This window comes from Streptomyces himalayensis subsp. himalayensis (genome assembly GCF_013778455.1).
Classification (GTDB): Bacteria; Actinomycetota; Actinomycetes; order Streptomycetales; family Streptomycetaceae; genus Streptomyces; species Streptomyces himalayensis.
The window spans coordinates 114,868-172,538 of sequence record NZ_JACEHE010000017.1; the positions used below are offsets into that span (position 1 = coordinate 114,868).

At 69.7% G+C, this 57,671-nt stretch carries 44 protein-coding genes and 2 tRNA genes (2 of these 46 only partly in view); 11 read left to right on the forward strand and 35 right to left on the reverse strand.

All coding sequences use genetic code 11. The features are described from left to right. From H1D24_RS26175 to proB, 5 genes are all read right to left on the reverse strand, one after another. Window positions 1–886: the 5' portion of an SCO2583 family membrane protein gene (locus H1D24_RS26175; protein ID WP_181660147.1), read on the reverse strand. It extends 188 nt beyond the left edge of the window; 886 of the gene's 1,074 nt are visible here — the first part of the coding sequence; the start codon lies at window positions 884–886; its stop codon lies beyond the left edge, outside the window. Window positions 887–1,009: 123 nt separating this feature from the next. Next, window positions 1,010–1,618: an SCO2584 family spore wall biosynthesis protein gene (locus H1D24_RS26180; RefSeq protein WP_445194926.1), complete on the reverse strand. Its 609-nt coding sequence runs from the start codon at window positions 1,616–1,618 to the stop codon at window positions 1,010–1,012. An 84-nt stretch (window positions 1,619–1,702) separates the two neighbouring features. Beyond that, window positions 1,703–2,986 (reverse strand): glutamate-5-semialdehyde dehydrogenase, encoded by a 1,284-nt coding sequence (locus tag H1D24_RS26185; RefSeq protein ID WP_181660149.1) that lies wholly within the window; start codon window positions 2,984–2,986, stop codon window positions 1,703–1,705. A gap of 102 nt (window positions 2,987–3,088) precedes the next feature. Continuing rightward, on the reverse strand, window positions 3,089–3,571 hold the full coding sequence (locus tag H1D24_RS26190; RefSeq protein ID WP_181660229.1) for a DUF8830 family protein: 483 nt from the start codon (window positions 3,569–3,571) through the stop codon (window positions 3,089–3,091). Between the two features lie 127 nt (window positions 3,572–3,698). Next, on the reverse strand, window positions 3,699–4,805 hold the full coding sequence (gene proB / locus H1D24_RS26195) for a glutamate 5-kinase (RefSeq protein WP_181660228.1): 1,107 nt from the start codon (window positions 4,803–4,805) through the stop codon (window positions 3,699–3,701). Between the two features lie 372 nt (window positions 4,806–5,177). Between proB and H1D24_RS26200 the strand changes: the two genes are divergently transcribed. Together H1D24_RS26200 and H1D24_RS26205 are read left to right on the forward strand one after the other, a co-directional pair. Next, window positions 5,178–7,277 carry a CDP-glycerol glycerophosphotransferase family protein gene (locus H1D24_RS26200; RefSeq protein ID WP_181660150.1) on the forward strand — a complete coding sequence of 700 codons (2,100 nt, stop codon included), beginning with the start codon at window positions 5,178–5,180 and terminating at the stop codon, window positions 7,275–7,277. 95 nt (window positions 7,278–7,372) lie between these two features. Then, on the forward strand, window positions 7,373–8,353 hold the full coding sequence (locus tag H1D24_RS26205) for a phage baseplate protein (RefSeq protein WP_181660151.1): 981 nt from the start codon (window positions 7,373–7,375) through the stop codon (window positions 8,351–8,353). A gap of 82 nt (window positions 8,354–8,435) precedes the next feature. Here H1D24_RS26205 and obgE read toward each other — a convergent pair whose 3' ends face one another. The 18 genes from obgE to H1D24_RS26295 all read right to left on the reverse strand — a co-directional run bounded on the left by obgE (window position 8,436) and on the right by H1D24_RS26295 (window position 34,882). Next, window positions 8,436–9,872 carry a GTPase ObgE gene (gene obgE, locus H1D24_RS26210; RefSeq protein WP_181660152.1) on the reverse strand — a complete coding sequence of 479 codons (1,437 nt, stop codon included), beginning with the start codon at window positions 9,870–9,872 and terminating at the stop codon, window positions 8,436–8,438. 159 nt (window positions 9,873–10,031) lie between these two features. Further along, window positions 10,032–10,286, reverse strand: a complete 255-nt coding sequence (rpmA, locus tag H1D24_RS26215) for a 50S ribosomal protein L27 (RefSeq protein WP_181660153.1) — start codon at window positions 10,284–10,286, stop codon at window positions 10,032–10,034. A gap of 14 nt (window positions 10,287–10,300) precedes the next feature. Continuing rightward, a complete protein-coding gene (gene rplU / locus H1D24_RS26220; protein ID WP_067272111.1) occupies window positions 10,301–10,621 on the reverse strand; it encodes a 50S ribosomal protein L21 in 321 nt (106 codons plus the stop codon). A gap of 245 nt (window positions 10,622–10,866) precedes the next feature. Continuing rightward, complete coding sequence (locus H1D24_RS26225; RefSeq protein WP_181660154.1) at window positions 10,867–12,213, reverse strand: phospholipase D-like domain-containing protein; 1,347 nt, start codon at window positions 12,211–12,213, stop codon at window positions 10,867–10,869. A gap of 282 nt (window positions 12,214–12,495) precedes the next feature. Beyond that, window positions 12,496–16,749, reverse strand: coding sequence for an Rne/Rng family ribonuclease (locus H1D24_RS26230; protein ID WP_181660155.1), 4,254 nt, complete (start codon window positions 16,747–16,749; stop codon window positions 12,496–12,498). 237 nt (window positions 16,750–16,986) lie between these two features. Further along, window positions 16,987–17,829, reverse strand: coding sequence for a TIGR03936 family radical SAM-associated protein (locus H1D24_RS26235; protein ID WP_181660156.1), 843 nt, complete (start codon window positions 17,827–17,829; stop codon window positions 16,987–16,989). 48 nt (window positions 17,830–17,877) lie between these two features. Continuing rightward, the gene (locus tag H1D24_RS26240; RefSeq protein ID WP_181660157.1) at window positions 17,878–19,080 is read right to left on the reverse strand and encodes a hypothetical protein; all 1,203 of its coding nucleotides are present in this window, start codon (window positions 19,078–19,080) and stop codon (window positions 17,878–17,880) included. A 112-nt stretch (window positions 19,081–19,192) separates the two neighbouring features. Continuing rightward, window positions 19,193–21,118, reverse strand: coding sequence for a TIGR03960 family B12-binding radical SAM protein (locus H1D24_RS26245; protein WP_181660158.1), 1,926 nt, complete (start codon window positions 21,116–21,118; stop codon window positions 19,193–19,195). Between the two features lie 159 nt (window positions 21,119–21,277). After that, entirely contained in the window at window positions 21,278–22,834 is a 1,557-nt protein-coding gene (locus H1D24_RS26250) for a CYTH and CHAD domain-containing protein (protein ID WP_181660159.1), read from the reverse strand. 88 nt (window positions 22,835–22,922) lie between these two features. After that, a complete protein-coding gene (gene rodA / locus H1D24_RS26255) occupies window positions 22,923–24,122 on the reverse strand; it encodes a rod shape-determining protein RodA (RefSeq protein ID WP_181660160.1) in 1,200 nt (399 codons plus the stop codon). Beyond that, window positions 24,119–26,419 carry a penicillin-binding protein 2 gene (gene mrdA, locus H1D24_RS26260; protein WP_181660161.1) on the reverse strand — a complete coding sequence of 767 codons (2,301 nt, stop codon included), beginning with the start codon at window positions 26,417–26,419 and terminating at the stop codon, window positions 24,119–24,121. The genes rodA and mrdA overlap by 4 nt, the downstream gene beginning before the upstream one ends. Next, window positions 26,416–27,102, reverse strand: coding sequence for a rod shape-determining protein MreD (gene mreD, locus H1D24_RS26265; RefSeq protein ID WP_181660162.1), 687 nt, complete (start codon window positions 27,100–27,102; stop codon window positions 26,416–26,418). Before mreD ends, mrdA begins: the two co-directional genes overlap by 4 nt. Before the next feature lie 12 nt (window positions 27,103–27,114). Further along, on the reverse strand, window positions 27,115–28,062 hold the full coding sequence (gene mreC / locus H1D24_RS26270; RefSeq protein WP_181660163.1) for a rod shape-determining protein MreC: 948 nt from the start codon (window positions 28,060–28,062) through the stop codon (window positions 27,115–27,117). A 192-nt stretch (window positions 28,063–28,254) separates the two neighbouring features. Further along, a complete protein-coding gene (locus H1D24_RS26275; RefSeq protein ID WP_181660230.1) occupies window positions 28,255–29,274 on the reverse strand; it encodes a rod shape-determining protein in 1,020 nt (339 codons plus the stop codon). Between the two features lie 333 nt (window positions 29,275–29,607). After that, window positions 29,608–30,021, reverse strand: coding sequence for a nucleoside-diphosphate kinase (ndk, locus tag H1D24_RS26280; RefSeq protein WP_181660164.1), 414 nt, complete (start codon window positions 30,019–30,021; stop codon window positions 29,608–29,610). 69 nt (window positions 30,022–30,090) lie between these two features. Continuing rightward, a complete protein-coding gene (locus H1D24_RS26285) occupies window positions 30,091–30,459 on the reverse strand; it encodes a DUF4233 domain-containing protein (protein WP_181660165.1) in 369 nt (122 codons plus the stop codon). A 5-nt stretch (window positions 30,460–30,464) separates the two neighbouring features. Further along, complete coding sequence (gene folC / locus H1D24_RS26290; protein ID WP_181660166.1) at window positions 30,465–32,000, reverse strand: bifunctional tetrahydrofolate synthase/dihydrofolate synthase; 1,536 nt, start codon at window positions 31,998–32,000, stop codon at window positions 30,465–30,467. A 257-nt stretch (window positions 32,001–32,257) separates the two neighbouring features. After that, window positions 32,258–34,882: a valine--tRNA ligase gene (locus H1D24_RS26295; protein ID WP_181660167.1), complete on the reverse strand. Its 2,625-nt coding sequence runs from the start codon at window positions 34,880–34,882 to the stop codon at window positions 32,258–32,260. Window positions 34,883–35,022: 140 nt separating this feature from the next. Between H1D24_RS26295 and H1D24_RS26300 the strand changes: the two genes are divergently transcribed. Continuing rightward, window positions 35,023–36,108, forward strand: a complete 1,086-nt coding sequence (locus H1D24_RS26300; RefSeq protein WP_181660168.1) for a hypothetical protein — start codon at window positions 35,023–35,025, stop codon at window positions 36,106–36,108. 84 nt (window positions 36,109–36,192) lie between these two features. Here H1D24_RS26300 and clpX read toward each other — a convergent pair whose 3' ends face one another. From clpX to H1D24_RS26325, 5 genes are all read right to left on the reverse strand, one after another. Further along, on the reverse strand, window positions 36,193–37,479 hold the full coding sequence (gene clpX / locus H1D24_RS26305) for an ATP-dependent Clp protease ATP-binding subunit ClpX (protein ID WP_181660169.1): 1,287 nt from the start codon (window positions 37,477–37,479) through the stop codon (window positions 36,193–36,195). Between the two features lie 154 nt (window positions 37,480–37,633). Next, on the reverse strand, window positions 37,634–38,329 hold the full coding sequence (locus H1D24_RS26310; RefSeq protein WP_309484446.1) for an ATP-dependent Clp protease proteolytic subunit: 696 nt from the start codon (window positions 38,327–38,329) through the stop codon (window positions 37,634–37,636). 55 nt (window positions 38,330–38,384) lie between these two features. Further along, window positions 38,385–38,993, reverse strand: a complete 609-nt coding sequence (locus tag H1D24_RS26315) for an ATP-dependent Clp protease proteolytic subunit (protein WP_067017216.1) — start codon at window positions 38,991–38,993, stop codon at window positions 38,385–38,387. Between the two features lie 389 nt (window positions 38,994–39,382). Further along, window positions 39,383–40,777 carry a trigger factor gene (gene tig, locus H1D24_RS26320; protein ID WP_181660170.1) on the reverse strand — a complete coding sequence of 465 codons (1,395 nt, stop codon included), beginning with the start codon at window positions 40,775–40,777 and terminating at the stop codon, window positions 39,383–39,385. Window positions 40,778–40,963: 186 nt separating this feature from the next. Next, a tRNA-Pro gene (locus tag H1D24_RS26325) sits at window positions 40,964–41,040 on the reverse strand. 175 nt (window positions 41,041–41,215) lie between these two features. Here H1D24_RS26325 and H1D24_RS26330 point away from each other — a divergent pair. Further along, a tRNA-Gly gene (locus H1D24_RS26330) sits at window positions 41,216–41,286 on the forward strand. 104 nt (window positions 41,287–41,390) lie between these two features. Here H1D24_RS26330 and H1D24_RS26335 read toward each other — a convergent pair. Then, on the reverse strand, window positions 41,391–41,585 hold the full coding sequence (locus H1D24_RS26335) for a hypothetical protein (protein WP_099928874.1): 195 nt from the start codon (window positions 41,583–41,585) through the stop codon (window positions 41,391–41,393). Between the two features lie 614 nt (window positions 41,586–42,199). Between H1D24_RS26335 and H1D24_RS26340 the strand changes: the two genes are divergently transcribed. Continuing rightward, the gene (locus H1D24_RS26340; RefSeq protein ID WP_181660171.1) at window positions 42,200–43,426 is read left to right on the forward strand and encodes an acyltransferase family protein; all 1,227 of its coding nucleotides are present in this window, start codon (window positions 42,200–42,202) and stop codon (window positions 43,424–43,426) included. Window positions 43,427–43,433: 7 nt separating this feature from the next. Here the strand turns inward: H1D24_RS26340 and H1D24_RS26345 are convergent, their stop codons facing one another. Both H1D24_RS26345 and H1D24_RS26350 read right to left on the reverse strand, forming a co-directional pair. Continuing rightward, a complete protein-coding gene (locus H1D24_RS26345) occupies window positions 43,434–43,874 on the reverse strand; it encodes an HD domain-containing protein (RefSeq protein ID WP_181660232.1) in 441 nt (146 codons plus the stop codon). A gap of 115 nt (window positions 43,875–43,989) precedes the next feature. Then, entirely contained in the window at window positions 43,990–45,138 is a 1,149-nt protein-coding gene (locus tag H1D24_RS26350; RefSeq protein WP_181660172.1) for a PP2C family protein-serine/threonine phosphatase, read from the reverse strand. A gap of 163 nt (window positions 45,139–45,301) precedes the next feature. On the opposite strand from H1D24_RS26350, the gene H1D24_RS26355 reads away from it, so the two are divergent. Beyond that, window positions 45,302–46,531 (forward strand): GNAT family N-acetyltransferase, encoded by a 1,230-nt coding sequence (locus H1D24_RS26355; RefSeq protein ID WP_181660173.1) that lies wholly within the window; start codon window positions 45,302–45,304, stop codon window positions 46,529–46,531. 67 nt (window positions 46,532–46,598) lie between these two features. Here the strand turns inward: H1D24_RS26355 and H1D24_RS26360 are convergent, their stop codons facing one another. Further along, complete coding sequence (locus H1D24_RS26360) at window positions 46,599–47,411, reverse strand: Fpg/Nei family DNA glycosylase (protein WP_181660174.1); 813 nt, start codon at window positions 47,409–47,411, stop codon at window positions 46,599–46,601. Between the two features lie 70 nt (window positions 47,412–47,481). Further along, window positions 47,482–47,967 carry a ribose-5-phosphate isomerase gene (locus tag H1D24_RS26365; RefSeq protein WP_181660175.1) on the reverse strand — a complete coding sequence of 162 codons (486 nt, stop codon included), beginning with the start codon at window positions 47,965–47,967 and terminating at the stop codon, window positions 47,482–47,484. Between the two features lie 196 nt (window positions 47,968–48,163). Here H1D24_RS26365 and H1D24_RS26370 point away from each other — a divergent pair, with 196 nt between their 5' ends. After that, the gene (locus H1D24_RS26370) at window positions 48,164–49,603 is read left to right on the forward strand and encodes an amino acid permease (protein WP_181660176.1); all 1,440 of its coding nucleotides are present in this window, start codon (window positions 48,164–48,166) and stop codon (window positions 49,601–49,603) included. A 113-nt stretch (window positions 49,604–49,716) separates the two neighbouring features. Here the strand turns inward: H1D24_RS26370 and H1D24_RS26375 are convergent, their stop codons facing one another. Further along, window positions 49,717–50,307 (reverse strand): biotin transporter BioY, encoded by a 591-nt coding sequence (locus H1D24_RS26375; RefSeq protein WP_181660177.1) that lies wholly within the window; start codon window positions 50,305–50,307, stop codon window positions 49,717–49,719. A 336-nt stretch (window positions 50,308–50,643) separates the two neighbouring features. On the opposite strand from H1D24_RS26375, the gene H1D24_RS26380 reads away from it, so the two are divergent. Beyond that, on the forward strand, window positions 50,644–52,077 hold the full coding sequence (locus H1D24_RS26380) for an amino acid permease (protein ID WP_181660178.1): 1,434 nt from the start codon (window positions 50,644–50,646) through the stop codon (window positions 52,075–52,077). A gap of 212 nt (window positions 52,078–52,289) precedes the next feature. After that, the gene (locus H1D24_RS26385; protein WP_181660179.1) at window positions 52,290–53,714 is read left to right on the forward strand and encodes an amino acid permease; all 1,425 of its coding nucleotides are present in this window, start codon (window positions 52,290–52,292) and stop codon (window positions 53,712–53,714) included. Window positions 53,715–53,832: 118 nt separating this feature from the next. Here H1D24_RS26385 and H1D24_RS26390 read toward each other — a convergent pair whose 3' ends face one another. Beyond that, the gene (locus H1D24_RS26390; RefSeq protein WP_181660180.1) at window positions 53,833–54,471 is read right to left on the reverse strand and encodes a mycothiol-dependent nitroreductase Rv2466c family protein; all 639 of its coding nucleotides are present in this window, start codon (window positions 54,469–54,471) and stop codon (window positions 53,833–53,835) included. 113 nt (window positions 54,472–54,584) lie between these two features. On the opposite strand from H1D24_RS26390, the gene pepN reads away from it, so the two are divergent. Next, window positions 54,585–57,176, forward strand: coding sequence for an aminopeptidase N (gene pepN, locus H1D24_RS26395; RefSeq protein WP_181660181.1), 2,592 nt, complete (start codon window positions 54,585–54,587; stop codon window positions 57,174–57,176). Between the two features lie 324 nt (window positions 57,177–57,500). Next, window positions 57,501–57,671: the beginning of a hypothetical protein gene (locus tag H1D24_RS26400; protein WP_181660182.1), read on the forward strand. It continues 900 nt past the right edge of the window; the window shows 171 of its 1,071 coding nt (coding positions 1–171); it begins with the start codon at window positions 57,501–57,503; its stop codon lies off the right edge, out of view.

The window sequence follows — 57,671 nt, forward strand, 5'->3', positions numbered from 1 at the left end:
GCTCGGCCTGGTGCATCCGCAGGTCGTCGCGGTCGAAGCGGAACTGCAGCTCACGGCGGACGGTGAACAGCGAGGCCTTGTCGTCGCCGTCGGAGCCGGCCGGCCGCAGGGCGTAGACGAAGGTGTGGTCGGAGGTCACCTCGAGCGTGCCCGAGTCCGTCTCGACGGCGTTCAGGGTGCCCTGCACACGGATCTTCGGGTCGGCGAGCTGCGCCTTGGCCGGGTCGAAGCGCACCAGCCAGCCGGTGGCCGCATGCCGCCCGTCGGCGGTGGGGTGGTCGAAGCTCTGGTCGAACTGGTCGAGCTGCTGCGGGTCGAGCAGTATCCGCACGGACCGTACGGGACCGCCGCCGAGCACTTCCGGGTCGAGCGAGGACTCGACGAGATAGTCCTTCGCGGTGGTCAGTGCGGACACGACCTGGCTGTCGGAGAAGTGCGAGGTGCGCCGGGACGCGGGCACCGTGATGCCGTCGGCGCCGATGCGGAAGTCCGCGGCCTTGCTGTGCGCGAACAGTGTCTCGGTGTCGGCGGCGCCGGGCACGGGGTTCTGCGGGGCGAGCGGGATGACCGTCATGCGCAGCGGGTCGGGGTGCTGGGCGGTCGTCGGCGCCTGGTAGGGGTGGCGTACGCCCATGTAGATCGCCGTGCCGAAGGCGAGGGCGATCAGCAGGACGAGGATCAGGGCCTGGTGGGAGAAGCCGCGGCGCAGTGGCGGGCGGCGTCGCACGGCCGGGGCGTGGTCGGTCATCCGCTCCCGTGCCGAGGATTCCTGGAGGCGGGCAGCACGAACGAACGACTCGTCGAACACGACGGATCGGTACTCGTCCTCACCACCGCCGGGAGCTCCCTCGGGTACCCCCTCAGGTGGGTCTCCAGGCCCGCCCATATATTCAGAGTAGGTCTCCGGGCTGCCAGGTAAACGCCCTGCTGTGCGCCAAGTTCTGACAGGTTCTCACCAGGAATTCCCACGGGTCCGCACAGGCGCCTGCTGCCGCCCTCGGGGGCGCGCTCAGGGCGTGCGCGGCACGGCGGAGACGGCCGGCTGGGAGTAGTCGGCGGACGCGGAAGGGCCTGTCGGAGCGGGATCTTCCGCTCCCTGCTCCAGTCCGGTCGACGCGGGCGGCGGAGGTATGTCCTGGCTGCCGCCCGTGGAGGCGCCCCGGTAGACCGCGGTGAAGGCCAGGGCGACCATGCCGATGCCCATCAGCAGGGCGAGCATCCACGCGACGGGGCGGTGCCAGCGGGCGTGGCCCGTATAGGTTCCCGTCCGTCCGTATCGCTCCTCGACGAGGTCCGCGTCGTACAGATCGTCGTCGAAGTCGTGGTCGTGGCCGTACCCGATGTCGTCGTCCGGGCCGAAGCCGTCGTCGTAAAGGTCGTCCTCGGCGCCCGGGCCCCTGCCGCCCGCCCGGCGCGCCTCGGCATCCGAGGCCTCGGCACGTGCCTGCGCGGCGGCCACGAGCCGCTCCACGGCGGTGGGCTCATGGAAGGCTGCCGAGCGGATGAAGTCCTCGTCGAAGACCACGGAGGCGAACTCTTCGTCCGCGCCCCCGCGGTCGTGGTCGTCGTCGGGCTCCCAGCCGTCGGGAAACGGCGTGCCCCCCACGTCCTCCGGCACGGATCCAGAGTAGACCTGGGGGGTCATTTTGGGCAGACGGTATGAGAATTCATCCAGCTGGACCGCGCCCCGGCCGGATACCGCTCAGCGGGTGTGACCGTCGCCGGTGACGATGTACTTCGTGCTGGTCAGCTCGGGCAGGCCCATGGGGCCGCGGGCGTGCAGCTTCTGCGTGGAGATGCCGATCTCGGCGCCGAATCCGAACTGGCCGCCGTCGGTGAACCGCGTCGAGGCGTTGACGGCGACCGTCGTCGAGTCCACCAGCTGGGTAAAGCGGCGGGCGGCCTGCTGCGAGGTGGTGACGATCGCCTCCGTGTGCCCGGAGGACCACAGCCGGATGTGCTCCACGGCCTTGTCGAGCGAGTCGACGACGGCGGCCGCGATGTCGTACGAGAGGTACTCGGTCTCCCAGTCGTCGGCGGTGGCCTCGACGACGGTGGCCTTCGACTGTTCGGCGTAGGCCAGGATCCGCTGATCGGCGTGGACGGTCACACCCGCATCGGCCAGGGCGTCCAGCGCGCGCGGTACGAAGGCGTCCGCGATGTCCTGGTGGACGAGGAGCGTCTCGGCGGCGTTGCACACGCTCACCCGCTGCGCCTTGGAGTTGATCAGGATGTCGACGGCCATGTCGAGGTCGGCCTGGGCGTCCACGTAGACGTGGCAGTTTCCGGTGCCGGTCTCGATCACCGGGACGATGGACTCGGTCACCACCGTCTTGATCAGGGAGGCGCCGCCGCGCGGGATGAGCACGTCGACGAGGCCGCGGGCGCGCATCAGCTCGCGCACGGAGTCGCGGCTCTCGCCCGGGACGAGCTGGATGGCGTCGGCGGGCAGCCCGGCACCGCCCACGGCGTCGCGCAGGACGCGCACGAGGGCGGTGTTCGACTCGTACGCCGAGGACGAGCCGCGCAGCAGCACCGCGTTTCCGGACTTCAGGCAGAGGGCTGCGGCGTCGACGGTGACGTTGGGCCGGGCCTCGTAGATGATCCCGACCACGCCGAGCGGGACGCGGACCTGGCGCAGGTCGATGCCGTTGGGGAGGGTCGAGCCGCGGACGACCTCGCCGACCGGGTCGGGCAGGGCGACGACGTCGCGCACGTCGGAGGCGATGGCCCGCACACGCTCGGGGGTGAGCGTCAGCCGGTCGATGATCGCCTCGCTGGTGCCGGCCTCACGGGCCTTGGCGATGTCCTTGGCGTTGGCCTCGACGACCTCGGCCGCACGCACTTCCAGCGCGTCCGCGATGGCGAGCAGCGCGTCGTCCTTCGCGGCGCGCGGCAGCGGCGCGAGCTGCTCGGCGGCGGCCCTGGCCTGGTAGGCGGCCCGGGCGACGGGGGACAGGTTGTCGTACGGCAGGAGCGAGGTCATGGGGGAAGGGTAGTGCGACGACGGGGACGTCCCAGCCGATGTCCCACAAACCGAGACACCCGTGCTCATCGGTCACCGGCACCGGCACCGGCACCGGCAGGGCTAAAACGGATGAACCCCCACCGGGCTCGCCGGCAGCGGGCCCTGACCCTCCGCGATGCGCTGGTGGTAGGTGTCCCGGTCGATGACCTCGAGGCCGACGATCTCCCAGGGCGGCAGCTGGGCGCTCTGCCGGTGCTCGCCCCACAGTCGCAGCGCCACCGCGGCCGCATCGTGCAGGTCGCGGGCCTCCTCCCAGTACCGGATCTCCGCGTGGTCGTTCGCGTACCGGCTGGTGAGCAGGAAGGGGTGGTCGTGGGCGAGTTGCTCGAGGCTCCGGCGGACGTCCTTCAGCGGGGCCTCTTCACCCGAGACGCTCAGCGTGACGTGCCAGAGCCGGGGCGCCGGTCCGGCCTGGCCCTCCTCGCCGGCCTGCCCGTCCACGTAGGTCTCCCCCGCCGCGACGCTGGTCAGCGCCCGCCCCTCGCCCACCGGACCGAAGGCACGGGAGGCACTCCCGCCGCGGGCCGCCGCTCCTGGGCGCACTCGTCTCACGACGGCCTCCTCCACGCAGTGGTCGTGCGAACCTTCCTGCACAGAAGTTGAGCAGGCCGAGAGCCGTCGTGTGGTGCTTTTACGGAACGTCCACCGGCGGGGCGGGGCTTTCAGCCGTTTACGGATGCAGTACGACCAGATCGTCCCGGTGTACGACCTCACGTTCGTACGCGGGTCCGAGCTCCTTGGCCAGCTCGCGGGTGGAGCGGCCGATCAGTTGGGGGATCTCCTTGGCGTCGAAGTTCACAAGGCCGCGGGCGACCGCGCGGCCCGTGGTGTCCCGCAGCTCGACGGGGTCGCCCGCGGTGAACTCGCCTTCGACCGCCGCGATGCCCGCAGGCAGCAGCGACTTGCGCCGCTCGACGACCGCGCGCACCGCCCCGTCGTCGAGGGTGATCGCGCCCTGCGGGGCCGAGGCGTGCTGCAGCCACAGCAGCCGGTCGGCGGAGCGGCGTCCCGTGGGGTGGAAGTACGTACCGGTGTCACGGCCGGCGAGGGCGTCGGCGGCGTCGATCGCGGTGGTCAGCACGACGGGGATGCCGGCCGCGGTGGCGATGTTGGCGGCCTCGACCTTGGTGACCATGCCGCCGGTGCCCACGCCCGCCTTGCCGGCACTGCCGATCTCGACGCCGTCCAGATCCTCGGGCCCGCGGATCTCCGCGATCCGCGAGGTGCCGGGCTTGCTGGGGTCGCCGTCGTACACGCCGTCGATGTCGGAGAGGAGCACCAGCAGATCGGCACGGACCAGATGGGCCACCAGCGCCGCGAGCCGGTCGTTGTCGCCGAAGCGGATCTCGTCGGTGGCGACGGTGTCGTTCTCGTTGACGACGGGCAGCGCCCCCATGGCGAGGAGCTTGTCAAGGGTGCGCGACGCGTTGCGGTGGTGGGCGCGGCGGCTGGTGTCGTCGGTGGTCAGCAGCACCTGGCCGACGCGTACGCCGTAGCGCGCGAACGACGCGGTGTAGCGGGCGACCAGCAGGCCCTGGCCGACGCTGGCGGCAGCCTGCTGCCGGGCGAGGTCCTTGGGGCGGCGGCGCAGCCCGAGCGGGGCGAGCCCGGCGGCGATGGCTCCGGAGGAGACGAGCACGATCTCCTTCTCCCCGCCGCTTCTGCTCTTGGCCAGGACGTCGACGAGGGCGTCGACGCGGTCGGCGTCGAGCCCGCCCGCCGCGGTGGTCAGGGACGAGGAACCGACCTTGACCACGACCCTGCGGGCGTCCGCCACTTCCTGCCTTGCCGCTGACACGCGCTACCCCACCATTCCGACGTGCTCGGATCTCTCTTCTCTTCTGCAATCTACGTGAGAGCGGCTCCGGAACGCCCTTGTATTCCGAGGGGCGGACTGGAGACGGGAGGCACGGGACGGTTGTCGAGGGACCCGGTGGAGGTGACTGAAGGGCGCGTGAAGGTCCACTGAGAGGAGAGTGAAAGCCGTCACCAACTAGTGTCGTTTTCATCTGCTTTGCGGTGATTGTTCTCACTCAAGATTGCTTGCCAGGGTGCGAAAGTCATACGGTCGGTGGTCAGCCTTCGTCATGTCGGCCCGGCATGACCACCACGCGTCCCACCATCCGACCCCCCGCCAGGAGCCCAGCCCGTGCCCTCTGCCGGACTCGCCCCCCGCCGCATCGTGCAGCTCTCCGCGCTGTTCGCGATGTTCGCGCTCTTCGCAGCGCAGCTAGTCGGCGCACTGCTGCCGAACGTCCCGGTGTTCGTCGCCGCCTCAGCCGCGGGGCTCGCACTCGACACGTATCTGCAGCACAGGCAGCCGGGGCTGCTCTCGCTCCTCGGCAAGGTCCGCTTCGACGTCACCGTGCGTCAGCTCCTCCGCGACATGCTGATCGTGGTGGGCCTGCTGCGCATCGACGGCATCAATCCGCTACGTGAGCAGGCTCCCCTCACCATCGCGCTGCTCTGCGTCTATCTGCTGCACTTCGCCTGCCAGGCGGTCGCCGTGCTGGTGCGCCGCACGCGCACGCTGCCGATCGTCACCCGGAACATCGACGCCTCGGCGCTGCAGCTGACCGCCGCCCCGCCGCGCATCCTGGCCCGCCGCGCGAGCCACCGTCTCCTCGTCTTCTCCATCCCCGCGACCGCCGGCCTGCTGATCACCGCGGGCACCACGGCCGCGTACTGGGGCGGCATCGGCCTCGGCATCTCGATCGCGCTGATGCTCCTCGGCACGCTCCACCTCGCCACCTGGCTGCTCCCGAAGAAGCGGGCGAAGAGCGAGCAGAAGGTCATGGAGTGGCTGGACGAGTGGCTGGCCGACTACCAGCCGACGGTCGCCATGTACTTCTCGGGCGGCACGTCCTCGGCGTACCAGGCCAACATGTGGCTCTCCACGCTCGCCCAGCTCGACGCCAAGCCGCTGATCGTGCTGCGCGAGCGGTTCATGGTGCAGAAGATCGACGCCACCGACGTGCCGATCATCTGCTTCCCGAAGGTCGCGACGATGTTCTCGCTGGAGAACTCGACGCTGAAGATGATGCTGCACCCGGCCAACTCCGGTAAGACCTCGCAGGTGCTGCGCATCCCCACCATCAAGCACGCGTTCATCAACCACGGCGAGAGCGACAAGCTGTCCTCCTGCAACCCGTACGCGAAGGCGTACGACGAGGTGTGGGTCGCGGGCCCCGCCGCCCGCGAGCGGTATGCGCTGGCCGAGGTCGGCGTCGAGGACAAGGACATCGTGGAGGTCGGCCGCCCGCAGCTCGCGCCGATCCGCCCGTACGCGGGCCCGCCCACCGGTGAGTACACGACCGTGCTGTACGCCCCCACGTGGGAGGGCTGGGACGGCAACCCGGGCAACACCTCGGTGGTCCTCGCCGGCGAGAACATCGTCCGGCAGCTCCTGGCCGACGACGGTGTGCGCCTGCTCTACAAGCCGCACCCGATGACCGGCTCCGTCGACCCGCGAGCGGGCGCCGCCAACGAGCGGATCATGGCGATGATCCGTGAGGCGAACGCCAAGCGGTCCGGTGACCGCCCCGGACCGGAGGCCGCGGCCGAGCTGGCCCGCCGCACGGTCGAGCTCGACAAGCTGACCTCCACCGCCTTCCGCGACAGCGCCGACGAAATGGAGCGCATGCTGCTCCAGGGCGCCCCGCAGGGCGACCGCGACGCCGCCATCGCCAAGGCGACGTCGGCCTGGGAGACCGCGTACTGGTCGTCGTTCCCGGAGTGGGAGCACCAGATCATCACCGACGCCCGGCCGGCCATCTTCGCCTGCTTCAACCAGGCGGACCTGCTGATCAGCGACGTCTCCAGCGTGGTCTCGGACTGGCTGTCCAGCGAGAAGCCGTACGCCGTCGCCAACACCTCCGGTATGCCGGAGGCCGCGTTCCGGGCGGGCTTCCCGACGGTGCGGGCCGCGACGATCCTCGCCCCCGATGCGGACGGCATCCCGTCGCTTCTGGAGTCCGTGCGGGCCCCCGAGAAGGACCGCTTCACGGAGGCGCGCACGGAGCTCAAGCAGCATCTGCTCGGCCCCTCGGACCCACCGTCCCTGGTCCGCTTCGACGAGGCCGCGCGTACCCTGTGCGCCAAGGCCGACGAGCGGCGCGACCGGATGGCCACACGCCTCGCCGCGGAGATCCCCTCCCCCCGCGGCGCGGCCGATGCCGAGGACTTCGAGACGGATGCGAACGGCGCGGAGGACTCCGTCAACGGCGCCGAGGATTCCGTCAACGCCTAGGCGGTCACAGCCGATTGGGGCCCCGGGAGCACTCTCCCGGGGCCCTTCGCATAGGGTCACGCCTGATCTTGCACTGCCGCCACAGGAGGGACCCCATGACACACGAGCCGCGCATATCCCTGAGCCGACGAGGGCTGCTGCGCGCGGGCACCGGGCTCGGCGTGGCCGCGCTCGGCCTCGGATTCGGCGCGGGGGCCGCATCCGCCGCCGTCCCCACGTCGCAGCGCTTCGACCTGACGCAGCCGTCGTACGACCTGTTCCGCGGGAGGTCGCTGCACGACGTGACCGTGCAGCAGGGCTTCGCGTACGACAACGTCAACCGGCGGCTGTTCGTGGCGCAGCGGCGCGACGGCACCGCCGAGACCGCGGGCGATCTGTGCATCACGCAGCTCGACTTCGAGGGCAACTACCTCGGCTACATGCATCTGACGGGCTTCGGCCACGGCGTCGCCTTCGGCGCGCAGGGCGTCGGTACGTCGACGTATCTGTGGACCGAGGTGGAGGCGAACGCGAACGGCTACGGCAAGAGGCTCGCCCGCTTCAAGTTCACCAGCGGCACGACGCTGTCGAACACGTCGTCCGCGCTGACGAAGTACACGCCGGTGTCGACGGCGACCGAGCACACGTGCTCCATCGACCCCGTCAACAACCGGCTGATCGTCCGCTACCACCTCAGCGACGGCAAGCACATCGCGGTCTACGACCTCGCAGCCGCGGCCAACGGCGACTTCAGCTCACGACTGGCCGACTTCAAGCAGCCGAGCCTGCCGACGCTGTCGTCGACGTTCCAGGGCTACGCGGCGTACGGCCAGTACCTGTACGTCCTGACCGGGACCTCGTACGACGCGAGCGGTGGCGTGGTGAACTCCGAGGTCACCAGCATCGACATGAACACCGGCACGATCAAGCAGGGCCCGGTCCTCACCAAGGCAGGCGAGTCCCTCGACTTCCGCGAGCCGGAGGGCCTGGCGATCTACCAGACGGTCGCGGGCGAGGTCCGCCTCTTCCTGGGCTTCGCCTCGGGAGCGGCGGGCGACCGCCGCTCGAACCTGTTCTACAAGAACGCGCTGGTCTGATACGAGAACGCCCTCGTCCGACACGAGAACGCCCTGGCCATCGGCCAGGGCGTTCTTGAAGCCCGGAACGGCCTGAGGCCGCCTAGAACGGCTCGAAGTCGTCGTACTCGCGCTCCGCCTCGTCCCGCTCCGCCTGCCGGTCCTTGCGCCGCTGCGCCGCGGGCCGGGGCGCCTCCAACCGGTGGTCCTCGCCCCGGCGGCCGAGCATCTCCGCCCCGGCCATCATCGTGGGCTCCCAGTCGAAGACGACCGCGTTGTCCTCGGGTCCGATGGCCACGCCGTCGCCCGAGCGGGCGCCCGCCTTCATCAACTCCTCCTCGACGCCGAGGCGGTTCAGGCGGTCGGCGAGGTAGCCGACGGCCTCATCGTTGTTGAAGTCGGTCTGGCGCACCCAGCGTTCGGGCTTCTCGCCGCGGACGCGGTAGAGACCGTCCTCCTCCTGCACGACCGTGAAGCCCGTGTCGTCCACGGCCTTCGGGCGGATGACGATACGGGTCGCCTCCTCCTTGGGCTTCGCGGCACGCGCCTGCCCGACCAGCTCGGCGAGCGCGTACGACAGCTCCTTGAGGCCGGTGTGGGCCACCGCCGACACCTCGAAGACGCGGTAGCCGCGCTCCTCCAGATCCGGGCGGACCATCTGGGCGAGGTCCTTGCCGTCCGGTACGTCGATCTTGTTGAGGACGACGATCCGCGGGCGGTCGTCGAGGCCGCCGTACTGCCTCAGCTCCGCCTCGATGATGTCGAGGTCGGAGACGGGGTCGCGGTCCGATTCGAGCGTGGCGGTGTCCAGGACGTGCACGAGGACGCTGCAGCGCTCCACGTGCCGCAGGAACTCCAGTCCCAGGCCCCTGCCCTCGCTGGCGCCCGGAATCAGACCGGGCACGTCCGCGATGGTGTAGACCGTCTCGCCCGCCGTCACCACACCCAGGTTCGGAACGAGCGTCGTGAAGGGGTAGTCGGCGATCTTCGGCTTGGCGGCCGAGAGGACGGAGATCAGGGACGACTTGCCCGCGCTCGGGTAGCCGACGAGCGCCACGTCAGCGACCGTCTTCAGCTCCAGGACGATGTCCTGCAGATCGCCCGGCTCGCCGAGCAGCGCAAAGCCGGGCGCCTTGCGGCGGGCGGAGGCCAGCGCCGCGTTGCCGAGCCCGCCGCGGCCGCCCTGGGCTGCGACGTACGACGTGCCGTGGCCGACCAGGTCGGCGAGGACGTTGCCCTGCTTGTCGAGCACGACCGTGCCGTCCGGCACGGGCAGGATGAGGTCCTGGCCGTCCTTGCCGGACCGGTTGCCGCCCTCGCCGGGCTTGCCGTTGGTGGCCTTGCGGTGCGGGCTGTGGTGGTAGTCGAGGAGCGTCGTCACGGACTGGTCGACGACGAGGATCACGTCACCGCCGCGCCCGCCGTTGCCCCCGTCGGGGCCGCCGAGAGGCTTGAACTTCTCACGGTGGACGGAGGCACAGCCGTGACCTCCGTTACCCGCGGCGACATGCAGCTCGACGCGGTCCACGAAGGTGGTCATGGGATGTGCCTCCAGTTACGACTGTGGTTACGCACAGTCACGTACGTACGGGAACTGTCTTACGTCTCAACACGCGAAAGGCGGACCCGCTTCCCGTACGGAGTCCGTACGGGAAGTGAGGTCCGCCTCGCGAAAGAACCGTTCTTCGGGTGCCTGAGGTCAGGCGACCGGAACGATGTTCACGACCTTGCGGCCACGGTGGGTACCGAACTCCACCGCACCGGCCTGCAGCGCGAACAGCGTGTCGTCGCCGCCGCGGCCGACGCCATCGCCCGGGTGGAAGTGGGTGCCGCGCTGGCGGACCAGGATCTCACCGGCGTTGACGACCTGACCGCCGAAGCGCTTCACGCCGAGCCGCTGAGCATTCGAGTCGCGACCGTTCCGAGTGGACGATGCGCCCTTCTTGTGTGCCATCTCTCCTCAGTCCCTTACTTCGCAGCCGTGGGGATCTCAGTGACCTTGATCGCCGTGTACTGCTGGCGGTGGCCCTGACGACGGCGGTAGCCGGTCTTGTTCTTGTAGCGCAGGATGTCGATCTTCGCGCCCTTGGTGTGGTCCACGACCTCGGCCTGGACCTTGATACCGGCCAGCACCCACGGGTCGCTGGTCACGGTGTCGCCGTCGACGAGCAGCAGGGTAGAGAGCTCTACCGTGTCGCCGGCCTTGGCGGTGGAAATCTTGTCAACCTCAACGATGTCGCCGACAGCAACCTTGTGCTGCCGACCACCGCTGCGCACGATGGCGTACACGCGCATCTCTCTCTCGCTCGGAACGGGACCCCCGCAGTCCAGCCGCCCGCACGGACAGCCTCTCCCTGGATCTCGGAATCCGCGGCAGAGCCTTGGAATCCCTGGAATCCGGGAGGAAAGGGTTTACAGGGGTGGGGCGCATCAGTGGACACGCCGACGGTCAAGGTTACGGGGCCCGAAGTGAGGGGTCAAACCGGGCCCTCCCCGGGCCCGCCCCATGCCTCACGTCGTGCCCCGTACCCGCCTCAGGTCGTCGGCTTCTCGCCGTCCTGAGGCAGCGGCTTGACGCCCTTGCACAGGTCGGTCGCATCGGCCGTGCCCGGCCAGGCGACCGTCCGCACACGGTCGAAGTGGGCGCGGTACGTGTCGTGCACCGAGTCGTCGTCGACCTTGACGATCGTCTCGTCGTTCTCGCGCAGCGCGGGTCCCGTGTAGTTGCCCGACCCGACGAAGCTGACCTTGTTCACCTTGCCGTCGTACATGCCTTCGACGAGCAGGTACTTCGAGTGGATGATGTACGGCGTCGAGATCTTCTTGGTGGGGTCCAAGGGGTCCCGGTCGTCGTTGTAGCAGCTCACGGAGGGGCCGCCGGTCGTGTGGAGGGCCTCCCAGGTGCCCTTGGAGCCCGAGCTCTTGAGGCTGTCGGTCTCGGCGTAGACGATGCTGACCTGGCACCCGGCCTTCTTCAGCGAGACGAGCTTGTCCGCGATGGCCTGCCGCGTGAGCTTGAAGATCGCGACGCGGACCTTGGTGCTCTGGGTCACTCCGGCGGAGTTCTTGTACGTGCACTGCACGTTGTTCAGCACCGAGTAGACCGTGTCGGAGTCCCTGGTGGAGCCGGCCCGCGGGAAGAAGTACGCCTTGTACAGGCCGTTGCTCACCGAGCGGTAGTCCCAGGCCGCCCAGTTCTTGCCGACCATCTCCACGAAATAGTCCGAGTACGCGTCGTACATCGTGGGGTTGTTCGGCAGCAGCAGCGCGTCGTTGAAGAACTTGGTGTGCGCCGACGGCGTGGAGTTCGACGTGGTCTGCACGACCACGTTCGTGGCGCCCTGGACCGCCGAGAACAGCCAGAACTTGTTGTGCATGATCGACACCCCGTCCTTGGGGTTGCCCATGCAGGACTTGTCGACGGGGCAGGTCGTGACGTACGACGACAGCTTGGTGTTGGTGCCGAGCGCCGCCGCGAGGGTGTTGTAGGACGTGTTCGTGGGCCGGTCGCTGATGCTGGACTCGTCGAGCAGGATCTGCACGTTCACGCCGCGGTTCTTGGCGCCCACGAGGGCGTTGACCACCGACGCCTCCCACACGTGGTAGACGGCGACCTTGATCGTCGAGCCGGGCAGGGCGGCGTTGGTGAGCTCGATCAGCCGGTTGCGGATCGTCAACTGCTGGTCGGGGACCAGGGGGTCGTTGAAGATCGGGCCCTCGGTCCAGGTCGGCGTGTCCGCCGCCGTGGCCGTCCCCGCCGTTCCGGCTGCCTGGATCCCCGCCGCCGACAGCACGGTGGCCAGCGCCACCGCCTGACGCCCGCCCTTCACCGGCTTCACTGCGCGGTGACGTCCGGTGCCCTTGAGGCGCACGTGCGCCATCGACCATCCCCTCCCCTGCCGCAGGCGCGTGTTCTCCCCAACTCGCGCATGCGCGTTCTCCGTTAGACAGATGAGTTTTACACGGACTTCACCGTGCTCCAAGTGGCGGGGTGGGTCACCGGGAGAGATGTAACGCTTTGCGGCATGCGCGCCCTGACGTGCGAGAACGGCGCTCGCGAGGGCGTGCGAGATCTCGAACTCGAGCGCAGCCGCTACGGCACACGGCCAGGCAGCCCGACGCCCCCGGTGCGGCGACATCGCCGCACCGGGGGCGTCAGACCATCAGGCCTCGCTCGCCGAAGCGGTGACGGTGGACGGCGTCTGCTGCTCGGCCGCTGCCGTCTTCTTGGCCGCCGCGGTGGTCTTCGCCGCCTTCTTGGCCGTGGCCTTCTTGGCGGCCGTCTTCTTGGCCGCCGTCTTCTTCGTGGCAGCCTTCTTCGCGGTCGCCTTCTTGGCCGTCTTGCGTGCCGTCTTCTTGGCCGGTGCGGCCTCCTCGGCGGCCACGTCGCCCGCGGCCTCCTCCGCCTCCGGCTGCTCGCCCGCCGACTGCGGCTCCGCGGCCGAGGGCACTACCACGACGGCCGCCTCCTCGGGCGCGGTCGGCGCGGTCTCCTTACGGACCGCTCGGCGCCGCCGGAGGGGGGCTGCCGGGGCCACGCTCTCGGCCACCGGCTCGGGCAGGCGCTCCGCCACCGGCTCGGCCTGCGGCTGGGCGTCCACGGCACTGCGCTCGACAGTCTCCGGGACGGTCACCTCGGCGACGTCCGCGCCCTTCGGCGAACCGGCCGGAGCCGTCGCCTTACGGGTCGCCCGACGGCGCGTACGGCCCTTGGGCGCTGCCTCTTCCTGCGCGGCGACCGGTGCCTCCGCCTCGGCCGGGGCGACGGCCTGCTCGTCCGCAACCGGAGCGGCGGGAGCAATCGCAGCCTGCGAAGCCACGACCTCGGCCGCAGGCACCTCCGGCTCCTTCTCCGCCTCGGGAGCCTCAGGAGCCCGCGTCTCCGCCCTGCTGGGCGAGCCGGCAGGAGCCGACGCGCGCCGGGTCGTGCGACGACGCGAGCGGCCCCGGGTGGCAGCGGCCTCCGCCTCGGCGGCACTGCTGTACAGCTCCTCGTCGGGCGCGAAGCCCGGCGAGGGCAGAGCCACCGGCACGGCGGCCTCGGCGGCCACCTCGGCCTCGGTCTCCGCCTCGAGCTCCGGCTCCGTCACGACGACGGCCTCTGCCACGGCCTCGGAGACCTGCTCGGCCCCGCCGCGGCCGCGCTTCTTGCGCTTGCCGCCGTTCCCGGCGACGGACGGCTGCTCCATGTGCACGATCACGCCGCGCCCGTTGCAGTGGACGCAGGTCTCGGAGAACGACTCCAGCAGGCCCTGGCCGACCCGCTTGCGGGTCATCTGGACGAGGCCCAGCGACGTCACCTCGGCGACCTGGTGCTTCGTACGGTCCCGGCCCAGGCACTCGAGCAGGCGCCGCAGGACGAGGTCCCGGTTGGACTCCAGCACCATGTCGATGAAGTCGATGACGACGATGCCGCCCAGGTCGCGCAGGCGCAGCTGGCGGACGATCTCCTCGGCCGCTTCGAGGTTGTTCCTCGTCACGGTCTCCTCGAGGTTGCCGCCCTGACCGGTGAACTTGCCGGTGTTGACGTCGATCACGACCATCGCTTCGGTCTTGTCGATCACCAGCGAGCCACCGCTCGGCAGCCAGACCTTGCGGTCCAGCGCCTTCATCAGCTGCTCGTCGATCCGGTACGTCGCGAAGGCGTCGACCTCGGAGGTCCACCTGGACAGCCGGTCGACCAGGTCGGGCGCGACGTGCGAGACGTATCCGTGGATCGTCTGCCACGCCTCGTCACCGCTGACGATGACCTTGGAGAAGTCCTCGTTGAAGATGTCGCGGACGACACGGACGGTCATGTCCGGCTCGCCGTACAGCAGCGTCGGGGCGTTGCCGTTCTTCGCCTTCTTCTGGATCTCCTCCCACTGCGCCTGCAGACGCTCCACGTCGCGGCGCAGCTCGTCCTCGCTCGCGCCCTCGGCGGCGGTGCGCACGATGACGCCCGCGTCCTCGGGGACGATCTTCTTGAGGATGGTCTTCAGACGCGCGCGCTCGGTGTCGGGCAGCTTGCGGCTGATGCCGGTCATCGACCCCTCGGGGACGTAGACCAGATAGCGGCCGGGCAGCGAGACCTGGCTGGTGAGGCGGGCGCCCTTGTGGCCGATGGGGTCCTTGGTGACCTGTACGAGGACCGACTGGCCGGACTTCAGGGCGGACTCGATGCGCCGCGGGCCGTTGGCCATGCCCAGCGCCTCGAAGTTGACCTCACCGGCGTACAGGACGGCGTTGCGGCCCTTGCCGATGTCGATGAAGGCGGCCTCCATCGACGGCAGCACGTTCTGCACCTTGCCCAGGTACACGTTGCCGACGTACGAGGTCGACTGCTCCTTGTTGACGTAGTGCTCGACGAGCACGTTGTCCTCGAGGACGCCGATCTGGGTGCGGTCGCCGTTCTGCCGGACGACCATCACACGCTCGACGGCCTCGCGGCGCGCCAGGAACTCGGCCTCGGTGATGATCGGGACACGCCGGCGGCCCTGCTCGCGGCCTTCGCGGCGGCGCTGCTTCTTGGCCTCCAGGCGGGTCGAGCCCTTGATGGACTGCACCTCGTCCGAGACGGGCTTCTCCTTGCGCGGCTCGCGGACCTTGACGACCGTACGCTCCGGGTCGTCCTCGCCCGGCTCCGTGTCGACCGGCGCGTCGCCGGCACGGCGACGGCGACGGCGGCGACGGCGGGTGCCGGCGGAGCCAGAGCCCCCGGTCTCCTCGTCGTGCTCGTGCTCCTCGGCGTCCTCCTCGACCTGCTCGGCCGTGTCCTCGGCGTCCTGCTCGGCCTGCTCCGCGGCGATCTCGTCGGTGTCGAGGGACTCGCCCGACTCGGAGTCGGCGGACTCGCCACGGCGGCGACGGCGGCCACCGCGGCGGCGGCGACGGCGCGAGCCGGTCTCCTCAGTCTCGTCGGCCTCCTCGGCCTCGGCGATGTCCTCCGCCTCGGTGTCCTCGGCGGTCTCCGGCTGCTGTGCCGTGCCGGGCTCGACGGTCTCGGCAGCAGCCGGTGCCTCGTCGGCGCCCCGACGGCGGCGGCGACGGCGCGGACCGGTGTCCGCGTCCGCGCCCTCCTGCTCCACGGTGCCCGCCTCGGCGGCATCCGCGGACTCCTCCGCGGCCTCGGCGGCGGCCGCTGCCGCGGCACGCTCCGGGGTCTGGAACATCGGCTCGGTGAACACGGGCGGCTGGAAGACGGCGACGGCGGGGCGTGCGGGCCGCCGCGCGGCAGCCGCGCTCTCCGCCTCGTCCTCGGGGGCCTGAGCCTGGGCCTGTGCCGCGCTCGGCTGAGCGGGCGCGGTGAAGCCGACGGCTGCCTTACGGGCGGCGCGACGCCGCGTACGCCGGGGAGCGGCGCCCTCGGCCTCGGCCGACGGCTCGGCCTCGGCAACCGGAGCGGCAGCCCCGAGGGGGGCGGTCGCGGCCGGCATCTGCACCGGCTCGGCGGTGGGCGCCTGCGGCGCGGCGACGGCGGCCTGTGCGGAGGCTGCGGCCGGGATCTGCTCCGCCTCGACCGCCACCGCCTTCTCGGCAGCCGGGGCGGCTTCCTCCTGCCCGGCCGTCTCGTCGGCCTTGGCCTCCTCGGCAGGTGTGGAGGCGCGGCGCGTGGCGCGACGGCGCGTACGCCGGGGTGCGGCACCCTCGTCGGGCGCCTGCGCGGCAGCCTCGACCGGCTGCTCCGTCTCCTGCTGGTCGGCGACGACGGCCTCGTCCGCGGCCGGCGCCTCGGCCTCAGCAAGGAGCGCCTCGGTCTGGACGGCCGTCTCCGCCTCGGCAGGGGCCTTCGGCGCCCCGGCGGGCGCGGTGGCGCGACGCGTCGCACGACGACGCCCCGACGCGACCGGCGCGGATTCCTGAGCGGCGGCCTCGACCGGCTTCTCCGCCGGCTCGGCGGCCGGTGCCTCCGAAACGGTCTCGGCGCCCACAGTCTCCTCACCGGCGGGCGAGGGGGCCTCGGCGGTCACGACGGCCTCGGCCGCCTTGGGCGCCCCGGCGGGCGCGGAGGCACGGCGCGTCGCACGACGACGCGTACGTCCGGCGGCGGCAGGCTCAGCAGCCGCGGGTTCGGTGGAGGCAGACTCGGCAGCCGCGGGTTCGGCAGCCGAAGGCTCGGCTTCCTCGGCGGCGGCATCGGAGGCAAGGGCCTCCTCCGGCTCGGTCGCTGCCTGCGCTGCCACGGCCTCGGAGGCCTCAAGCGCGTCGGCGACCTCGGCAGCTGCTACTGCCTGCGCGGCCTCGACGGCCTCATCGGTCTCGTTCAGGGGTGACGAAGCGGACACCTCGGCCGGTATGGCCGGGGCGGCGGCCTCGGCGGCCCCCACGGGCGGACCCGCGGGGCGCGACGCGGCGCGGCGCCGACGACGCGGCGGCAGCGTGTCGCTTGGTGTGGTGTTGTTCTCGGAGCCCTTGATGGGTTCGATCGGCTCGAGCATGCGGGCGGTTCTCCCGTCAGGCTCCCGGGCGCCGCACCTGGTCCGGTGACGTCCGCGGCTCGCGCGTCCTGCGCGTTGCCGCCCTCCGGGGCGCGGGCGCCGCTCGGGAGCTCTCTGTGTCTTGTCTCGCCGGTTCCGTACGCCATGTTGCGTACGGCCTGGCGAAAGTCTTCTGGTCGGTGCGCTGCCCGACCCAGGTGGCTCCCGAGTACGAGGGCGGCGCTACGACGTCCGTCCTTACGCGGGACCTTCCGGCTTCTCCCCCAGTGCCTCAAGGGCCTGGGAGGTGCCCCCAGCAGTCGCGGTGGCAGGTCCGGCGGCCCCTCGACTGACAGGTGGGGCGGCCGTGACTGCCTCGCGGTCGGGCGCGAGCGGGTCGGTCACCGTGCCGGTCTCCTCATCGAAAAGCCCCTGCGCCAGCCTGGTCACCGCTGCGGGGACCGGCGGCGCCAGGTCGGCCACAGCTCGGAGACCGGACAGGACGTCGTCGGGTCGTACGGCAGGCGTCACGTGCCGAACAACCAGCCGCAGTATCGCACAGGGCTGGTCGGTAGGCCTATCAGCCCGTGCGTCGTGGGCAGCGAGGCCGTCGTGCGCCTCGATGCTCGCGACCGCCGGACGGGCGTCGAAGGTGCGCAGGCCGTTCTTCGTCCTGCGCTGGACCTCGACGGTGTCCGCCGTCTTGAAGGCCGCGACGGCGCGCTCCGCGTCCGCGGGTTCCACGCCGTCGAGACGCAGTTCCCACACGGATGCGGTGAGCCGGTCCGCGAGGCCCGAGGTGCGGGCCTCGACGGCCTCGGCGATGTCGAGCCCGGTGGGCAGCGACTCGTCGAGGAGCTCACGCAGCTTGTCGGGGTCACACGCCTCGGTGAGTGCGATCTCCAGGTACTCGGCCTCACTGCCCGTGCCGGTGGGTGCGGCATTGGCGTACGACACCTTCGGGTGCGGCGTGAAGCCGGCCGAGTAGGCCATGGGCACCTCGGCGCGGCGCAGCGCACGCTCAAAGGCGCGCTGGAAGTCACGGTGGCTGGTGAACCGGAGGCGGCCGCGCTTGGTGTAGCGCAGTCGGATGCGCTGCACCGCTGGTGCGGGCGGCGGGCCTTCGGGCTGTCGCTTGCCCAGTGTCGTTCATTCCTTCGTGAGAGCCGTCGTACTTCTCTCCAGAGTACGTGTCGCGGCGGCCGGAGGTTCCCGCCGGGTTTGGCCGAGCGGATCCGGATCGGGCTTCCGCGGCGTCCCGAAGAGCATCCGCCGGAAGTCCGCACGGGCCTGCCGGGCCGACTCGCGTGCGGAGGCCAGTGCCTGCCGGGTCGCGCGGCCGACGCTCTTCGCGGCCGCGGCGGCGGGCCGCCACACCGCGTCGCGCACCCTGTGCCCGACCGGGGTGAGCACGCTCCGGTACATCCAGCGCACCGGTTCCACGAAGATCATCCGGAGGAGCCGCCCGAGGAAGCGTCCGACGGCGAGCGAGACGTACCCGGCGACGCGCCAGGCGTGCACCAGCGCATCGCCGACCTCCCGCGCGACGACGGCGAGCACCCGCCCGACGGGCGCGAGCACCCATCGCCAGAGGGCGAGCGCGGGCAGTACGAGAAGGACGCGCAGCGTCCAATAGAGGCCGATACCGACGATCCGCGAGGTCCAGACGACGCCGGCGACGAGCGTCCGTGCGGCCCAGGCGATTCCGTGCCCCACCGGAGTGAGGACCCAGCGGTACAGCCACAGGGCCGGGACGACGACCAGGTACCGCACAAGCCACGCCACGGCGGTGTACACGCCGATCCCGATGGCCGCGAGCACGGTCCCGATGCCCTTGAGCAGCCAGGCGGTCCCGTGCCCCACTGGTGTGAGCAGCCGCGCGTACACCCAGGCCAGACCGGCCCCGATCCAGCCCAGCAGCCGGGCCAGCCCGGCGCCGATGCCCCGCACCACCCAGGAGATTCCGTGCCCGACGGGCGTCAGCACCCGCCGGTAGCACCACACGGCAGGCACGACGAGCAGCACGTTGCCGAGCCAGGCGAGCCCCTTGGCCACGGGCACGGCGACGTACCGCCACAGCGCCACCCACGGCCACACGAACAGGGCCCTGCCAAGCCACAGCAGTGCCCGGCCAACCGGCCGCAGCACCGTGTCGTTCAGAAATCGCCCTGCGACGACGAGCGCGTCCCACACCATGCGCACCGGCACGACCAGCACGAGCACCACGATCCGCACCGGAATGCGGATCGCGACCGCCAGGCAGCCCTCGCCCTGGACGCTCTCCTGCGGCTGCCGATACCGCTGGTCCACAGGCGGTCCGGGCTTCTCGGGTCCCGGCTTCTCCAGATCCATGTCTGCCAAGACGCATCTACGCCGGGTACGGATGCACCACCGCGGCGTGCGGTGACGCGCGAGGGCCCGGCCACGGCGCTTGCGCCGGTGCCGGGCCCTTCCGGGAACAGTGCTACTTGACCACCGTCAGCGGCAGCAGCTTCTTGCCCGTCGGGCCGATCTGGATGGACGTATCCATCTGCGGGCACACGCCGCAGTCGAAGCACGGCGTCCAGCGGCAGTCCTCGACCTCGGTCTCGTCGAGCGAGTCCTGCCAGTCCTCCCAGAGCCAGTCCTTGTCGAGACCGGAGTCCAGGTGGTCCCAGGGCAGGACCTCCTCGTACGTACGCTCGCGAGTGGTGTACCAGTCGACGTCCACGCCGTACGCGGGCAGCGTCTTCTCGGCGCAGGCCATCCACCGGTCGTACGAGAAGAACTCACGCCAGCCGTCGAAGCGGCCGCCGTCCTCGTAGACGGCGCGGATGACGGCGCCCACGCGGCGGTCGCCGCGCGAGAGCAGGCCCTCGACGATGCCGGGCTTGCCGTCGTGGTAGCGGAAGCCGATGGAGCGGCCGTACTTCTTGTCGCCGCGGATCTTGTCTCGGAGCTTCTCCAGGCGGGCGTCCGTCTCCTCGGCGGAGAGCTGGGGCGCCCACTGGAACGGCGTGTGCGGCTTGGGCACGAAGCCGCCGATCGAGACCGTGCAGCGGATGTCGTTGGACCTGGAGACCTCGCGGCCCTTGGCGATGACGTTGGCCGCCATGTCGGCGATCTGCAGTACGTCGTCGTCGGTCTCGGTGGGCAGGCCGCACATGAAGTACAGCTTCACCTGGCGCCAGCCGTTGCCGTACGCCGTGGCGACGGTCCGGATCAGGTCGTCCTCCGAGACCATCTTGTTGATGACCTTGCGGATGCGCTCGGAGCCGCCCTCGGGGGCGAACGTCAGACCGGAGCGGCGGCCGTTTCGGGTCAGTTCGTTGGCCAGGTCGATGTTGAAGGCGTCGACCCGGGTGGAGGGGAGGGAGAGGCCGATCTTGTCGTCCGTGTACCGGTCGGCGAGGCCCTTGGCGATGTCGCCGATCTCCGAGTGGTCCGCGGAGGACAGCGACAGCAGGCCGACCTCCTCGAAGCCGGTCGCCTTCAGGCCCTTGTCGACCATCTCGCCGATGCCGGTGATGCTTCGCTCCCGCACGGGGCGCGTGATCATGCCGGCCTGGCAGAAGCGGCAGCCGCGCGTGCACCCGCGGAAGATCTCCACGGACATGCGCTCGTGGACGGTCTCCGCGAGCGGGACCAGCGGCTGCTTCGGGTACGGCCACTCGTCGAGGTCCATGACGGTGTGCTTGGACACGCGCCACGGCACACCGGACTTTTTGGGTACGACGCGGCCGATGCGGCCGTCCGGCAGGTACTCCACGTCGTAGAAGCCCGGGACGTACACCCCGCCCGTCTTCGCGAGACGGAACAGCACCTCCTCGCGGCCGCCCGGACGGCCCTCCGCCTTCCACGCGCGGATGATCTCGGTCATCTCGAGGACGGCCTGCTCGCCGTCGCCGATCACCGCGGCGTCGATGAAGTCCGCGATCGGCTCGGGGTTGAACGCGGCGTGACCGCCGGCGAGCACGATCGGGTCGTCGAGGGTCCGGTCCTTGGCCTCCAGCGGGATCCCCGCGAGGTCCAGCGCGGCCAGCATGTTGGTGTACCCGAGCTCGGTGGAGAAGCTCAGCCCGAAGACGTCGAAGGCCTTGACCGGCCTGTGGCTGTCCACGGTGAACTGCGGCACGCCGTGCTCACGCATCAGCTCCTCGAGGTCCGGCCACACGCTGTACGTGCGCTCGGCGAGTACGCGCTCGCGCTCGTTGAGAACCTCGTAGAGGATCATGACGCCCTGGTTGGGCAGCCCGACCTCGTACGCGTCGGGATACATCAGCGCCCAGCGCACGTCGCACTCGTCCCAGGGCTTGACGGTGGAGTTGAGCTCTCCACCGACGTACTGGATCGGCTTCTGCACATGCGGGAGCAGGGCTTCGAGCTGCGGGAAAACCGACTCGACAGACATCGCGGGGACTTTCGTGAGCGGACGGCGGTGACCATCAAGCCTAACGCGGCTGGAGCAACACCTCGTACGACGAGCGAGGCCGGCCCGGTGCACACAGTGGGCGGCGGCCCGGTGCACGAAGTCGGCGCCGGCCCGGTGCACGAAGTCGGCGCCCGCCGGTCACACCGGCGCCGCCGCCTGCACGATCCTCGCCCATTCCCCCGGCAGCGCCGCCTCGTACGCGGCGGCCGCCTGCTCCTCGCGTCCGTACAGCAGCCCGTACGTGAACGCGCTCTCCCCCGCCGCATGGGCCTCGGCCGCCAGGTCGCGCAGGGCCAGGCGGGCCATCACGCTGTCCTGGTGGTCGCCGAGCAGACCCTGCAGGGACTTCATCGAGCGGACCAGGTCCTGGGCGGGACCGCCGAGTGCCGCGGTCGCCGCCTCCGCCGCGTAGCGGGTGCGCTTGGCCTCCTTGCGGGCCTCGTGCATGGCCAGGTCGCGGTCGTCGCCGGGGGGTGCGTCAAGGGCCTGCTGCACCAGCGATGACAGCCGCTGGAAATCGCGCCGCACGGCCTTGGCGATCACGTCGCCGGGCTGCCCGGCGGCCGCCTTCAGCAGCGGCGGCCGATCCAGCAGCGCGTCGATGGCGTCCAGCAGCGCGAGGTACCGCTTCCCGTCCAGCACCGCGATCAGCCGGCGCCGGGAACCGCCGCGCCGGGCGTGCGACCAGGTGCGCAGGCGGGTGCGGACCGGCCCGGTGTGCAGCGCCCTGGGCAGCTCCCCGAGCGCCGCCGTCAGCCGCTCGGTCAGCACTTCCTGGTCCCGGTCCACGCCGAGCTCGCCGGCCAGCCACTTCAGCTCGTCGCCGATGGGGCGGGTGAGCGCCCGGTCCAGCACCTTGCCGTACGAGCGGAAGGCGCTGCGCATCCGGCGCGTGGCGACCCGCATCTGGTGCACCGAGTCGGGCAGATCACGGCGTACGGCGGGGTCGAGCTCGACGAGGGCGTCGCGCTGGGCACGGATATAGGCGAGGACGTGATCGCCCGCGGTCGACGGCTGTGCGCCGTCCCCACGGGCCTTCTTCTCTCCCCGTCCGGTCGACCTTTCCCGTCCGGGCGACGCGGACCGCCCCGGTGCCGTCTCCGCCAGTGCTCTCGCCAGCTTCGAGGGTGCCGCCGATGCCCGCAGCCCCGCCTTGCGCAGCTTCTTGTCGACCTTGTCGAGGAAGCCGGGATCACCGCCGTCCGCGAGCTCCACCTCGATCTCGGTCCAGCCGGCCGTGGCACCGTCTCCGTCCCCGCCGAGCCGCTCCGCGCGTACGGCGTCGATGCTGACCTCGGCGAGCAGCGCACCGTCGGAGTCGAGGAGGTCGCGTACGTCGCGAGCCGACCGCAGCCGGACGACGGGAGCCAGTTCGGCGTCGCGGATCAGGGAACGGACGAGGCCGGAGAGCGCGCGGGGCACCGTGTCGGAGAGCGGTGCCCGGATCTCGTCCCGTACTCCGGTGTCGACGGGCAGCTTCAGATGCCAGCCGGCGTCGTCGCCGCCGGTGCGGCGGCGCAGCGTGATGGCGGCGGAGGCGAGCCGCTCGTCCGCGGTGTCGTAGTAGACGGCGTCGAGTTCGTTGACGCCCTTGTCGACGACAGTCGAGATCCCGGCGACACCGCTCAGATCCGGCAGCTGGGCACTCTCGTCGGCTTCGTACTTACGCTCGATCTCACGCTTCGTCTCCGCCATGGACTGAATCTAGACGCGAAGACGGCCGTGGTCAGTACCCAAGGTGTCGCATCTACGACTACTCACGAGTTTTCGTAGATGCCACTACTCACGCCGACATCGGCCGCTGCACCCTGATCGACTGCAGAAGCCCGATCGCCACCCACACCGCGAACATCGACGAACCGCCGTAGGAGACGAAGGGCAGCGGGAGGCCGGCGACCGGCATGATGCCGAGCGTCATGCCGATGTTCTCGAAGGACTGGAAGGCGAACCAGGCGATGATCCCGGCGGCGACGATCGTGCCGTAGAGCTCGGTGGTCTCACGGGCGATACGGCAGGCCCGCCACAGCACGACGCCGAGCAGGACGATGATCAGGCCCGCTCCGAGGAAGCCGAGCTCCTCTCCCGCGACCGTGAAGACGAAGTCCGTCTGCTGTTCCGGCACGAACTGGCCGGTGGTCTGCGAGCCGTGGAAGAGGCCGGTGCCGGTCAGTCCGCCCGAACCGATCGCGATGCGGGCCTGGTTGGTGTTGTAGCCGACGCCAGCCGGGTCCAGCTCCGGATTGGCGAAGGCCGCGAAGCGGTTGATCTGGTACTCGTCCAGGACGCCCAGCTGCCAGACCGCGACCGCGCCCGCCGCGCCGGCGCCGAGCAGGCCGAACACCCAGCGGTTGGAGGCGCCCGAGGCCAGCAGCACACCGAGCACGATCATCGCCATCACCATGACCGAGCCGAGGTCGGGCATGAGCATCACGATCATTATCGGCACGGCGGCGAGGCCGAGGGCCTGGACGACGGTGCGGTGGTCGGGGTGGTCCTTGTCGCCGGCGTCGACCCGGGCCGCGAGCAGCATGGCCATGCCCAGGATGATCGTGATCTTCACGAACTCGGAGGGCTGGAGCGAGAATCCGCCGCCCAGGCGGATCCATGCGTGGGCGCCGTTGATGGTCGCGCCGACCGGGGTCAGCACCAGCAGGACCAGGAAGACCGATACGCCGTACAGGATCGGCACGGCCGTGCGCAGGGTCCGGTGGCCCAGCCAGATCGTGCCGATCATGAGCGCGAGCCCGATGCCGGTGTTGAGGAGGTGCCGGAACAGGAAGTAGTACGGATCGCCCTGGTTGAGCTCGGTGCGGTTGCGGGTCGCCGAGAAGACGAGCGCGGTGCCGATGAGCGAGAGCAGGAGGGACGACAGCAGCATCGGCCAGTCGAGCCTGCGGACCAGGGAGTCCCGGGCGATCAGACGCGCCCAGGCGGAGCGCTCGGGCCCGTACCCGGAGACGGAGAAGCCGTTGGTGCCGCTCATGTGGTCCTCCGCCGCCTGACTCGGCCGCCCGGTCCTCGGCCACCCGGTCCTCTGCCGCCCGTACTTCCCCGTCGCCCGCTGCGCCTGCGGGTGTCGCGGTTACTGGCCTCGGGTGACGGCGTGGTCCCCGCGGGCAGCTGCTGGTCGTCCCCCGCCTGCTGTCCTTCCTCGCTCGCCTTTTCCTCCTTGGACGGGTCGTACGTCTCGATCTTCGGGGCGTCGATCGATCCGTCGGACTCGATCTTCGGCAGGCTCTTCTCCGGCTCGGGCAGCAGGGCCTTCTTCAGGTCCTGCTTGCCGTCCTCGTCCAGGCCGTAGATGGCGTTGTAGATCTTGCGAACGGCGGGGCCCGATGCGCCGGAGCCCGTACCACCCTGGGAGATCGTCATGACGACCGTGTAGTCCTTGGTGTACGTGGCGAACCACGAGGTCGTCTGCTTGCCGTAGACCTCGGCCGTACCCGTCTTGGCGTGCATCGGGATCCTGTCCTGCGGCCAGCCGCCGAAGCGCCAGGCGGCCGTACCGCGGGTGGCGACTCCCGCGAGGGCTTGGTCCATCTCGTCGCGGGTCTTCTGCGACATCGGCAGCTTGCCGTGCGCCTTGGGCTTGATCTCCTGGATGCTCTTGCCGTCGGGGCTGATGACCGCCTTGCCGACGGTGGGGTCGTAGAGCGTGCCGCCGTTGGAGATGGCCGCGTAGATCGTGGCCATCTGGATCGGCGTGACGAGGGTGTCACCCTGGCCGATGGAGTAGTTGACGGAGTCACCGGCGCGCAGCCTGTTGCCCTCGAGGCAGTTCTCGTACGCGATCTTCTCGGCGTAGGAGCCGTCCTTCTTGCCGGACTTGCACCAGGCGTCCTTGTTGGCCTCCCAGTAGTCCTTCTTCCACTGGCGGTCGGGGATACGGCCCGAGACCTCGTTGGGCAGGTCGATGCCGGTCTCCTGGCCGAGGCCGAACTGGTGGGCGGTCTTGTAGAACCAGTCCTTGGCGTCCTTCTTCGGCTTCATGCCGCCGTCCTTCAGCCACTCCTGGTGCGAGAGGCGGTAGAAGACGGTGTCGCAGGAGACCTCCAGCGCCCGGCCGAGGCTGATGGGGCCGTAGCTCTGGGACTCGAAGTTCTTGAAGACCTGGCCGCCGATCGAGTACGAACTGGAGCAGTCGTAGTTCCCGTCGAACGCGTATCCCGCGTTGATCGCCGCGGCGGTCGGGACGACCTTGAAGATCGAGCCGGGTGCCGCCTGACCCTGGATCGCGCGGTTGAGCAGCGGGTAGTTGGAGTCCTTGCCGGTGAGCCTGGCGTAGTCCTTGCCGGAGATGCCGCCGACCCAGGCGTTGGGGTCGTACGTCGGGTTGGACGCCATGGCGACGACGCGGCCGGTCTTGGCCTCCATGACGACGACGGCACCGGAGTCGGCCTTGTAGTTCTCGTTGGTGTTGTCGTCGAACTCCTTGCGGGCCGCCTTCATCGCCTCGTTGAGCTCGTACTCGGCGACGCGCTGCACGCGCGCGTCGATGCTCGTGACGAGGTTCGCGCCGGGCTCGGCCTCGTCGGGCTTGGCCTGGCCGATGACACGTCCGAGGTTGTCGACCTCGTACCGGGTGACGCCCGCCTTGCCGCGCAACTCCTTGTCGTACGCACGCTCCAGGCCCGAGCGTCCGACCTGGTCGGAGCGGAGGTACGGCGAGTCGGAGTCCTTGGCCTTCTCGATCTCCTCGTCCGTGACGGGCGACAGATAGCCGAGCACCTGCGCGGTGTTGGCCTCACCGGGGCTCGGATAGCGGCGGACCGCGGTGGGTTCGGCGGTGATGCCGGGGAAGTCCTCGGAGCGCTCGCGGATCTGCAGCGCCTGCCGGGGCGTGGCCTCGTCCGTGATCGGGATGGGCTGGTACGGCGAGCCGTTCCAGCAGGGCTGCGGCGTCTCGGCATTGCACAGCCGGACCTTGTCCATGACGTCCTTGGGCTTCATGCCAAGGACGCCGGCGAGCTTTGTCAGGACCCCTTTGCCGTCGTCCTTCATCTTCATCAGGTCGGTGCGCGAGGCGGAGACGACGAGCCGCGTCTCGTTGTCGGCGAGCGGCACCCCACGGGCGTCGAGGATCGAGCCGCGTACGGCGGGCTGGACGACCTGCTGGACGTGGTTGCCGGAGGCCTCCTTGGCGTACTCCTCACCGTTGCGGACCTGGAGGTACCACAGGCGGCCGCCGAGGGTCATCAGGAGGGAGACGACGAGGACCTGCATGATGACGAGCCGGATCTGGACCCGCGGAGTCCGGCCGGTCTCCGGAATGTTGGTCACAGCCGCTTGACCCCCTTGATGCGTCCCGCGCGCGCCACCCGTGCCTTCGCCGCTCTGCCGCGCAGGCCGTTGCCGCGCAGCCCGCCGCGCTGGGAGCCGATGCTCAGCCCGGTGCCCGAGGCGAACCAGCCGGAGGAGAGGTTGCCCGCCGCGCCGGCGGCGCCGGTCTCGGCGAGCGGATCCGGCTCGGCCCGTCTGGCCAGGGCCATGATCGCCGGGACGACGAACGGCGCCAGCAGCAGGTCGTAGAGCGCGGCGGTGAACAGCAGGCCGGCCAGGCCGACATGGCGGGCGGCGGTGTCGCCGACGAGGGCGCCCACGCCCGCGTACAGCAGGGTCGAGCCGATGGCGGCGGCGACCACGACGAGCATGGGTGCGGTGGCCGACTTGAGCTGTCCGTTGTCCGGTTTGACGAGGCCCGCGAGATAGCCGATGACGCAGAGCACGAGGGCGTAGCGGCCGGCGGCGTGGTCGGCTGGCGGCGCCAGGTCCGCGAGGAGGCCTGCGCCGAAGCCGATGAGGGCGCCTCCGACATGGCCGTAGACGAGGGCGAAGCCGAGCACGGTGAGGAGCATCAGATCCGGGACGGCGCCGGGCAGTTGGAGGCGGGCGAGGATGGTCACCTGGATCACCAGGGCCACGATCACCAGCGTGGTGGAGAGCAGCATCCGGTTGAAGCGCATGGGACTCAGCTCCTACTGCTCTCGCTCTGCGGCCACGCCCGTGGACGCCTCGGCGGAGGGTGTGACGGTGACCGTCACGGTCGGCGTGGGCCTGGCCTTCGGTTCGGGTGGCAGGACCGTGTCGCGCGGGTCCTTGCGGGGGGCTTCGACGACGACGCCGACGATGTCGAGCTTGGTGAAGCCGACATACGGCTTGACGTAGACGGTGCGGGTCAGGTCGCCGCCGGAGGGGTCGACGCGCGCGACCACGCCGACGGGGACGCCGGGCACGAACGGCTTGTCGGCCTGCGAGCCGAAGGTGACCAGACGGTCGCCCTTCTTCACCTTGGCCTTGCCGTTGAGCAGTTGGACGCGCAGGGGGCGGTCGCCCTGGCCCGAGGCGAAGCCCAGTTCGTCGGTCTTCTCCATGCGGGTGCCGACCGTGAAGTCCGGGTCGGTGGCGAGCAGCACGGTGGAGGTGCTGGGGCCGACCGTGGTGACGCGGCCGACGAGTCCGTCGCCGTTGAGCACGGTCATGTCGCGCTTGATGCCGTCGTCGGCGCCGGCGTCGATGGTGACGGTCCAGGAGAAGCCCTGGGCGGCTCCGATCGCGATGACCTCGGCGCCCTTGATGCCGTACTGCCCGGTACCCGCGGTCTTCAGCATCTTGTCGAGCTGCTCCACCCGGCTGCGGTTGCGGTCGTCGCTGCCCAGCTTGGCCTTCAGCGCGGCGTTCTCCCGCTCGAGTCTTGCGATGCGGTCGTGCCGGCTGCCGGAGTCGCGGACCGCGTCGATCGCGTTGCCGAGCGGGTCGACGGCGGACGACACGCCGTTCTCCACCGGGCCGAACACCGTGGCGGCGGCCCGGCGTGCGCCGTCGACCGGGGAGTCCTCGCCGCCGCGGATGTCCACCGTGATCAGCGCGAACGCGATGGCGATCAGCAGCACCAGGAGCAGTCGGCTCTCTCTGGAGTCCCTCACGTGCGGCGGCCGTGCCTTCCTCGTCGGAATCCTTGTCGCTCTTGCCTCTATATCAACGATCCGCCGCACGGGAGAGCACGTGCGCTCCGTACGGCGGATGCAGCGCGCGTGTCATGCCGGCGCGCGCCCCGTACGGACGAAGCAACGCGTGTCACCCCGGATACGCGCGCCACGTGGCACCGCACGCGCGCGTCATCTGCGCGGCTGGGCGTCCAGCACCTGCTGGAGCGCCTCGAACTCCTCGACACACTTGCCGGATCCGAGCGCCACGCTGTCCAGCGGGTCCTCGGCGATGTGGATCGGCATGCCGGTCTCGCGGCGCAGCCGCTCGTCGAGGCCGCGCAGCAGGGCGCCGCCGCCGGTGAGGACGATGCCGCGGTCCATGATGTCGCCGGAGAGCTCCGGCGGGCACTTGTCGAGGGTGGTCTTGACCGCGTCCACGATCGCGTTGACCGGTTCCTCGATGGCCTTGCGGACCTCGGCAGCGGAGATGACCACGGTCTTGGGCAGGCCGGAGACCAGGTCGCGGCCGCGGATCTCGGTGTGCTCCTCGCCGTCGAGGTCGTACGCGGAACCGATCGTGATCTTGATCTGCTCGGCGCTGCGCTCACCCAGCAGGAGCGAGTACTCCTTCTTGATGTGCTGGATGATCGCGTTGTCCAACTCGTCGCCCGCGACGCGGATCGACTGCGCCGTGACGATGCCGCCGAGGGAGATGACCGCGACCTCGGTCGTGCCGCCGCCGATGTCCACGACCATGTTGCCGGTGGCCTCGTGGACGGGGAGACCGGAGCCGATGGCTGCGGCCATCGGCTCCTCGATGATGTGCACCTGGCGCGCACCGGCCTGCGAGGACGCCTCGATCACCGCGCGGCGCTCGACTCCCGTGATTCCGGAGGGCACGCAGACCACGACCCGCGGACGGGCGAGATAGCGCCGCTTGTGAATCTTCAGGATGAAGTAGCGGAGCATGCGCTCGGTGATCTCGAAGTCCGCGATCACACCGTCCTTGAGCGGTCGCACCGCGACGATGTTGCCCGGAGTCCGGCCGATCATCTTCTTCGCCTCGGCGCCGACCGCGAGGATGCCACCGGTGTTGGTGTTGATCGCGACGACGGACGGCTCGTTGAGAACGATCCCCCGGCCCCTGACGTACACCAGCGTGTTGGCGGTCCCGAGGTCGACAGCCATGTCACGGCCGATGAACGACATGTTGTTCCCCATGAGGATGCGTCTGGCCTTCCTAAGTCGAGCGGTGATGGCTTGTTAGGCAGGCGAGGTGGGTGCTGCTGTAGCTGAAGCTCCATCGTAGTCTCGCCCCCGCGGACATCGCGCGATGGTCTGTCGCCAATGTCAGCAGATGCTGTGCCGCCTCGCTTCTCAGAGACGTACCAACGGAGGCACGGGTTCCCCCGATCGTGGCGCATATGCCAAGGGACGGCGGGGAATTCCCTGCCGTCCCCGGTCAGAGCACCCAGACTGTTGACAGTGAGTCAGAAAATCCGGGCGCGGCGGCCGAGCCGGCCGCGTGCGCGTCGACGGACGTCAGACACGCCCGGGGAAGAAGATCTTCAGCTCGCGCTCGGCGGACTCCTCGGAGTCCGAGGCGTGGATCAGGTTCTCGCGGGTGATCGTGCCGAAGTCACCGCGGATGGAGCCGGGGGCCGCGGCGATCGGATCGGTCGGGCCCGCCAGGGCCCGGACACCCTCGATGACCCGCTCGCCCTCGACGACCAGGGCGACGACCGGGCCGGAGGACATGAAGGCGACCAGCGGCTCGTAGAACGGCTTGCCCTGGTGCTCGCCGTAGTGCTGCTCCAGAGTGTCCTGGTCGAGCGCCCGCAGCTCCAGCGCGGTGATCTGCCAGCCGGCCTTGCGCTCGATACGGCCGATGATCTCGCCGATCAGGCCGCGACGGACGGCGTCGGGCTTGAGCAGGACGAGGGTGCGCTGGGACATGGTGTGCGGCTCCTTCGAGGTCGCTGGATGTGCGGGGGTCCGAGGCTACAGGGCCGGTCTGAGCATCCGTTATGCGGCGTCAGGCCCTGGCTGGGCCGGTGCCGCCGCGCTCTGCGCCGCGAATCGGGCCTTGGCCTCGTCGATCTTGCGGCCGAAGTGCACCGAACACGCCCAGAGGACGGCGAACACGGCGCCCAGGAAGAACATCACCGGAACGATGAAACCGCTCGCGATCAGCCCGATCTGCAGGGCCCAGCCGAGCTGCACCCCGCCGGGGCGGGTGATCATCCCGCAGAGCAGCACGGACAGCACCATCGCGACGCCGGAGACCGTCCACACCGTCCCCATCGACAGATCCGGGTCCTTCATCGCGACCAGTCCGGCGAAACCGATCACGAAGAATTCGCCGATCAGAGTCGAAGCACAGAGTGTACGCACGGCAGTCAGCCCTTCCCCAGAAGTAGTCGGGCCTCGCCGACCGTGATGACGGAACCGGTGACGAGGACGCCGCCTCCCGCGTACTCGCCCTCCTCCTCGGCGAGCGTGATGGCGGCCTCCAGCGCGTCGTCCAGGCGCGGCTCGACCTGCACCCGGTCCTCGCCGAAGACCTCGACGGCGATCGCGGCCAGCTCGTCCGCGTCCATCGCACGGTGGCTGGAGTTCTGGGTGACCACGACCTCGGCGAAGATCGGTTCGAAGGCCTCGAGGAGACCGCGAACGTTCTTGTCGCCGCTCGCACCGACCACGCCGATCAGCCGGCTGAAGTCGAAGGCCTCACGGATCCCCTCGGCGGTGGCGTGGGCGCCCGCCGGATTGTGCGCGGCGTCCAGGACGACGGTCGGCGAGCGGCGTACGACCTCCATCCGGCCCGGCGAGGCGACCGAGGCGAACGCCTTGCGGACCACGTCTATGTCGATCGGCTGGGCGCGCTGCGCACCGACGCCGAAGAACGCCTCCACGGCGGCGAGCGCCACAGCGGCGTTGTGCGCCTGGTACGCGCCGTGCAGCGGCAGGAACACGTCCGCGTACTCACCGCCGAGACCGCGCAGCGTCAGCAGCTGCCCGCCGACGGCGACCTGGCGGCTCACGACGCCGAACTCCAGCCCCTCACGGGCGACGGTGGCGTCCACCTCCACGGCCCTCTTCAGCAGCACCTGGGCCGCTTCGACCGGCTGCTGGGCGAGGATCACGGTCGCGCCCTGCTTGACGATCCCGGCCTTCTCACCGGCGATCTCCCCGGGCGTCTCACCGAGCCGGTCCGTGTGGTCCAGATCGATCGGCGTGACCACGGCGACGTCCGCATCGATCACGTTCGTGGCGTCCCAGCTGCCGCCCATCCCGACCTCGACGACGGCGACATCGACAGGCGCGTCCGCGAACGCCGCGTACGCCATGCCCGTGAGCACCTCGAAGAAGGAGAGCCGGAACTCCTGCTGTCCGTCGACCATCTCGACGTACGGCTTGATGTCGTTGTACGTCTCGATGAATCGCTCGGCGGAGATGGGGGCGCCGTCGAGGCTGATCCGCTCGGTGATCGACTGCACGTGCGGCGACGTGTACCGCCCGGTGCGCAGCTCGAAGGCGCCGAGCAGCGCCTCGATCATGCGGGCCGTGGACGTCTTGCCGTTCGTGCCGGTGATATGCACCGAGGGGTACGCGCGCTGGGGCTCGCCCAGCACGTCCATCAGCGCCGAGATCCGGCTGACCGACGGCTCGAGCTTCGTCTCGCCCCAGCGGGTGGCGAGGTCCGCCTCGACCTCGCGCAGCGCCTTGTCGACCTCGGGGTCGGTGGGGCGGGCCGGCACCTGGTCGGCCCCCTCCGGCGGCCCGGCCTGGGTGCGCAGGGTGCGGCTGCCGGCCTCGATCACCGCGAGGTCGGGGTCGCGGGTGGTCTCGGCCTCGACGATCTCGTCGAACTGCGCCAGGGGGTCGGGCTCGCCGTCGTCGGGCAGGTTGTCGTGCGGGGGGAGGTCGCTCACGGGGTCCAGTCTACGGAGGGGGTGCGGCGGGGGTGCATTTCCCCCACCCCGCCCCTTCCCGTAACCATGGGGCTCCGCCCCCCTGGACCCCCGAAGTCGCCCTTCGGGCTCGTCCTCAAGCGCCGGACGGGCTGAATCTTTCAGCCTGTCCGGCGCTTGAGGACCGGGGTCTGGGGCAGCAGCCCCAGTTACGGGAAGGGGCGGGGTGGGGGCTGCATCCGATAGCGGCTCCGCCGCGGGGCCCGCCGCAGGCGCCCTCAGCCCTGCGGAAGCCGGTCGAGCTGCGCCTTGATCCGCGCGATGTCCTCGTCCGCCTTGGCCAGGCGAACGCGGATCTTCTCCACGACGTGGTCGGGGGCCTTGGCCAGGAACGCCTCGTTCCCCAGCTTCCCCGTAGCCTGCGCCTTCTCCTTCTCAGCGGCCGCCAGGTCCTTGGCGAGCCGCTTCCGCTCGGCCGCGACGTCGATCACACCGGAGAGGTCGAGCGCGACCTCGGCGCCGGCGACCGGCAGGGTCGCCGTAGCGGTGAAGGAGTCCCCCTCCGGCTGCAGCCGCAGCAGCTGCCGGATGGCGGCCTCGTGAACCGCGAGCGGCGTACCGGACAGGTCGACGCGGGCCGGCACCCGCTGGCCCGGCTGCAGCCCCTGGTCGGCGCGGAACCGGCGGACCTCCGTGATGACCTGCTGAAGGGTCTCGATCTCCCTCTCCGCGGCGGCGTCGCGGAACCCCGAGTCCGTCGGCCACTCGGCGATCACGACGGACTCACCACCCGTGAGGGTGGTCCACAGCGTCTCGGTCACGAAGGGGACGACAGGGTGGAGGAGCTTCAGCGTGACGTCGAGCACCTCGCCCAGGACCCGCTTGGAGACCTCGGCCGCCGGGCCGCCCGCCTGGAACGTCGTCTTGGACAGCTCGACGTACCAGTCGAAGACCTCGTCCCACGCGAAGTGGAAGAGCGACTCGGACAGCTTGGCGAACTGGTAGTCCTCGTAGTAGGCGTCGACCTCGGCGACGACCGCGTTGAGCCGCGACAGGATCCACCGGTCGGCGGCGGACAGCTGCTCGGCGGGCGGCAGGTCGCCCTCGACCGTGGCGCCGTTCATCAGCGCGAACCGCGTGGCGTTCCAGATCTTGTTGGCGAAGTTGCGGGAGCCCTGGACCCAGTCCTCGCCGATCGGCACGTCGACACCCGGGTTGGCGCCGCGCACCAGCGTGAACCTCAGAGCGTCGGAACCGTACTTGTCCATCCAGTCCAGCGGATTGACCGCGTTCCCGAAGGACTTCGACATCTTCTTGCCGAACTGGTCGCGGACCATGCCGTGCAGGGCGATGGTGTGGAACGGCGGGGTGCCGTCCATCGCGTACAGGCCGAACATCATCATCCGGGCGACCCAGAAGAAGAGGATGTCGTAGCCGGTGACCAGTACGGAGTTCGGATAGAACTTCTTGAGGCTCTCGGTCTGCTCGGGCCAGCCGAGCGTGGAGAACGGCCACAGGCCGGAGGAGAACCAGGTGTCGAGGACGTCGGTGTCCTGCGTCCAGCCGTCACCACTCGGCGGCTCCTCGTCGGGCCCGACGCAGACGACTTCACCCTCAGGGCCGTACCAGACCGGAATCCGGTGGCCCCACCACAGCTGACGCGAGATGCACCAGTCGTGGAGGTTGTCGACCCAGTCGAAGTACCGCTTCTCCATCTCCTGCGGGTGGATCTTGACCCGCCCGTCGCGGACGGCGTCACCTGCGGCCTGCGCGAGGGGACCGACCTTGACCCACCACTGCATGGAAAGGCGCGGCTCGATGGTGGTCTTGCAGCGCGAGCAGTGGCCCACCGAGTGCGTGTACGGGCGCTTCTCGGCGACGATCCGGCCCTCTGCGCGCAGGGCCGCGACGATGGCGCTGCGCGCCTCGAGACGGTCCAGGCCCTGGAAGGGGCCGTGTGCGGTGATGACCGCGTGCTCGTCCATCACGGTGATGGACGGCAGGTCGTGGCGCTGCCCGATCTCGAAGTCGTTCGGGTCGTGGGCGGGCGTCACCTTGACGGCGCCGGTGCCGAACTCCGGGTCGACGTGCTCGTCGGCGACGACGGGGATCGACCGCGCGGTCAGCGGCAGCTTGATGGTCTTGCCGACGAGGTGCCTGTACCGCTCGTCGTCGGGATGCACGGCGACGGCGGTGTCACCGAGCATGGTCTCCGCACGGGTCGTGGCGACGACGAGAGTCTCGTCCCCCTCCCCGTACTTGATGGAGACGAGCTCGCCGTCGTCCTCCTGGTACTCCACCTCGATGTCCGAGATGGCCGTCAGACAGCGCGGGCACCAGTTGATGATGCGCTCGGCGCGGTAGATCAGCTCGTCGTCGTAGAGCTTCTTGAAGATCGTCTGGACAGCCTGGGACAGGCCCTCGTCCATGGTGAAACGCTCACGGGCCCAGGCGACACCGTCGCCGAGACGGCGCATCTGCCCGGAGATCTGCCCACCGGACTCGGCCTTCCACTGCCACACCCGCTCGACGAACTGCTCACGCCCGAGGTCGTGGCGTGACTTGCCCTCCTTGCCGAGCTCGCGCTCGACGACGTTCTGCGTGGCGATGCCCGCGTGGTCCATGCCGGGCTGCCACAGCGTCTCGTACCCCTGCATGCGCTTACGGCGTGTGAGGGCGTCGATGAGCGTGTGCTCGAAAGCATGCCCGAGGTGCAGGCTGCCGGTGACGTTCGGCGGCGGGATGACGATGGTGTACGGCGGCTTGTCGCTCTTCTCGTCGGCCTCGAAGTAGCCGCGCTCTACCCAGCGCTCGTACAGCTTCCCCTCTACCTCGGCCGGCGCGTACTGGGTCGGCAGTTCGGTGATGGTCGCTGCTTGCTGCTGCTGAGTGTTCTCGGTCACGGGGCTCAGTTTAGTGGTGTCACGGAGGCGTACTGAAACCGGAAGGTTCGTAACGGTGGGGGCCATGATGCCCCCGTGCCGCAACGGCTTCGGGAAGGATGTCAGGGACGCATAAACAACAGAGGGGGACTGAGACCTCGATGAGCTACAACCAGCCGGGCCCGTACGGCGGTCGGCCCCAGCAGCCCGGGCCGTACGGCCAGCCGGGGCCCTATGGCCAGCCGCCGCAGGCACCCCAGCCCGGCTACGGCCAGCCGCCGCAGGCACCCCAGCCCGGCTACGGCCAGCCGCCGCAGACACCCCCGCAGCCCGGCTACGGCCACCCGAAGCAGGCCGCCCCACAGCCCAGCTACGGCTATCCGCAGCAGGCTCCGCAGGGGGTCCCGCAGCAGGCTCCGCAGGGGGTCCCGCAGCAGCCGAATCCGTACGGCCAGCCCAACCCCTACGGCCAGCCGAACCCCTACGGGCAGCAGCCTCCCTACGGCCAGCAGCCTCCGGGCGCTCCGTACGGGATGCCGCAGCCGCCGGCTCCGGCGGACGGCAAGAAGAAGACGGGGCTCGTCATCGGCGCGGTCGCGGTGGTCGTGGCGCTCGGGGTCGGCGCGTACTTCGTCTTCGCCGGGGGCGGGTCCGGTCTGGCGGACGACGGGCCGCACAAGCTGGCGACGCCGGCCACGGTGCTCAGCGACTACAAGCGCATCTCCGACGACGGCGCGGGTGCCGCCGAGAGCGACGACTCCGTGAAGGAGCTGGAGGAGAGCGGCATCGAGAACGGTACGTCCGTCATCGGCATGTACTCCACCGCCGATCTCAGCGACTACGACCCCAGCGATCCGAGCACCCTGCCCGACGGCATCGAAACGGCGAAGGGCGTGACGTTCCTCGGTGGTTACGGTGAGATCGCGGACCCCGCGGCCGCCCTGGACAAGTTCTTCGCCACGCTGAAGAAGCAGTCGGAGAGCGGCTCCGGGAGCAGCAGCGAAAACAAGTCCGAGCTGGTCGGCGAGCCCGTGGAGGCCGACCTCGACGGCGCGGTCATGAAGTGCCAGGCCGCACAGGGCCAGGACCTGGTCACGAAGAAGGAGAAGACCGACTGGTTCTGCGTGTGGGCCGACTACAGCACCATGGCCATGGTCACCCCCGGTGACCGCACCCAGGACGTGACGAAGGACGTCGCGGTGGACATCACCACGAAGCTGCGCGACGAAATCCGCGTCGCGAAGTAGCAGTCCGCGAGCGGCGGTACGCGAACGAAGGGGCGCCCGGCGGAAATCCGCCCGGCGCCCCTTCGGCGTACTGTGCCGTGCCGCTTACGCGCTCTTCTGCTCGCCCGGTCCGCGCCCGCGCACGTCCCGCGGAATCAGCGTCGGGTTGACATTGGAGTGGACGACGTCGGGCGTGATGACGACGCGAGCGACGTCCTTGCGGGAGGGGACCTCGTACATCACCGACATCAGGACCTCCTCCATGATGGCGCGCAGACCGCGGGCGCCCGTCTGGCGGAGGATCGCCTGATCGGCGATGGCTTCGAGGGCCTCGCGCTCGAAGTCCAGCTCGACCCCGTCGAGTTCGAACAGGCGCTGGTACTGCTTCACCAGCGCGTTGCGCGGCTCGACCAGGATCTGCAGCAGCGCCTCCCGGTCGAGGTTGTGCACCGAGGTGATGACCGGGAGGCGGCCGATGAACTCGGGGATCATCCCGAATTTCACCAGGTCTTCGGGCATCACGTCCTCGAACTGGTCCTTCGCCTCGAGCTCACGCTTGGAGAGGATGGTCGCGCCGAAGCCGATGCCCTTCGCGCCCGCCCGGGACTCGATGATCTTCTCCAGGCCCGCGAAGGCGCCGCCCACGATGAACAGCACGTTCGTCGTGTCGATCTGGATGAACTCCTGGTGCGGGTGCTTGCGGCCGCCCTGCGGCGGAACCGAGGCGGTGGTGCCCTCCAGGATCTTCAGCAGGGCCTGCTGGACGCCCTCGCCGCTGACATCACGCGTGATCGACGGGTTCTCGCTCTTACGGGCGACCTTGTCGATCTCGTCGATGTAGATGATGCCGGTCTCGGCCTTCTTGACGTCGTAGTCGGCGGCCTGGATGAGCTTCAGGAGGATGTTCTCGACGTCCTCGCCGACATAGCCGGCCTCCGTCAGCGCCGTGGCGTCGGCGATGGCGAACGGGACGTTGAGCATCCGGGCCAGTGTCTGCGCCAGAAGAGTCTTGCCGGAGCCCGTGGGCCCCAGCAGCAGGATGTTGGACTTCGCCAACTCGATGGCGTCGTCGCGTCCTTGGCCCCCGCCGTTCTCGCCGGCCTGAACCCGCTTGTAATGGTTGTACACAGCGACCGAGAGGGCCTTCTTCGCGGCCTCCTGGCCGACGACGTACCCCTCGAGGAACTCGTAGATCTCGCGGGGCTTGGGCAGTTCCTCCCAGCGCACCTCGCTCGTCTCGGCGAGCTCTTCCTCGATGATCTCGTTGCAGAGGTCGATGCACTCGTCGCAGATGTACACACCGGGGCCTGCGATGAGCTTCTTGACCTGCTTCTGGCTCTTTCCGCAGAACGAGCACTTGAGCAGGTCGCCGCCGTCACCGATGCGTGCCACGAGGTGCTTCCCCTTCGCCTGGGAGACGCCACGTTCAGCGGCTCCTGGTGCCTCTATCCGACGGTACCTTGCCGGGCCCCCCGTTCGGGCCCCCCTTGGCACGGTTGACTGTGACGTACACCGTGCCAAGGGCGGCACATGCTACTGCGATTGCTCAGACGACCAAGGGGTTGTTCATCTTCCGCGTGGAGATGATCTGGTCGATCAGGCCGTACGACAGCGCTTCCTCAGCAGTGAGGATCTTGTCGCGCTCGATGTCCTCGCGGATCTTCTCGATCGGTTGCGTGGAGTGCTTGGCCAGCATCTCCTCCAGCTGCGCACGCATCCGGAGGATCTCGTTCGCGGCGATCTCCAGGTCGGAGACCTGACCGCGGCCGGTCTCGCTGTACGGCTGGTGGATCAGCACACGGGCGTTCGGCAGCGCCATGCGCTTGCCCGGGGTGCCCGCAGCGAGGAGCACGGCGGCTGCGGAGGCGGCCTGGCCCATGCAGACCGTCTGGATGTCCGGCTTCACGAACTGCATCGTGTCGTAGATGGCCGTGAGCGCCGTGAAGGAGCCGCCGGGGCTGTTGATGTAGACCGAGATGTCACGGTCGGGGTCCATCGACTCCAGGCACAGCAGCTGCGCCATGACGTCGTTGGCGGAGGCGTCGTCGATCTGGACGCCGAGGAAGATCACGCGCTCCTCGAAGAGCTTCGCGTACGGGTCGTACTCGCGGACGCCCTGCGAGGTGCGCTCGACGAAGCGCGGGATCACGTAGCGGGACTCGGCGCGGGGGCCGGTGTACTCGGCCTGGCCGCGCTCGGCGCGCGTGCGCTCGTACAGGCCGCTGCCGGGAAAGTCGTTCACGGTGTTCTCCTACTAAGGCCTAAGGCTGTGGCGGTCGGCTGGGGGCTGAAGGGGCTCAGGCCGCCCCGGTGCCGCCGCCGCCCGGCATACCGGCAGCGGTGGGCATGATGTCGTCGATCAGGCCGTACTCCTTGGCCTCCAGCGGGTCGAACCAGCGGTCGCGGTCCGAGTCGCGGGTGATCTGCTCCACGCTCTGGCCGGTGTGGAAGGCTGTCAGCTCCGCCATCCGCTTCTTGGTGTGCAGCAGCCGCTCGGCGTGGATCTTGATGTCCGACGCGGAGCCCGCGAGGCCCGCGGAGGGCTGGTGGATCAGGATCTCGGCGTTCGGCAGCGCGAAGCGCTTGCCCGGCGTGCCGGCGCTGAGGAGGAACTGACCCATGGAGGCTGCCATACCCATGGCGATGGTCACCACGTCGTTCTTGATGTACTGCATGGTGTCGTAGATCGCCATGCCCGCGGTGATCGAGCCGCCGGGGCTGTTGATGTAGAGGTAGATGTCCTTGTCGGGGTCCGAGGCAAGGAGCAGCAGCTGTGCGGTGATCTTGTTGGCGATGTCGTCGTCGACCGGCTGGCCGAGGAAGATGATCCGCTCGTTGAGCAGCCGGTTGTAGACCTGGTCGCCGAGGCCACCACCGATGGAAGGCTCGCCGGCGGCGGAGGGCATCAGATTCGTCACGTATCCACCTGCTCGTCTTACGACGGCGCCGGGCCGTCTCACGTCTTCTGCTAGGCCTGGGAACCCCGCCGCGTAACCGTCTGCCGACGGCGTGTGGGGACTCCCCTGCCCTCGTATTCATGGACCCTAACGCGCAGGCAGGCAGGTGCCATCCCGCATTCGGAACTGTTCGCTGTGAGCGCAGGTTCCCACCGCTGTGGGCAGGCGTTCCGCAGGGCTGGGGGCACCTCCCACGCCCTTAAGGCAGTGGGGGAGGGTGGGCGCAGCCCACGACGGACGGTGCCCTTCAGGGCGTTCAGAGGCCGCCGTAACGGCCGACGGGCCCCGGGATGCCGCAGCACCCCAGGGCCCGTCGTTCAGCGCGGGAGACGCGAGGCTCAGGCCTCGGGCTTCTCGTCGTCGCCGGAGGCCTCGACGGCAGCGTCAGAGGTGGCCTCGACGGTCTCGCCCGTCTCATCCTCCTCGTCGTCCAGGTCGACGACCTCACCGTTCGTGTCCTTGACCGTGGCCGCCTCGACCACGACCGCCAGCGCCTTGCCACGGGCGACCTCGCCCACGAGCATCGGCACCTGGCCGCCCTGGACGACGGCCTGGGCGAACTGGTCGGGGGACATGCCGGAGGAGGCCGCACGGCGCATGAGGTGCTCGGTGAGCTCCTCCTGGCTGACGTTGAGCTTCTCCTTGGAGACCAGCTCGTCGAGGACGAACTGGGTCTTGATGCCCTTGACCGCCGCCTCGCGGGTCTCGGCGTCGAACTCCTCGACCGTCTTGCCCTGGATCTCCAGGTACTGCTCGAGGTTCAGGCCCATCTGGCCGAGCTGGTGGTGCTCGAGGTTGTGCTTACGGGTGTTGATCTCGTCCTCGAGGAGCTTCTCGGGGACCGGGACCTCGACCAGCTCGAGCAGCTTGTCCAGCACGCGCTCCTGGGCCTGGGTGGCCTGGTCGTACTGCTTCATGTTCTCGAGGCGCTTGCGGCTGTCCGCCTTGAGCTCCTCGAGGGTGTCGAACTCGGAGGCGAGCTGAGCGAACTCGTCGTCGAGCTCCGGCAGCTCACGGCTGGCGACCTGGGTGACCTTGACGGTGACCTCGGCCTCCTTGCCGGCCGCCGAGCCGCCCTTGAGCTCGGAGGTGAAGGTGGCCTCAGCCCCGGCCTCCAGGCCCTTCACGGCGTCGTCGATGCCGTCGAGCAGCTCGCCGGAGCCGATGGTGTACGAGACACCCTCGGCAACGCCGTCCTCGAGGACCTCGCCGTCGACCTTGGCCTCCAGGTCGATCGTCACGACGTCGCCGTCCTCGGCGGCGCGCTCGACCGGGGAGGTGGACGCGAAGCGCTCGCGGAGCTCCTCCACGGCCTTCTCGACGTCCTCGTCGCTGACCTCGACGGCGTCGACCTCGACCTCGATACCGGAGTAGTCCGGGATCTCGATGGTCGGGCGGACGTCGACCTCTGCGGTGAAGGTCAGCAGCTCGCCGTCCTTCAGCTCGGTGATGTCGACCTCGGGCTGACCGAGGACGTTCAGCTCACCCTCGTTGACCGCCTCGGTGTAGAGCTTCGGGAGAGCGTCATTGACGGCCTCCTCGAGCACGGCGCCGCGACCGAACCGCTGGTCGATGATGCGGGCCGGAATCTTGCCCTTCCGGAAGCCCTTCACCGTGACCTGCTGGTTGATCTTCTTGTACGCCGCGTCGAGGCTGTCCTTGAGCTCCTCGAAGGGCACCTCGACAGTGAGCCGAACCCGAGTCGGGTTCAGGGTCTCCACGGCGCTCTTCACGGTTCGGTCTCCTTGTGGCTGACTTCTTGGTTTCTGCTGGGCCAGAAGGCCTCAGCGGATCGCGTCGCCCGGAAGACATCAGACCTGAGACACACGGGCGTGCAGTCTGCATAGTAACGGCAGGTGGTACACGCCCCAAAAGGCGATCAAGGACCCTGCCGGTCAACCGGCTCCGGATCCGGGTGGTGGTCGGGGTGGCGGGATTTGAACCCACGGCCTTCCGCTCCCAAAGCGGACGCGCTACCAAGCTGCGCCACACCCCGTCGGTGCGACACGTAGGGTACATGCCCGCACGCAGTGCGGCTTCCCGTAATCACAGGCCGGGCGCCGTGCGGGGCGGGAAGCAGGGCCGGGGCACCCCCGTGGGTGTGCGGCGAAGGGGTGCGACCCGCTACGATGCTTTCCGTGCCGCGGTCGGTGACCTGCGGTGCACGCCGTGCGGGCGTAGCTCAATGGTAGAGCCCTAGTCTTCCAAACTAGCTACGCGGGTTCGATTCCCGTCGCCCGCTCTGTGGCCTCCGGCCCGGTTCGCAGATATACGCGGACCGGGCCGGAGCCGTTTTTGCAGGCTTACGGGAAGCCCGCGCCCCCTCCGGCACACCCGATCTCGGTCTCAGAAGTTGATCGAGTTGATCGTCTCCGCTATCGAGTTCAGGAAGCGGTTGATCGACGGGGCCATTCCTGTCGAGGCGAGGAAGAAGCCGAAGAGCACCGCGACGATCGCGGGGCCCGCCTTGATCGAACCCCCGCGGATCAACACCACAAGGATGATCGCCAACAGCAGCACCACTGACAGTGAAATGGCCACAACTGATCACACCCTAGGTCGGTCCGCTCTCCCGGCCCGGAGGTGCGACCCCGCACACCCCCGCCCAGAACCATCGTGCCACCAACGAGGCCGGGCTATGCGACGGGTGACGCATCGTCGGCCATGTGTGCGTCGGCCGCCTGCGGGCTGGACACCCTTGGGCCGCATGAACCGCACGCGCGCGTGCGGCAATTCACCTGGCCCGCACGGTCACGAATTCGGCTTGATCGTTTCCATCCCCACACAAGGTGTGCGCAGGGAATTCGAATTGTTGCCACAGGCACATCAGCCAGCCTGACGACACGTCAAAGCCCACCACTAAAAGACCAATGAACCGGACATTTCACCAGAGTCGCCCCCGGACGTTATGCCCCATTTAATGCGGATGAGTGTGGAGGTAGCGGTCAATGGCCAGCGGGTCAGAAGAGATACGGACCACCATGTCGACTTCACTGAATCCGGGGTACTCGCAGGCCATAAGCAGGATTCGAGTTGGTGGTTTTACGAAATCCCACAGACAACGCTAGGGTGCCTCAGATGTTCCACGCTGCCCCGTCCCCCGTAAGCGCAGTGGGGTCCAGGACCGTCTCGCCGAGCACTTGGTGGGAGGGCCTGTGACGAACTCGCTGCGACCGCACGGCAACCACAGAGCGCCACTTCCCCCGGTACAGGAACCGGCGGCGGGAGTGCCGAGCCCGCGCTCCCCACGGACCACCCAGGCGGCCGACACCTCCCCCGCCCCCGGGTCCAACACCCCTGTCAGCCGGGCCGCGAGCGGCGGCGCGCCGCTCAACAAGCCCGCGAAGCAACGCGACGCGTTCTTCGACAACGCCAAGTACCTGGCGATCGTGCTGGTCGCGATGGGTCACGCGTGGGAGCCGCTGACGGATCACAGCCGGGCCGCCGAGGCCCTGTACATGACCGTCTACACGTTCCACATGCCGGCCTTCATCCTGATCTCCGGCTACTTCTCGCGCAGTTTCGACATGCGCCCGGACCGGCTCAGGCGGCTGGTGACCGGCGTCGCTGTGCCGTACGTCATCTTCGAAGTGGCGTATTCCTTCTTCAAGCGGTGGGCGGACGACGACCCGGCGCATCCCATCAGCCTGCTCGACCCCTGGTATCTCACCTGGTTCCTGGTCGCCCTCTTCGTCTGGCGGCTGACAACGCCGCTGTGGAAGGTGGCCCGCTGGCCGGTGCCGATCGCGCTCGGCATCGCCATGCTGGCCACCGTCTCGCCCGACATCGGCGACGACCTGGACCTCCAGCGCGTCCTGCAGTTCCTGCCGTTCTTCGTCATGGGCCTGTTCATGAAGCCCGAGCACTTCCAGATGCTGCGGCGGCGTGAGGTACGGCTGCTGTCCGTCCCCGTCTTCGCGGGCGCCCTCGTGGTGGCGTACTGGGCCGCCCCGCGCATGTCGTCGGCGTGGTTCTACCACCGGGACAGTGCACAGGAACTCGCCGCGCCCTGGTGGGCCGGTGTCGTGATGACGCTCGCGCTGTTCGGCTGCTCGATGGTGCTCACCGCGTGCTTCTTCGCCTGGGTGCCGCGTCGGCGGATGTGGTTCACGGTGCTCGGCGCGGGCACGCTGTACGGCTATCTGCTGCACGGCTTCCTCGCCAAGGGCTCGCGCTTCTGGGGCTGGTACGAGGACTACGAGTGGCTGCACAAGCCGCTGGGTGAGATCTTCGTGACGCTCGCCGCGGCCGCGGTCGTCACCGTGCTGTGCACACCTCCCGTGCAGCGCATGTTCCGGTTCGCGATGGAGCCGAAGATGGAGTGGGCCTTCAAGAGGGACGCGGCGGAGCTGGCGCGGGAGCGGGCGAAGGCCACGTCGTAGCGAGCCGTCAGGGGGCCGAGAGGCCCAGCAGGTCTCGCATCGTCGCGTACTTCCGTGTCAGGCGGGCGCGCGTGGGCTCGTCCAGCAGCGCGAGGCGGGCCGGATCCGCGTTGCTTGCGAGGTCCGCCTCCTTCACCAGGAGGGCGCCTGGGGTGGCCAGAATGCGCTGTGCGTACGCCTCAGGGGTCTCGCCCTCGCGCTTGGTGAGCGCCAGCACGATGTCCTTGGTGCGCTGCGTCAGCGGGGCGGCGCGCAGCCACTCCTCGGACAGCGCGTCGTCCTCGACGGCGTCGTGCAGCCAGGCCGCGGCTGTCTGCTCGTCGCTGCCGCCACGGGCGCGTACGCCCTCGGCCACCTCCCGCAGATGCTCGGTGTAGGGGCGGCCCGCCTTGTCGGTCTGGATCGCGTGCGCCTCACGGGCGAGGGTCTCGACCTCGGGCAGCGTCATGATCTCGTGGGTGTTGTTCCGCGTCACACGTCGAGTGTCCCGCGCTCGCTCGTCCAGTGACCCTCGTCCGCACATCGAGGGCCCCGCGGCCGCACCTCGGGGTCCGGCAGAGCGGTCACGTCTCCCGGCAGATCAGCAGCAGCGCCCGGTCGTCGTTGACGTCCTTCGCCACCGCCTCGATCAGGTGCCAGGCCGCCCCGTGGAAGCCGCCTGCGACATAGCGGTCGGCCTCACCGGTGAGGCGGTCTATGCCCTCCGAGATGTCCCGGTCTGCGGTTTCCACAAGGCCGTCGGTGAAGAGCATCAGGACGTCGCCGGGGCGCAACGAGCCCTTGACGGGGTCGAACTGAGCGCCGTCGTAGACGCCGAGCAGCGGCCCCTCCGCCGCCTTCTCCTCCCAGCGTCCGGTGCCCGCGTGCAGTTGTACGGCCGGCGGGTGGCCCGCGGTGAAGAGTTCGTAGTCGCCGGAGTCCAGGTCCAGGACGAGGTGGATGGAGGTGGCGAAGCCCTCGTCCCAGTTCTGGCGCAGCAGATAGCCGTTCGCCGCGGTCAGGAAGGCGTGCGGCGGCAGGGACCCGAGGAGGCCGCCGAACGCTCCGGACAGCAGAAGGGAACGGGAGCCCGCGTCCATGCCCTTGCCCGAGACGTCCGTGAGGACGACTTCCAGGGTGCGGCCGCCGTTGGTGCGGGCCGCCACGACGAAGTCGCCGGAGAAGGACTGGCCGCCGGCCGGCCGGAGCGCGATCTCGCGGTGCCAGCCCGTCGGCAGGACCGGCAGCTTCCCATGCACGCGGATGCGTTCACGCAGGTCGAACAGCATGGTGCCGCCGCGCCGCCACGGCACACCCACCCGGCTGCGGAACTGGGCGATCAGCAGTCCGAAGAAGCCGCATGCGGCCACCACCAGGACTGTTCCGGGGGTGACCCGGGCGGGACCCTCCGCGTACGGACCGAGTTCCACCGACTCCACGATCAGGGCGGTCGCCGCCGCCGCGTACAGACCGAGCAGGCTCGCGGGACGCAGCAGCAGGCCGCCCGCCACGATCGGCAGGACGAGGACGGCCGGGGAACACCACACGGGATTGGCGAGGGTGACAGCCGCGATCAGCGGGACCGTCAGCAGCAGAGCGGCGAGGGCTATCCAGTCGGAGCCGTCTCCGCGGAAGTAGTCGACGCCGGATTTGCGCAGGCCGACGCGGACCCGGTGCAGTTGCCTCTTCATCCGGGCCGGGAACGTCTCGGCTGCCGCGCGTTGTCCTGCCATTGCTCGGGACCTTATCCATCAGGCCAGGGGCTGCGCACGGGAGGTCCTACTTGTCCCCCTCCTGAGAGCAGTCGTCGCTGTCCTGAGAGGGCTCGGAGGCGGCTTCCGGCGGGCTGGGCGAAATAGGCTCGCCCAGGCCTCAACTCCCTGGTACTGATTGCATATGACATCAGACCTGCGGGTGCTTCAACCGTCGGAATGGGACACCTGGTACGGGAAGCTGGTGCTCGCGTTCGGCGGAGTGCCGGAGGCGGACGAGGAGCGTGCGCTGTGGAACCGCCTGACCGAGTTCGACCGGTCGCTCGGCGCCTGGGACGGCGACGACTGCGTGGGGACGGCGGGGGCCTTCTCGTTCAGGCTCACGGTGCCGGGTGGTGCCCTGGTGCCCGCGGCGGGCGTGACGATGGTGAGCGTGGCGGCGACGCATCGCCGGCGCGGCGTGCTCACGGCCATGATGCGGCGTCAGCTGGACGACGTCCGCTCCTGGGGCGAGCCGCTCGCCGTGCTGACCGCTTCGGAGCCCGCGATCTACGGCCGGTTCGGATACGGCGCCGCCACACAGCTGTTGTCCGCCGAGATCGACACGGCGCGGGTCCGGCTCTCCGTACCGCCGGGCACGGATGACGTACGTCTGCGGTTCGCCGCCCCAGGTGATGTGGTGGAGGCGTGCGAGGCCGTGTACGCGCGGCGGGTGCCGGGACGGCCGGGGATGCTCGCCCGGCGGCCCGGCTGGGAACAGCTGCCGCTGCTCGACCCGGAGAGCGAGCGGCAGGGCTCCTCACCTCTGCAGTGCGTGCTGGCCGAGCGGGCCGGGGAGGTCGTGGGCTATGCCCGCTTTCACAACAAGCCCGAGTGGGACACGGCCGGGCCCAACGGGACCATCGTCCTGCGCGACCTGGAAGCGCTCGATCCGGCGGCGTACGCGGCGCTGTGGCGGTTCCTGTTCGAGATCGATCTGACGTCCACGCTCGAGGTGCGCAGCCGTCCCGTGGACGACGCCTGGCAGCACTTGGTGTCCGACATCCGCCGGTGCCAGGTGCGGCTGCGGGATTCGCTGTACGTACGGCTCGTGGATGTGGGCGCGGCGCTGGAGGCTCGTACGTACCAGACGCCCGTGGACGTCGTCTTCGAGGTAGAGGACGACTTCTGCCCCTGGAACCAGGGGCGTTGGCGGCTCACCGGCGACAGCAAGGGCGCATCCTGCAAGCGGACGGACGAGGACGCCGATCTGGCCCTGTCCGTACGCGAGTTGGGCGCGGTCTACCTCGGCGGTGTGTCCCTGTCGGCGCCGGCCGCCGCGGGGCGCGTACGGGAGCTGCGGCCGGGGGCGGTCGCGGAGGCTTCGGTGGCCTTCTCCTCGGCGGTGGCGCCGTGGCTGCCGCACGGGTTCTAGCAGGGGGGTTTCCGGCTCGCGCCGACCGCGCTCGCCGCCGCGCAGCGCGGCGGAGCCACTGCTCGGTTCATCCGGGCGGCTGGCAGCCGGGGCACCAGAAGAGATTGCGGGCGGCGAGATCGGCGGTGCGGATCTCGCCGCCACAGATGTGGCAGGGCTGGCGCGCCCTGCGGTACACGTACACCTCACCGCCGTGGTCGTCGACGCGCGGCGGGCGCCCCATCGCCTCGGGGGTGTGCTCGGGGCGCACGGTGTCGATGCGGTTGTTGCGTACGCCCTCGTGCATCAGCTCGACCAGGTCCGCCCAGATGGCGGTCCATTCGTCGTACGTGAGGTCCCTGCCCGGTCGGTACGGATCGATGCCGTGCCGGAAGAGGACCTCCGCCCGGTAGACGTTGCCGACGCCCGCGATGACCTTCTGGTCCATCAGGAGGGCGGCGATGCTCGTACGGCTGCGGGAGATGCGCCGGTACGCGCGGCCGGGGTCGTCGTCCGGGCGGAGCGGGTCGGGGCCGAGGCGGTCGTGTATCGCCTGCTTCTCGGTGTCCGTGATGAGGGCGCAGGTCGTGGGGCCGCGCAGATCGACGTACGCCGTGTCGTTGCGCAGCCGGAGGCGGACCGTTTCGGTCGGCGGGGGCGCGGGGACCTCGCCGAAGCCGACCTTGCCGAAGAGGCCCAGGTGGATGTGGACCCAGTCCGGGCCCTCGAAGCCGAGGAAGAGGTGCTTGCCGTGGGCGTCCGCGTCGGTGAGGACCGTGCCGGTCAGGAGGGCCGCGGCGTCCGCGAACTTGCCCTGTGGGCTTTCGGCTTGCGCCGGGCGTCCGCCGAACCGTGACAGGTAGTCCTTGGCCAGACGGTGGATCGTGTGCCCCTCCGGCACGGGTTCCCCTCTTCTCGTCTCTCCTCCGCCGCTCGCGGTGAACCAACGCGCGGCGGCCCCGGGTCCGCGGTTACTGCTGCGGGTGGTGTGCCGGGATCGGGGGCAGTTCGCCCCTCGTCTCGTACGCCGAGAGCATGTCGATGCGGCGGACGTGACGTTCGTCACCGGAGAACGGCGTGTTGAGGAAGGTCTCGACGAACTTCACGGCCTCGTCCGTGGTGTGCATGCGGGCGCCGACGGCGACGACGTTGGCGTTGTTGTGCTCGCGGCCCAGCGCGGCGGTCTGCTCGCTCCAGGCCAGTGCCGCGCGGACGCCCTTGACCTTGTTCGCGGCGATCTGCTCGCCGTTGCCCGAGCCGCCGATCACGATGCCGAGGGACTCCGGGTCCGCGGCCGTCCGCTCGGCCGCACGCAGGCAGAACGGCGGGTAGTCGTCCTGGGCGTCGTAGATGTGGGGCCCGCAGTCGACGGGCTCGTGGCCGTGGGCCTTGAGCCACTCGACGAGGTGGTTCTTGAGTTCGAAGCCGGCATGATCCGAGCCGAGGTACACGCGCATGATCCGAGTGTGGCATGCCGTGGTGCCGGTGGCCGCGTGCGGGTCGGGGACACGCCCCCGAGCGACCTCGGGAGGCATCAATATCCGAAACATGCGCCGCTATGCGAAACACAACAATCCGGAATCGCGTCTTCCGTGCGAAACATCCCTGCGTTTGAATGCGAGGGCTCGTCCCCGAGAACTTAAGGATTCGTCTATGACCTCGCAACCATCCCTTGCGAAGGCAGACACCAAGACCGTCGACCCCGGTAAACCGCAGGCCGAAGGCGGAGACGGACTCAAGGCCGGACTCAAGAACCGCCACCTCTCGATGATCGCCATCGGCGGTGTCATCGGAGCCGGCCTGTTCGTCGGTTCCAGCTCCGGTATCGCCACGGCCGGGCCCGGCATCCTCCTGTCGTACGCCCTGGTCGGCACGATGGTCGTCCTCGTGATGCGCATGCTCGGCGAGATGTCCGCCGCCAACCCGACCTCCGGCTCCTTCTCGGCGCACGCGGACCGTGCGCTGGGCCGCTGGGCCGGTTTCTCGATCGGCTGGCTGTACTGGTTCTTCTGGGTCGTCGTGCTCGCGGTCGAGGCGACCGCGGGCGCGGTGATCCTGGAGGGCTGGATACCGTCCGTGCCGCAGTGGGCGTGGGCGCTGATCGTGATGGTGGTGCTCACCGGGACCAACCTGGGCTCGGTCGCCTCCTACGGCGAGTTCGAGTTCTGGTTCGCGGGCATCAAGGTCGTCGCGATCTCGGCGTTCATCATCATCGGCGGGCTCGCCATCTTCGGCGTGCTGCCGGGCGTGGACAGCGACAGCGCGGGCCTGGGCAATCTGACCGAGCACGGCGGCTTCCTGCCGAACGGGCCCGGCGCGATCCTCACCGGCATGCTGCTGGTCGTCTTCTCCTTCATGGGCAGCGAGATCGCCACCCTGGCCGCGGGCGAGTCCGAGGACCCGCAGCGCGCGGTCACCAAGTCCACCAACAGCATCATCTGGCGTATCGCCGTCTTCTACCTCGGCTCGATCGCCGTCGTGGTGTGCCTGCTGCCGTGGAACGACCCGAGCATCGCCAAGGACGGTTCGTACGTCGCCGCGCTGAACTCGCTGGCCATTCCGAACGCCGGTCAGATCATGAACTTCATCGTTCTGACCTCCGTGCTGTCCTGCCTCAACTCGGGCCTGTACACCGCTTCCCGTATGGCGTTCTCGCTCGGCGAGCGCGGTGACGCGCCGAAGGCCTTCGCGCGGACGACGAGCCGCGGGGTGCCGTTGGTGGCGATCCTGGCGTCGGTCGTCTTCGGGTTCGTCGCGGTCTTCTTCAACTACGCCTACCCGGACACGGTGTTCCTCTTCCTGGTCAACTCCTCGGGCGCCGTCGCCCTGTTCGTCTGGCTGGTGATCTGCTTCTCGCAGCTGCGGATGCGGAAGATCATCCAGCGGGAGTCGCCGGAGAAGCTGGTCGTCCGCATGTGGCTGTACCCGTACCTGACGTGGGCGACGATCGCGGTGATCGTGTTCGTCCTCGGCTACATGCTCACCGACACCGAGCACGACGGACGCCAGACCGTGCTGCTGTCACTGCTGGTCGGGGCGTTGGTCGTGGGCATCGCGGTGGTCCGGGAGAAGGCCAAGCGGGCCAAGGTCTGACGCCGTTCCGCTCCCTTCCGTGCGACTGAGTGACGTACGGCATACGACGAAGCCCCCGCGGTCGTCACCGCGGGGGCTTCGTCGTGTGCGTTCAGGCGGGCTGTGAGCGGGCGTCAGCCGCGGCGCTCCGCCAGCTTCCAGGCGGTGGGCAGCGCGCCCATCGCGAGGGCGGCCTTCAGGGCGTCGCCGATGAGGAAGGGGGTGAGTCCGGCGGCGACGGCCTGGGTCAGCGTCATGCCGGTGGCGAGGGCCAGGTACGGGACGCCGATCGCGTAGATGACGGCCTCGCCGAGCAGCATCGTGCCCGCGGTGCGGAGCACGGAGCGGTCGCCGCCGCGGCGGGCCAGCGCACCGACGAGGGTGGCGGCCAGGAGCATGCCGAGGACGTAGCCGAAGGACGGGGCGGCGACTCCGGAGCCGCCCTCCGCGAACCACTTCACGCCGGCCATGCCGGCGAGGGTGTACACGGCGAGCGACAGGAAGCCGCGGCGGGCGCCCAGGGCGGTGCCGACGAGCAGCGCGGCGAAGGTCTGGCCGGTCACCGGCACGGGCGAGCCGGGGACGGGCACCGCGATCTGGGCCGCGATCCCGGTGAGCGCGGCACCGCCGAGCACGAGCGCGATGTCCCGGACACGGGACGCGGACGCGGGCAGCAGATCGGCGAGGACCTCGCCGGGGCGGGTGGAGACTGCAGCAGTGCTCATCGGTGACTCCGCTGGGTGACGGCAGTGGGACAGGGTGACGCTATCCCAGCGCCGGGTCCCCGATCACCGTCAGCGGCCGACAAAGGGTGGATCAACCGCTTCGTGGGCTCCTCACAAAGAGCCCCGGGTATGCGCCTGACGGCGTGATGCTTGTCACTGGCGGCCATCCGCGTATGGCCCGTTTTGCGTCGGCGGGTGGCGCGCGGAGAGACTGTAGGGTCTCGCCAATCGGCCGGGACACCGCAACGGAGGCACGAACTCCCCGACGGTCCAGCCCCGCTGGGCCTCCCGGACCCGTTCCGGACCTCCCAGAGCCGCGAGGGCACGAGCCGCACCATGCACAACGAACCGCCCGATCAGGCACGGACCGCGGTCGCGGGGCCGCACTCCGCCACCGCCGCACCCCTGGGCCAGGAGCAGGAACCCCTGTCGGGCGGGCTCAAGCAGCGGCATCTGACCATGCTCGGTCTTGGCGGCGTGATCGGTGCGGGGCTGTTCGTCGGCTCCGGGGCGGGGATCGCCGTGGCCGGTCCTGGGATCGTCGTGTCGTATCTGGTGGCGGGTGCGCTGGCGATGTGCGTGATGCGGATGCTCGGCGAGATGTCGGCGGCGATGCCCGCGTCGGGGGCGTTCTCGGTGCATGCGGAGCGGGCGCTCGGCCGGTGGGCGGGGTTCACCGTCGGCTGGCTGTACTGGTTCATGCTCGTGGTCGTGCTCGCCGTGGAGGCGACGGGCGCGGCGACGATCGCGCACGGCTGGGTGCCGTCGGTGCCGCAGTGGACCTGGGTGCTGATCTTCATGGTGGTCTTCACGGGGGTGAATCTCGCCGCCGTGAAGAACTTCGGCGAGTTCGAGTTCTGGTTCGCCGCGCTGAAGGTCGCCGCGATCGTGCTCTTCCTCGCGCTGGGCCTCCTCGCGATCCTCGGACTGCTGCCGGACACGGATCCCGTGGGCCTGACGAATCTCACGGGGCACGGCGGGTTCCTCCCGCACGGCTGGGAGGGGGTCGTCTCCGGTGTGCTCGCGGTCGTCTTCGCCTTCGGCGGCCTCGAGGTGGTGACGATCGCCGCGGCCGAGTCCGACGATCCGGCCCGCTCGGTCGCGCGGGCGGTGCGCAGCGCGGTGTTCCGAATCCTCTTCTTCTACGTCGGGTCGATGCTGGTCATCGTGACGGTGCTGCCGTGGACGGCGCAGCAGGCGGGGCTCAGTCCGTATGTCACGGTCCTCGACTCGATCGGGGTGCCGTCCGCGGGCACGGTCATGAACATCGTGGTGTTCGTCGCGCTGCTGTCGGCGCTGAACGCGAATCTCTACGGCTCGTCCCGCATGGTCTTCTCGCTCGCCGAGCGCGGCGAGGCGCCGAAGGCGCTGCTCAGGGTGGATCGCGGCGGGGTCCCGCGGCGCGCGGTGCTCGCGTCCGTGGCCTTCGGTTTCGTGTCCGTGCTGCTCAATCTGAAGTGGCCCGACACGGTCTTCCTCTACATGCTGAACGCGGTCGGCGCCGTGCTGCTGTTCGTATGGGCGCTGATCGCGGTGTCGCAGCTGCGGCTGCGGCGGCGTATCGAACGGGAGGCGCCGGAGCGGCTGGTGCTGAAGATGTGGGCGTTCCCGTGGCTGACGTGGGCGGCGCTGGCCGGGATGGCGGCCGTGCTCGTGCTGATGCTGACGGACGACGGGACGCGGTCGCAGGTGCTGTGGTCGGCGGGGGCGACGGCGGTGGTGCTGGTGTGTGCGGGCGTCCGCGAGCTGATGGAGCGGAGGGAGGCCTGACCTTTCGGGTGGACGGCCCAGCGGCTGCCCGTGGGACGCCTGACCCTTCGGGTGGACGGCCCACCGGCTGCCCGCTTGATCGCGCTCAGCGTTCCACTCCTCACGCACCGCACAGTCACCGTCCGAATATCGGTCATGATCTTCGTCTGAACGGGGCTGGTGTTCACACTGTGCCGTTGGAAACGCCGTCTCACGTAACGGACAACCCGCCCATGTCTCGGACCACCCCGTCCGTCGAGCCCTCGCCGGCCGACACCCCGACCCGCTCCGAGAGCGCCGCCCCTGCCGGCGACTCGCTCTCGCACGGTCTCAAGCAGCGGCATCTGTCGATGATCGCCCTCGGTGGCGTGATCGGCGCCGGGCTCTTCGTCGGATCGGGTGCGGGCATCGCGGCCGCGGGCCCGTCCATCGTCATCGCCTATGCGGTGTCGGGTCTCCTTGTCATGCTCGTGATGCGGATGCTCGGTGAGATGTCCGCCGCGTATCCGTCCTCGGGCTCGTTCTCCGCGCATGCGGAGCGGGCGATCGGGCCGTGGGCCGGGTTCACCGCGGGCTGGTCGTTCTGGGTGCTGCTCTGCACGGCCGTGGGCCTGGAGGGCATCGGCGCAGCGAAGATCGTCAGCGGCTGGCTGCCCGGTACGCCCGAGTGGGCGTGGGTGGCGCTGTTCATGGTCGTCTTCTGCGCGGCGAACCTGGCGGCCGTGAAGAACTTCGGTGAGTTCGAGTTCTGGTTCGCCGCGCTCAAGGTCGGCGCGATCACGCTGTTCCTCGTCCTCGGCGTCCTGGCGATCCTCGGTGTCCTGCCCGGCAGCGACGCTCCCGGCCTGAGCAACCTCACCGGTGACGGCGGTTTCCTGCCGAACGGCAGCGAGGGCCTGGTCATCGGCCTGCTCGCCTCGGTGTTCGCGTACGGCGGCATCGAGACGGTCACCATCGCGGCCGCCGAGTCCGAGAAGCCGGTCGAGGGCGTCTCGAAGGCCGTGCGCACCGCGATGTGGCGCATCGCGCTCTTCTACATCGGGTCGATGGCGGTCATCGTCACGCTGGTGCCGTGGGACGACAAGGCCGTCGTCGAGAAGGGCCCCTACGTGGCGACGCTCGACCACCTGGGCATCCCGGGCGCCGGGCAGCTGATGAACGTGGTCGTGCTGGTCGCTCTGCTCTCCGCGATGAACGCCAACATCTACGGCTCCTCGCGCATCGCGTTCTCGCTGGTCGCGCGCGGTCAGGGCCCGAAGGCGTTGGGCAAGGTCTCGGGCGGTGTGCCGCGCGCCGCCGTGCTGGCGTCCTGCGTCTTCGGCTTCGTCTGCGTGGTGCTCAGCTACTGGCGGCCCGACGACGTGTTCGCCTGGCTGCTGAACATGATCGGCGCGGTCATCCTGGTCGTCTGGTTCTTCATCGCCGTCTCCCAGCTGCGGATGCGCCGGGGGCTGGAGCGCGAGGCACCCGAGAAGCTGGTCGTGCGGATGTGGGCGTTCCCGGTGCTGACCTGGGCCGCGCTGGCCGGGATGGCCGCGATCTTCATTCTGATGGCGCGTCAGCCGGACACCCGGGTGCAGCTGTACTCGACGGGCGGGATGACGCTGTTCCTGGCCGTGGTCGGTTACGCGTGGCAGAGGACGCGGGCGAGGGACTGACCCGCGCACTGCGCACCGACAGCGAGCGGCCCTCGCACGGAACATGTCCGTGCGAGGGCCGTCTCATCGCGAGCAGTCGACTGAGCCGCGCTGTCAGACCCGCCCCGTCCCTTCGGGATCACAGGTTGCTGAAGTCCGGCCCCTTGGTGCGCGTGCGCTTGATCTCGTAGAAGCCTGGGACCGAGGCGACGAGGAGGGTGCCGTCCCACAGCTTCGCCGCCTCCTCGCCCTTCGGGGCCGGAGTGACGACCGGGCCGAAGAAGGCGATCTGCTCGCCGTCCGCGCCGGGCACGGCGATGACCGGGGTGCCGACGTCCTGGCCGACCTTGTCGATGCCCTCCTTGTGGGAGGCGCGCAGCTCGGCGTCGTACGGGGTGGAGTCCCAGTGGTCGAGGAGGGACTCGGGCAGGCCGACGTCCTTCAGTGCGGCGGCGATGACGTCCTTCTCGATGCCCTCGCCCTGGTTGTGGACCCGCGTGCCGATCGCGGTGTAGAGGTCGCCGAGCACCTCGGGCCCGTGCTCCTGCTGCGCGGCGATGGCCACCCGGACCGGGCCCCAGGCCTTCGTCGCGAGCATCTCGCGGTATTCCTCGGGCAATTCATCGATTTTCGGCTCGTTGAGGACGGCCAGGCTCATCACATGCCAGCGGACCTCGATGTCGCGGACCTTCTCCACTTCCAGGACCCACCGGGAGGTCATCCAGGCCCAGGGGCACAGCGGGTCGAACCAGAAGTCGACAGGGGTCTTCTCGGTCATGGCTCTCCTCATCAGCACAAGTTCGGCATCTGGGCACGCAAACGCTCCCGCCCCTCCCCGCATTCCCGGATGAGAGGATCGGCCCTGTTCCGCCGACCTTCGAAGGAGTGCCCGTGCCCGGTGAGAATCTGTCCCGCGACGAGGCCCGCGAGCGGGCCGCGCTGCTGTCCGTCGACGGGTACGAGGTCGAGCTCGACCTGCGCTCCGCTGTCGGGGGGAGCGAGTCGGAGCCGCGTACGTTCCGCTCGGTGACCACGATCCGGTTCCGCTGCGCCGAGCCGGGCGCGACGAGCTTCGCCGACCTGATCGCGCCGAGCGTCACGGCCGTGTCCCTCAACGGCAGGGACCTCGACCCCGGGGAGGTGTTCGACGGTTCCCGGATCACGCTGGAGGATCTCGCCGCCGAGAACGAGCTGGTGGTGGACGCGCAGTGCGCCTACTCCCGCACCGGCGAGGGCATGCACCGCTTCGTCGACCCGGAGGACGGCGAGGTCTATCTCTACACGCAGTACGAGCCCGCCGACTCCCGTCGCGTCTTCGCGAACTTCGAACAGCCGGACCTGAAGGCGCCCTTCCGCTTCGAGGTGCAGGCTCCGGCCGGGTGGACGGTGTGGTCCAACGGCGTCGGGGAGCGCAAGGACGGCGTCTGGCACTTCGCCGAGACCAAGCCGATCTCCACCTACATCACAGCCGTCGTCGCCGGCCCGTACCACCATGTGACGGACACGTACACGCGGACGTTCGAGGACGGTACGACGCTGGAGATCCCGCTCGGCGCGCTGTGCCGCAAGGGGCTCGCCCGGTACTTCGACGCGGACGACGTCTTCCTCGTCACCAAGCAGGGCCTGGACTTCTTCCACGACCACTTCGACTACCCGTACCCCTTCGGGAAGTACGACCAGGCGTTCGTGCCCGAGTACAACCTCGGCGCGATGGAGAACCCGGGCTGTGTGACCTTCCGCGAGGAGTACATCTTCCGCGGCAAGGTGACACAAGCGGCGTACGAGCGGCGGGCCAACGTCATCCTGCACGAGATGGCGCACATGTGGTTCGGCGATCTCGTCACCATGCAGTGGTGGGACGACCTGTGGCTGAAGGAGTCGTTCGCCGACTTCATGGGGTCCTTCTCGATGGTCGAGGCGACCCGCTTCACGGGCGGCTGGATCACCTTCGCCAACAACCGCAAGGCCTGGGCGTACCGCGCCGACCAGCTGCCCTCCACCCACCCGATCACGGCCGACATCCGCGACCTGGAGGACGCCAAGCTCAACTTCGACGGCATCACCTACGCCAAGGGCGCGTCCGTGCTCAAGCAGCTGGTGGCGTACGCCGGGCGTGACGCCTTCCTGGAGGGCTCGCGGCGCTACTTCAAGCGGCACGCGTACGGCAACACGCAGCTCGGCGATCTGCTGTCGGTCCTGGAGGAGACCTCCGGGCGGGACATGACGGGCTGGTCGCGGGCGTGGCTGCAGACCGCCGGGGTCAACTCCCTGACCCCGCAGGTGCTGCTGGACTCCGAGGGGCGCCTCAGCGAGCTGGCCGTCGTCCAGGAGGCACCCGAGTCGCACCCCGACCTGCGGCCGCATCGGGTGGCGGTGGGCCTCTACCGGCTGACCGCGGAAGGGAATCTGGAGCGGTACGCGCGCGTGGAGACCGATGTCGTGGGTGCGCGGACGGTCGTCGGCGAGCTGGCGGGTGCGGACGCCCCGGACCTCGTCCTGGTCAACGACGACGACCTCACGTACTGCAAGATCCGCTTCGACGAGAACTCGCTCGCCACGCTGCGGGAGCGCCTCGGCGACATCACCGACTCCCTTGCGCGCGCGCTGTGCTGGTCCGCGCTGTGGAGCCTGACGCGGGACGCGCTCCTGCCCGCGCGTGAGTTCATCGGACTCGTGCTGCGGTTCGGAGGCCGGGAGTCCGATATCGGCGTGCTGCAGATGCTGCACGCCTGGGCGAAGTCGGCGCACGTGAACTACGCGGCGGCCGCGTGGCGCGAGGAGGGTGGCCGGCTGCTCGCCGAAGGAGCTCTCCGGGAGCTGCGGCGCGCCGAGCCCGGCAGCCAGCACCAGCTGACCTGGGCGCGGTTCTTCGCCTCCGTCGCGTCGAGCGAGGCCGATCTGCAGTTCCTCCGCGATCTGCTGGAGGGGACCGAGAAGCTGGAGGGGCTGGAGGTCGACCAGGAGCTGCGGTGGTCGCTCCTGGAGCCGCTCGCCGTGTACGGGGTCGCCGACGAAGCCGTGCTCGCGGCGGAGCTCGCCAGGGACGACACGGCGTCGGGCAAGCGGCACCAGGTGCGGTGCCTGGCCGCGCGGCCCTCGGCGGCCGTCAAGGCGCAGGCGTGGGCGGCCGTTGTCGAGTCCGACGCGCTGTCGAACGCGCTTGTAGAGGCGACGATCGCGGGGTTCGCGCAGCCGTCGCAGCGGGGGCTTCTCGCGCCTTATGCCGCGAAGTACTTCGATGCGATCGAGCGGGTGTGGGAGGAGCGGTCCATTCAGATCGGGATGGATGTGGTGCGGGGGTTGTTCCCGGCGTTGCAGGACTCGCCGGAGACGCTTGGTGCCACGGATGCGTGGCTGGAGGGCCACGTTTCCGCGCCTCCCGCGCTGAGGCGTCTCGTGCTGGAGGCACGGGACGATCTTGCGCGGGCCTTGCGGGGGCAGGCGTGTGACGCCGGTGCCGGTGCCGGTGCCGGGACGCTGTAGCTCTTTGCTTGGTACGACCCCGGGGCGCCGTTGCTCGGGGGTTGTGCCCACCCTCCCCCAGCTACCGCTGGGAGGTGCCCCCAGCCCAGCGGAACGACTGCCCACAACGGGAGCGGCGCGCCTTGCCGCAACGCGACGGCGCGCCCCCTCTGTGGGTGTTTGCTGCGGCGGTTACCGAACGCAGGCACGGCGGGCCGTAACCCCGAATGGACCAGCGGCTTTCGGGTGTCGAACGTTCGTACTTTAGGGCGAGCTTGTCCGGATTTTTCGACGGCTGCGTAACAGCGGTTAAAGGGCCGAGAGGCGGTGGGAAGGTCCGGGGGCATGAACCACAACGCCCCGCTCACACCCCGTCCCTCGCTCCGCCCCGTGCTCTACGACGTCCGGCTGCGCGTGCTGAGCACCGCGCAGCTGCGGGCGCACGGTGTCTCCAGTGCGGAGACGAACGCGCGCTGCCGGCCCGGCGGACCCTGGCAGCAACTCCTGCCCGGCGTC

Coding starts and splice junctions, on each gene's coding strand:
- H1D24_RS26300 (WP_181660168.1), top strand. CDS start 35,023: ATGAGCTACAACCAGCCGGGCCCGTACGGCGGTCGGCCCCAGCAGCCC.
- H1D24_RS26370 (WP_181660176.1), top strand. CDS start 48,164: ATGACCTCGCAACCATCCCTTGCGAAGGCAGACACCAAGACCGTCGAC.
- ndk (WP_181660164.1), bottom strand. CDS start 30,021: ATGTCCCAGCGCACCCTCGTCCTGCTCAAGCCCGACGCCGTCCGTCGC.
- H1D24_RS26250 (WP_181660159.1), bottom strand. CDS start 22,834: ATGGCGGAGACGAAGCGTGAGATCGAGCGTAAGTACGAAGCCGACGAG.
- H1D24_RS26355 (WP_181660173.1), top strand. CDS start 45,302: ATGACATCAGACCTGCGGGTGCTTCAACCGTCGGAATGGGACACCTGG.
- H1D24_RS26315 (WP_067017216.1), bottom strand. CDS start 38,993: ATGCCCTCCGCCGCCGGCGAGCCTTCCATCGGTGGTGGCCTCGGCGAC.
- H1D24_RS26350 (WP_181660172.1), bottom strand. CDS start 45,138: ATGGCAGGACAACGCGCGGCAGCCGAGACGTTCCCGGCCCGGATGAAG.
- H1D24_RS26275 (WP_181660230.1), bottom strand. CDS start 29,274: ATGTCGTTCATCGGCCGTGACATGGCTGTCGACCTCGGGACCGCCAAC.
- H1D24_RS26185 (WP_181660149.1), bottom strand. CDS start 2,986: ATGACCTCGCTCCTGCCGTACGACAACCTGTCCCCCGTCGCCCGGGCC.
- H1D24_RS26385 (WP_181660179.1), top strand. CDS start 52,290: ATGTCTCGGACCACCCCGTCCGTCGAGCCCTCGCCGGCCGACACCCCG.
- H1D24_RS26225 (WP_181660154.1), bottom strand. CDS start 12,213: ATGGCGCACGTGCGCCTCAAGGGCACCGGACGTCACCGCGCAGTGAAG.
- H1D24_RS26245 (WP_181660158.1), bottom strand. CDS start 21,118: ATGTCTGTCGAGTCGGTTTTCCCGCAGCTCGAAGCCCTGCTCCCGCAT.
- H1D24_RS26365 (WP_181660175.1), bottom strand. CDS start 47,967: ATGCGCGTGTACCTCGGCTCGGATCATGCCGGCTTCGAACTCAAGAAC.
- H1D24_RS26375 (WP_181660177.1), bottom strand. CDS start 50,307: ATGAGCACTGCTGCAGTCTCCACCCGCCCCGGCGAGGTCCTCGCCGAT.
- H1D24_RS26390 (WP_181660180.1), bottom strand. CDS start 54,471: ATGACCGAGAAGACCCCTGTCGACTTCTGGTTCGACCCGCTGTGCCCC.
- H1D24_RS26345 (WP_181660232.1), bottom strand. CDS start 43,874: ATGACGCTGCCCGAGGTCGAGACCCTCGCCCGTGAGGCGCACGCGATC.
- H1D24_RS26380 (WP_181660178.1), top strand. CDS start 50,644: ATGCACAACGAACCGCCCGATCAGGCACGGACCGCGGTCGCGGGGCCG.
- obgE (WP_181660152.1), bottom strand. CDS start 9,872: ATGACCACCTTCGTGGACCGCGTCGAGCTGCATGTCGCCGCGGGTAAC.
- rodA (WP_181660160.1), bottom strand. CDS start 24,122: ATGAGCGGCACCAACGGCTTCTCCGTCTCCGGGTACGGGCCCGAGCGC.
- mreD (WP_181660162.1), bottom strand. CDS start 27,102: ATGCGCTTCAACCGGATGCTGCTCTCCACCACGCTGGTGATCGTGGCC.
- H1D24_RS26230 (WP_181660155.1), bottom strand. CDS start 16,749: ATGCTCGAGCCGATCGAACCCATCAAGGGCTCCGAGAACAACACCACA.
- H1D24_RS26205 (WP_181660151.1), top strand. CDS start 7,373: ATGACACACGAGCCGCGCATATCCCTGAGCCGACGAGGGCTGCTGCGC.
- H1D24_RS26240 (WP_181660157.1), bottom strand. CDS start 19,080: ATGGATCTGGAGAAGCCGGGACCCGAGAAGCCCGGACCGCCTGTGGAC.
- rpmA (WP_181660153.1), bottom strand. CDS start 10,286: ATGGCACACAAGAAGGGCGCATCGTCCACTCGGAACGGTCGCGACTCG.